Below are 57,671 nucleotides of genomic sequence, written 5' to 3'. Positions count from 1 at the left end.
GACTTTTTGGCAATTTGTCAAATATTTCATCAAAAGATATTATAAATTATATGTGATTTGTACCGGCATATTCATATTGATTTATACTGATATATTCGCTTTTGCTGATTTAGATAAATTCAATCTTACAACAGGATTTTGGGTGGCAGTGATTATTCTTATCATGTTTTTGTTTTTTGTGGCAATTGTTGCCATTGAAAACAATCTAAGATATTATCATGCTTATAAAATAAAAAACAGACCCCTAATAAAAGGCGTGGATAACTATGATGATGTCAAAAATGATTTTAACATCTCTGTTGCCCATGATAAACTAGCAACCTCTTTTGATACACATGCACCATATTGTCCACATTGCCAATCTCAAAGATTTCACAATACAGCAGATGATGATTATGTGTGTCAAAAATGCCATACAAAATCATCCCTAAGTTCAAAATTAAAAAACACGAATACCATACAATTTGCATCAATCTACACCATCTTATTTTTGATAATGAGATATGTCAGTTTTGATTTTTATTTGTTTATTTATATTTTGGCTGTCTTTGTGATATTTTTAATCAACTTATCCATTAACTATTATTGGTACAAAACCCCAAAATGGCTACCTTAAATATTCCTCTTGCTGAACGCCTTTATCACAGCGACCATCAAACCCATCATTTAGTATAAATAACGCCTTGCTTGATTTGATGTTATCATAGCAATCTTAACGCCTAAGATATTTTATCATATAAACAATATTTATTAATTTATAATAACTTAAAAATTAATTAAGAAAAATTATGAAGTTGATTTATCTACATGGATTAGATAGTGATAGCAATGCAATAAAAGCACAAATCACACAAAATTATTGCCAAGCTAACTATCCAAATATCGAAGTCATTCGACCTGATCTTAATCGTACACCTGATGAGGTGGTCAAGCTCTTAAAATCTCTGATCATTGATGATCGAAATACCGTCTTAATTGGTTCATCTCTTGGCGGGTATTTTGCGAATTTATTATCTGATTTGACGGGTGTGCCTGCGGTGCTGCTCAATCCTAGTATCTGGCCTGATATCAGTTTTCGCCGATTTTTGGATCAAAATTTTGATGAACGTGCTTTGTCTGATGAGACAGTGATTTATACAACAACGGGCGGTTGGCAGATTACTTATGGTGATTTGGCATGGTTTGAGCGGCATCGATTGGCTGTTAAAAATCCTGATTTAATCAAAGTATTACTTAAGATGGGTGATGAGCTTTTAGACGCACAGGTAACCCAAGCTTTTTATGATCAAAAAGGCGTGCAAGTATTGGCACAAGCAGGAGGCGATCATCGTATTAGTGATTATGAAGTGCAGGTGGCAACAGTGATTGACTGGGCTATCCGATTGCATCAAAGATAGCTGAATTCAAATGAATTTGTACAATCAGTATTTCAAAATTTATGTATTAAAATCCATCGCTTCAATATTAAGTATGGTATTTTTTCTAAAAATACAAAGCCTTCAAGATAAATCCATGACAGCGGACAAAATTTAACACCATTTCCCAAAATCTTAGCTTTGGTGTACAATGACCTATATTTTTATCCATAATATTTATGAGCACATATAATTCACAAAAATTAGAAGTTTTAGAAGGTTTAGAACCAGTTCGCCGCCGCCCAGGCATGTATACTGATACTATGCGTCCCAATCATCTTGCCCAAGAGGTCATTGATAACTCGGTCGATGAGGCATTGGCAGGATTTGCTCGTCATATCATCGTCATTTTGCATAAGGATGGTTCGCTGTCTGTTGAGGATGATGGGCGTGGGATGCCGACCGATATTCACCCTGAATTTAATCAATCAGGTGTTGAGCTGATTTTGACACGCCTGCACGCTGGCGGTAAATTTAGCACCGAAAACTATCAAGTCTCTGGTGGTCTGCATGGCGTGGGTATCAGTGTGGTAAATGCATTGTCCACACGCGTTGAGGTGACGGTGTGGCGTGATGGACTGATGCACACGATGGCATTTGAACACGGTGAGCCTGTTACCGCTTTGATTGCTGATAAATCAGCCAATAAAAAAAAGCGTGGTACCAAAGTACAATTTTGGGTGGATGGGCAGTATTTTGATACGCCAAAATTTTCAATTAAAACCCTTAAGCATAACCTAAAAGCCAAAGCAGTGCTTGCAGCAGGGTTACACATTGATTTTATCAGTGAGATTGAGCCAAATGACAGTGAAAGTTGGCAGTTCACCGATGGTGTGGTGCAATATCTGACCGAGCAGCTAGATGGGTCTGATACATTACCTAAAGAGCCATTTTATGTTAGCCAAGAGCCTACTTTGGGTGAGCGTGGCGGGGCGACTTTTGCGTTATCGTGGCTTGCTGAGGGCGGTACACCAATTACCGAAAGCTATGTCAATCTTATTCCAACTGCTCAAGGTGGCACGCATGTCAATGGTTTACGCACAGGTGTACTTGAGGCACTGCGTGAGTTTTGTGATATTCATAATTTATTGCCGCGTCAAATCAAGCTGTCTGGTGAGGATGTGTGGGATGGCGTCAACTACATTTTATCGCTGAAATTTGTTGAACCGCAGTTTAGTGGACAAACCAAAGAACGCTTATCAAGCCGAGAAGCTGCGCCATTGGTTCAAACCTTGGCTAAAGATGCTTTTAGTCTTTGGCTAAATCAGCATCCAGATCACGCCAAAGCCATTGCCGAACTTGCCATTTCAAAAGCCACCAAACGCCTAGCAACTGCACAAAAAGTGGCGCGTAAAAAAGTCACTCAAGGACCAGCACTACCAGGTAAGCTGTGGGATTGTCGTGGGGGATTAAAAGAAGGTTCAGAGCTGTTTTTGGTGGAAGGTCAGTCAGCGGGTGGATCAGCAAAGCAAGCGCGTGACAATGCATTTCAGGCAATTTTACCACTGCGAGGTAAAATTTTAAATGCTTGGGAGGTGTCATCAGATACTGTATTGTCCAGCCAAGAAATTCATGACATTGCCATTGCGATTGGTGTAGATCCTGCATCAGATGATTTATCTGAGCTTCGATATGATAAAATCTGCATCTTAGCAGATGCTGATTCAGATGGTCTGCATATTGCGACACTGATTTGTGCGTTATTTGTGAAGCATTTTCCTGCACTGATTGAAGCGGGTCATCTGTATGTGGCGGTACCGCCTTTGTATCGTATTGATGCAGGTAAGGATGTGTATTATGCACTGGATAATGAAGAGCTTGAACAAGTACTTGCAAGGCTTGGTAATAAAAAAACGCAAATCACTCGCTTTAAGGGGCTAGGTGAGATGAATCCAAGTCAGCTGAAAGAAACGACAATGAACCCTGATACGCGAAAGTTGATTCGTTTGGATTTGGATGATACCGCAAGCACAAACAGCATCATGGATATGCTGCTTGCCAAAAAACGCTCAGCAGACCGAAAACAGTGGCTAGAGACCAAAGGGGATTTGGCGGATATTTCTGTTTAAGGTGATTATGATAATGACCTATAAAACCATGATTAAGATGGCTTATAGGTCATGTTTAATCAGTTAAAATGGCTGGTAGTATTAAGGTTGCCAAGTAATGAAATTTGACAACAGTTTTAAGCCTGCATGATGGCTTTTTTCGGGATGAAATTGAGTGATAAAAAGATTATCCCAAATGATACTTGAACAAAACTTCTGACCATAAGTGGTATGCGCTAAAATCAGCTGATTATTTGGCGTGGGGTCACAATAATAGCTGTGCGTGAAATAAAAATACTCATGATTGCAGCCTTGCCATAGCATATGATCGGTATCTGTATCAACACGGTTCCAGCCAACATGCGGTATTTTGATTGGTTCATCATTTTGTATCCAAGCGTCATCAAATCTGCGTACCGTGCCAGAAATGATGCCCAAACAAGGGACATCGCCTTCTTCTGAGACATCAAACATCGCCTGCATACCGACACAAATTGCCATAACAGGCTTGGTATTCAAAGCTTCTTTAACGGCGATATCAATGCCATGTTTAGCCATATGTGCCATTGCATCACGCATAGCACCCACACCTGGCAGCAGAATTTTATCTGCTTTTTTAATATCATCGGCTCGATCGGTGGTGATGACATCAGCACCTGCCACTTTGAGTGCATTAGCGACCGAATACAGATTACCAACGCCATAATCAAGTAACGCAACTTTAGTCATAACAACCCCTTAGAGCATATTTTTGGTTGAAGGCAATTGATCCTTGGCACGCTCATCATACTCAACCGCCATTCGCAATGCACGGGCTAAGGCTTTAAATACGCTTTCAATTTGGTGATGGCTATTTTTACCTTTTAGAGTATCAATATGTAAGGTGATAAAGGCATGATTAACCAGCCCATAAAAAAACTCAGAAAATAAATCGACATCCATCGAGCCTATGTGTGAGCGTGTGAATGGTACATTCATGTGTAAACCAGGGCGACCAGAAATATCCACCACCACACGAGATAGGCTTTCGTCAAGCGGTGCATAAAAATGCCCATAACGGCGAATGCCTTTTTTGTCGCCCAAGGCTTGTTTGAGTGCTTGACCGATTGCAATACCAACATCTTCAACACTATGATGATCATCGATGTGGGTATCGCCCACACATTTGACATCCAAATCAATGAGTCCATGGCGCTTGATTTGATCAAGCATATGATCAAGAAACGGCACACCCGTATCAAGCACGCCTTGACCGCTACCATCTAAATTGATATTGACACTGATTTGGGTTTCGGCGGTATTTCTTGTAACACTAGAAAAGCGAGTCATGATAATCCTTGAAAAATAAGACGGATAATAATTCACCGCTATTCTTGCATAAAAGCCTAAAATTGCCAATAGTCGTGATTAAAAAAGCCATGTTTTACCAATTAAATCGTAAATTTTTGCAAAAACTTTGATGAATTGGCTGGTAGATTATCTTTTTGCCCCATTTTCCAGTATAATAGTTTGTTTAACATGATATCGTATTTACCACCGAGATAACAAAATTATGGCATTATTACCTATTTTAACATATCCTGACCCACGCTTACGCACTTTGGCAAAACCTGTCACTGTCTTTGATGATAGATTAAAGCAGTTGATTGAAGATATGTTTGAGACCATGTATGACGCACGAGGTATTGGTCTTGCAGCAACGCAAGTTGACCGCCACATACAACTGATTGTGATGGATTTGGCAAGAAAGGACGAACCGCCATCACCGCAGGTATTTATCAATCCTAAAGTGACACCGCTCGTAGATGAGCATTCGTCTTATCAAGAGGGCTGTTTGTCTGTACCAGAGGTTTTTGATACCATTGAGCGACCCAGCCGTGTACGCATTGAGGCACTTGATAAAGACGGTCAGCCGTTTGAGATAGAAGCTGAAGGCTTGTTGGCGGTATGCATTCAGCATGAGATGGATCACTTAAACGGTAAGTTATTTGTGGATTATTTATCGACACTCAAACAAAGCCGTGCAAGAGATAAAGTTAAAAAGGCACTCAAAGCACGAGAAAAAACAGTAAACAGTACAACTGATAACGCACTTAAAAATAGCTAAATTTAGCAAGGTTAAATGACGGATACTAATTTTTAGCACAAAAACCCTAACAATGACTTACTTATATTGCAATTTGGATGGTTTATGCTCATTTCTTTGACTTTTGAAAACTTAGCACTCATTGAGCAAAAACACATTGATTTTGATGATAGATTCAATGTCATTACAGGCGAAACAGGTGCAGGCAAGTCACTGATTTTAGATGCATTATCGCTGTGTGTCGGTGAACGTGCTGATAGTAGTATGGTGCGTCATGGCTGTGATGAGGCAAGTGTTTTTGGTGAATTTGATATCAGTGGCAATGCCCAAGTGATTGCTTGGTTTGAGCAACATGACAGAAAATTAGAAGATGAAACGCTGCTCATTCGCCGAAAAATTAGCAATCAGGGACGCTCAAAGTCTTGGATTAACGGCGTACCAGCCAGTATCAGTGAGCTAAAAAGCTTGGGATCTATGCTTGTGAATATCCACTCGCAGCATGCTGGGCTTGAACTGCTAAAGCCTCAATTTATCGTGGATTGGCTGGATCGCATTGGTGGGTTTGGTGATTTAAAGGCAGCGGCTAAGACCGCTTTTCATCACTATCAAACCCTAAAAAGGCAGGCTGATGACGCACGCAGCCAGTCAGCACAGCGAGCGGATCGGATGGCACTGTTGTCAGCCAAGCTTACCGATATTGAACCATTGCTTTTGGTGGATTTTCAGGAAATTGAGGCAGAATACGATGAGCTATCCAATCTTGAAAGTCTCATGCGTGAAGCCCTAGAAGCAGCGGTACAACTTGATAATGATGACGATGCCCCATCGGTGCTAAGCCTACTTGGGCGAGCGATGCGTATTTGTGATAACAACGCTCAATCCAGTAAAACATTTGGCGAATGTAGTCAACTGCTTGTACTTGCCCAAGAGCAAATCATAGATGCCGTTGCTAAGCTTACCGATTACGCAGAGCGGGAGCTGCCTGATGCGGCGCGCCTTGATGAGCTAAATGGCTTATTGAGCCTTGCACATCGCTTATCAAGCAAATACCACACGCCGATTACTGAGCTGATTGCTGATGCAGTGCATTGGCAAGATGAATTGGATATGCTAAGCAGTTTGCCTGATAACGATACGATGGATGCTAAGGTTTTAGAGGCTTATCAAGCCTATCTGGTGGCAGCAGACGCATTGGATCAGGCACGCATTCAAATCGCACCTGATGTCTGTGAGCGGCTTGAGGCACGGCTTGTGCCTTTGGCACTGCCAAATGCTCGCTGTCAGTTTTCTTTTAACGAAAAACCTGTTGAGCATTACACCGCCCAAGGCAAATACGATATTGCCTTACTATTTAGTGCCAATGTGGGCATGCCACTTCAGCCGTTGCACAAAGTTGCATCAGGCGGCGAGTTGTCGCGTATGGCACTGACCATGCAAGTGATGGCGGCGGATGACGGCATAGGTGCACATCCAACACTTGTATTTGATGAGGTGGATGTGGGCATTAGTGGCGGGACAGCCCAAGTGGTTGGCGAGCTTTTGCGTACGCTGGGTAAGCAGCAGCAACTGCTTGCCATCACGCATCAAGCTCAGGTCGCTGCTGCGGCACATCATCATATTTTGGTGTATAAAGAACACGGTGAACACACCAAAAGTCAGATACAAGTTATCACCGATGAAGCACAAATTGATGAATTGGCACGAATGTCAGGTGGCGTGAATATTACCGAAGCGACACGTGCTCATGTTAAAAGCCTGCTGGCAGACATTCGCCATGCTGATAAGATGGCTCAAAGAGGTATGGCTACATGACACAGACCCAAAAACTGATTCATCATTTTTTGATTCCAAGTCCACAGATGACTGATGAAAGATTTATGGATGCTGTCATTTATATCTGTCGCCATACCAAAGATGGTGCATGGGGTTTTATTATTAATCAGTCCCTGCCAAATAGCGTAGGCGGTCTTTTGACCGAGCTTGAGGTGCCAGTGACTGCAAGCACCATGCAAGTACCTGCTATGAATGGCGGACCTGTACGCCCTGAGGCTGGTTTTATTTTGCACACAGGGCAGCCCATTTATAAGTCATCTTTTGCCATTTCTGAAAATGTCTGCTTGACGACCAGTAAGGATATCTTGGAGCGGTTGTCTTATGATGGTTTGAGGCATTATTTATTGTGTATGGGCTATTGCAATTGGGGCAGAGGTCAGCTGGATGCTGAGATGGCGTTTGGTGATTGGTATGCTTGTCCAGCAGACTTGCCAACTTTATTTTCAACGCCATTTGAAGACAGGCTTAAGGCTTGTTATGATAAGATTGGGATTAATCTGAATAAGTTCATTACAACAACTGGATATGCCTAATGACAAGCGAAACCTTGACACTTGCTTTAGATTATGGAGTCAAAAAAATGGGCATGGCACTGGGCAATAGCATCACCCATAACGCACGCCCCTTTGATATTTTGGCGATGAATAATGGGCAACCTGATTGGGATAATCTGCTTGGTATCATTGAGCATTGGGGTATTGATAGGGTGCTGGTGGGACTGCCGCTGAATATGGATGGCACCGAGTCGATGCTCACCAAGCGTGCTCATAAATTTGCACGGCGATTGGCACATCGGCTGGGCGAGCGTCGTCAGGCGGTTTCGGTGTTTATTTATGATGAGCGGCTTAGCTCAAAAGAAGCCAAGATGATTGCACTTGATAACGGCTGGATTGCGTCATCATCTGAACCAATCGACGATATTGCCGCATGTCTTTTGCTTGATAGCTATTATCATGCGCCTAATCATGCCATCTATGTCAGTGAACGAAAAGACTCTCACAAAGACTGATTTTGTCAGGAAAAGCTATGCAGCACCATACTTTGATTGCTCATCAATTTGACCAAGCCATACGCCAAGCAACCTTAAGTGTCCGTTTTGGCTTTGGGGCGATTGTATGCTTTTGTATTTTTGGAACTTTGGCAAGCCTACCTGCATTCAAAGACAGCACATGGATTTATTATGCCTTTCATTATTTGCCGTACGCACTCATCGCCATGACGATGCCCATCAGCCTGTATCACGGCTTTTTATTGATGCGTTATCGGGTGATGGACGGCTCAATTTTGGTGGTCATTTTGGCAACTGGGATGGCACTGCTTGGATTTACGGTCGTGTGGGGCTTGAGCATTGGCATAGATACGGTGTTTTTTATGGCACTATTTTTGGCGATGATTGCTTGGTTTGGGATGCCGTTTTTATTTCGGGTCAATCTAAAAAAATTTGCCAGTTTTTTGGAAGAAAAATCTTCAAAATCACCCCAAGAGCCAATTTAAATCATCTTAATCTTATGATTGACTGTGCAGTTTGTGTTTTGACTAACAGTGATTTTAGGTCAATCAGTTAAATTTTATCCAAAAACCAGAGTAACAAAACAACCATGGCCATGATTAACCACACATTAGATACCAAAGGGCTGATTTGCCCCGAACCTGTCATGCTACTTCATAAGATCATTCGCCAAGCGCTTGGCGGTGAGCATATTGAGATTTTGGCAACCGATCCTGCCACGATGCGTGATATTCCCAATTTTTGCCGTTATTTGGGGCATACGCTGGTCAATCAAGAAACACTCGATGACGGCAGCTATCGCTACTTAGTTCAAAAAAAGCAAGCATAAAGACCGTAGGTTTTAAGCTATGGCAAAATCTACCATACCTCGAGCCGATAGTGCGGTGATCTATGACGACGACCCAGAGTATCTGAGTGAATTTCGTGCAGCAATGTTGGCGCGTGGGTTGTCGATAGCCACCAGAAATGCGTATAGCCAAGATGTACGCTTGTGCATTCGTTTATCAGATACGCCAGTGAATCTATGGCAGCCATCAGATGTGCGTAATCACTTGATGTGTCTAAAAGATGCCAAGAAATCCGAGCGGTCTATCGCACGCGCGTTGGCAAGTCTGTGCCAGTTTTTTTTGTGGCAAATTGAGTCAGGCTATCGAGAGGATAACCCTTGTGAATCCATCAAAACACCCAAGCTTGGCAAAACTTTGCCCAAAACGCTCTCTGAGCAAGAAGTTAGCTCACTGCTAGATGCACCAGACATCTCAAGCGTGCGAGGCCTTAGAGATAAAGCCATGCTTGAGGTTTTGTATGCGTGTGGCTTGCGTGTCAGTGAGCTGACAAGTTTATCACTTGAGCATCTAAACTTAACTGCTGGTTGGCTGTCGGTTACAGGTAAGGGTAATAAAATGCGTCTGATTCCTTTGGGAGAATATGCACTGTCTGCACTCAATGAGTATTTGGCTGTGCGGGGCAGTTTGCTGATTGGTAAAAAAGACTGTCAAGCGGTATTTTTGACCGAACAAGGTGGTTACATGACACGGCATAATTTTTGGCATTTGATTAAAAAATATGCCTTAATGGCTGGTATTAATACCGCCATTTCGCCCCATACATTGCGTCATGCCTTTGCAACGCATTTGGTTAATCATGGTGCTGATTTACGCAGTGTACAATTATTGCTTGGGCATAGTGATTTATCCACCACGCAGATTTATACACATGTGGCGACCACAAGGCTACAAAATCTCCATGCCAAGCATCATCCCAGAGGGTGATTTTTCATTTGAGCATTTTTTATATCAAATCATCATGTGATGTTCACTGTTTAAATTGAGATTGCTTGAGATATCTTAATCTTAATAAAAATACAACTGTAAACTGTAAATTCATGATAAATCATGTTAAGATAAAACTAAGCAAACTGAATTAAAATTTGGATACATCATGACACAGTCAGCAAAAAACAAGTCTGCCAAACCTGCTTATCATGAAAAAAGCGATGCAGCACGCATTGTCATTACAGGCATGGGAGCTTTAACGCCCATCGGAAATAGTTTAGATACAATTTGGCAAAATCTTACCCAAGGTGTAAGTGGTATCAGTCGCCTTGATGGATTTGAGGATAAATCGGTAGCGATTGATGGATTTCGTGCCCAGATCGCTGGATTGGTTAAGAATTTTGATGCCAAAGATTATTTAAATCCTAAAGAAGCCCGCCGTTTTGATACATTTGTACATTATGCCCAAGTTGCCGCTGCCATGGCTTTGTATCATGCAGGGCTGATTGATGATATCAAAGGTGATAGCTTGCCCATCAATGTCGATGGCGAGCGTTTTGGCGTGGTCATGGGTTCGGGCATTGGCGGTATTCAAACCATTGAAACAAGTCGTGATACCCTAAAGTCCTATGGTGCAAAAAAAGTATCGCCATTCATCATTCCAGGTGCCATCATCAATATGCCAGCTGGGCTGATTGCCATCCGTCATCATCTCAAAGGTGCAAATCTTGCAACGACAACCGCTTGCACCACCTCGACGCACGCCATTGGCTTGGGGGCAAGACTGATTGCTTATGGTGACTGTGATGCGGTATTGGTTGGTGGCAGCGAAAAAGCCTCAACGCCACTTGGGCTATCAGGCTTTGGGGCGATGCATGCACTCTCAACACGAAATGATGAGCCAACACGTGCCAGCCGACCTTTTGACAAAGACCGTGATGGTTTTGTTTTGGGTGATGGTGCAGGTGCATTAGTGCTTGAAAGCTTAGCACATGCCAAAGCTCGTGGTGCGACCATTTTGGCAGAATTGGTCGGATTTGGGATGAGTGATGATGCCAATCATATCACCAGCCCATCGGTCGGTGGAGAAGGTGCGGCTCGTGCCATGGCAGCGGCCTTGGCAGATGCAGGCATTGATGCTTGTGAAGTGGGTTATATCAACGCTCATGGTACCAGCACACCCCAAGGTGATGTCGCTGAAAGTCAAGCCATTGAGCGATTGTTTGGTCAAGATATTTTGGTCAGCTCAACCAAATCTATGACAGGACATCTGCTTGGAGCGGCAGGTGCGATTGAAGCAATTTTTACCATACTTGCACTCCAAAATCAGCTTCTACCACCCACCATCAATTTAGACAATCAAGACGAAGCATGTCGGCTAGATTATATTGCTCATACCGCTCGCCGTGTTGATGGGGTAGAATTTGCCTTGTCAAACAGCTTTGGATTTGGTGGCACGAATGGTTCATTACTATTTCGCCGATGGCAGGCGTGATTGATTTGTCTGTGTTGTCGCCCCAAGCAAATACGCTTGGGGTTCTTATATTTTAGATAAAATCATAGATACAATGGTAAATGTGTGTTAAGTTCACTATAATGACACAATTAATCATTGACCATCGTCAATTCATCTGGATAACCCATGCCAAATCATACCACAACACAGATGCCTAAAAGCAGCCCATCTGCCAAAACCTCGTTATTGCTACTGATTATCGGGCTGATTTTTGCGGCGGCAAATATGCGTTCGCCTTTGGTAATGATGGGTTCAATCGTGCCTATGCTGTCCGATGATTTTGGCCTATCATCAGTACAGATTGGCTATCTTGGTGCGATGCCGATGCCGTTATTTGCATTTGGCTCATTAATGGCAGCGGTACTGGCAAAAAAATTTGGACTTGAGAGGATGATGATTGGCATGACGCTTTTATTGGCGTTGGGGGTGGCAATACGAAACTGGTTTGGGGTGATAGAATTGTATGTTGGCACGCTGATTTTATCGTTTGCCATTGGGATGCTAAATGCCCTAACTGCACCTTTTATTAAGCAATACGCCCCTAATAACATTGCACTTGCTACAGGTGTGTTTAGTCTAAGTATGTCCACTTTGGCGGGCTTTGGTGCTTGGATGGTGGTGCCATTTGCCAAAACATTTGGCTGGCAATTTGCGATGAGCAGTTGGGCAATCTTTGGTGTGATTGCCGCATGGATTTGGTGGTTGATTTATCGGCATAATCGTATGGATAATCTTAAACTTATGCCAGCCTTACCCACGATCAAGCCAACCGCTCATCTAAAAAAACCCATCAATCTTTGGCGTCAAAAAGCCGCTTGGCAAATGGCAGTTTTACTTGGGCTTCAGTCGTTTTTATTTTATAGTTTGGCAAGTTTTTTACCATCCATTGGTATGGCATTTGGGGTAACACTAGATGAGGCGATACGATTACCCTTCGTGTTTCAGGTTATGGCACCACTTGCCATTTTATGGCTCACTTGGCTTTCACGGTGTGGCACATCGTTTCAGATTATTTCTGTGGCAGGTTGTTTGATGAATGCTTTGGGCATATCTGGGCTGTTAATGATGCCATCTTTGATGCTGTTTTGGTCAGCTTTGATGGGCTTTGGGTGTGCTTTGGTGTTTACCTTAAGCTTGATGATGTTCTCGCTTCGTACGACCAGTACCGAAACCGCGCGTGATTTATCCAGTATGGTGCAAGCGGTGGGCTATAGCATTGCGATGTTTGGTCCGTTGATGATTGGTAAGCTGTATCAATGGCAGGGTGATTGGCAATTGCCGTTGATGGTATTGGTGGTTTTGATGATAATTAATATCCCATTTGGGCTATGGGCAGCCAATGAGACCAAAATTGGCTGATGTAGGCAAGACTGATTGTCAAACGAATAGACACGATTTGGTAGAGGTAGAATATGGGATTACAACCTTGGCATTGGGCGGTGATTGGCATGCTATTGATGACAGGTGAGTTATTTATACCCAGCTTTGCGATGCTTTGGTTTGGGGTGGCGGCTTTGGTGACTGCGTTGCTGCTTTGGGTAGTGCCGATGGATTTGTTGAGCCAAGTGGTAATTTGGCTGGGTTTATCGATTGTGGCGTGTATTTTGTGGTTTAGGCTGATTCAGCCACGCATCAAAACACGCACCAAGGCAGGGCTTGGCGGCTCGGTGATTATTGGTGAGATTGGTATGATTGTCTCACCTGTGGTGGCAAATGGCTTAGGCGTAGTCAGATTTTCTGTACCCAAAGTAGGTGCTGCTGAATGGGCATGTCGTACGCTTGATGGTCGCCCTATCGAGGTGGGTACACGAGTGATTGTCACGGCGGTAATGGGTAATGAGCTGATTGTTATGCCAAAATAACGCCAAATTTATTTTTTATACATAATAACTTTTATACATAATAACAAGGAAAGCTATGGAATTTACCGTCATTATTTTGGTACTCATTGCTTTGGTGGTATTCACCATTTATAAAGGCGTAAAAATGGTGTCGCAAGGCGAAAAATGGATCATTCAGCGTTTGGGTAAATATCACCAAACGCTTGAGCCGGGTCTGAATTTTATTATTCCTTATGTGGATACTGTGGCTTATAAAGTAACCACCAAAGACATCGTGCTTGATATTCCAAGCCAAGAGGTCATCACACGCGATAATGTGGTCATCATCGCCAATGCAGTGGCATACATCAATATTGTGCAGCCTGAGCAGGCAGTCTATGGCATCGAAAATTATGAACATGGCATTCGTAATTTGGTACAAACATCCTTACGCTCCATCATCGGTGAGATGGATTTGGATGCTGCCTTATCCAGTCGTGACCAAATTAAAGCACAGCTAAAACATGCCATCAGTGATGATATTTCTGACTGGGGAATCACCCTAAAAACTGTGGAAATCCAAGACATCAAGCCATCAGCGACCATGCAGTTGGCGATGGAGGAGCAAGCGGCGGCTGAGCGTCAACGCCGTGCCACCGTCACCCGTGCCGATGGGCAAAAACAGGCCGCCATCTTGGAGGCAGATGGTCGCCTAGAAGCCTCTCGCCGTGATGCTGAGGCTCAAGTCGTCTTGGCGCGTGGTTCTGAAGAATCGATTCGTCTGATTTCTCAGGCAATGGATGGTAAAGATATGCCTGTGGTGTATCTTTTGGGCGAGCAATACATCAAAGCGATGAACGAGATGGCAAAGTCAAATAATGCCAAAATGGTGGTACTGCCTGCCGATATTTTAAATACGGTCAAGGGTTTGGTGGGTGATAAATTTAAAGTCTAAGGCAAGCTAAATCCAATCATAACAATAGCCACCAAAATATCAGTGGTTATTGTTATGGATAAGATAAATCAATGGTCGGTGGCGATTGCCCCTTGTTTTTGGAGATAGTCGATGATTTCTTTGGTTTTTTGAGTTAACAGTGTGGCATCACCGCATGCCTCGACATTTAGGCGAATGAGCGGTTCGGTATTGCTTGAACGCAAATTAAACCGCCAATTACCAAAATCCAAGCTCAGTCCATCTAAGGTATTTTTTTGGGGATTAAGGTGGGCGTATTTTTGTTCCAGACCTTGGCTGATGGTGGCAGCATTAGTTTTATCCAGCCTAAAATTACGCTCACCTGAACTTGGGAAATCTTGAATGTAATCATCAACAAGCTCTGCCAAGGACTTGCCTGTGACTGACAACAGCTCAATTAATAGCAGCCAAGGAATCATGCCACTATCACAATAAAAAAAGTCTTTAAAATAATGGTGTGCCGACATTTCACCGCCATAGATGGCTTTTGTTTCACGCATGACTTGCTTGATGAATGAATGCCCAGATTTACTAAGAGCGGGCGTACCTTGCATCTTTTTGATGACATTTTGAGTGTTATAAATGACGCGTGGATCATAAACGATGGTCTGCTTGGGATATTTTTGTAAAAATGCCGCTGCCAGCATACCAACCACATAACTGCCATCAATAAATCGTCCGTTTTCATCAAACAAAAAACAACGGTCAAAATCCCCATCAAATGCCACACCAAAGTCCGCTTTGTGTGCGATGACGGCATCACGGGTAGCGGCTTGATTGGCGATGATCATGGGGTTTGGGATACCGTTGGGAAAGTTACCATCAGGCTGATGATGTATTTTAAGCAGCTCAATCGGTGAACCTGCTAAGCGTACTTCAAGGGTATCAATGACAGGACCTGCCGAGCCATTGCCACTGTTGATGACGATTTTTTTGGGGAGAAATTTGCTCGTGTCAATAAAGCTCATCAGTTTATCAATATAAGCGGTTTTGTCGGTGTTTTGGGTGATGCTGCCTTTTTTACTTTGAATAAAATTACCACTTTCAGCCAATGCACGCACCTCGGCCAATCCAGTATCGGCACTGATGGGGCGTGAGTTTTCACGTACCATTTTTAAGCCATTATAATTGATGGGATTGTGGCTTGCAGTTACCTCAATCCCACCGATGGTGTTATAGTGACTGGTCGCAAAATACACCTCTTCGGTGCCTGTCATACCAAGGTCAATCACATCCACGCCAGCGTCTGTTATGCCTTGGATGGCGGCAAGTTTCAGGCTATGGCTTGATGGTCTAATATCTGAGCCGATGACGATGGTAGGATGCTCGGCGGTGTTTTGAGATTTTAGGATTTGGGCAAAGGCACGAGCAATGCGATAGCTGATATGCTCATCAAGCGTCACACCCAGCTCACCTCGGACATCATACGCCTTAAAGCAAGAAATGGTTATTGCAGAAAAATTTGTCATTGTCATGGCTTGATATCAAATAAAAATGATGAAATAAAAATATCTAGAGCGTGCCTGCCTTTGATATTTACGATAAAAAATGAGAGACATGGCTCATTTTCAAGGAAAAATGCAGTCTGTGAGTGTCATCAGACAGGTTTTTGACTTTTAAGCCGCTCAATTTTACCATTTTTATACAAACATCGACTAAAATTGTAAGTTTCGTCAATTGGCGATCAGTGATTGGTAAATGCGGCCGTGTTTCAAAAACTGATTTGATTGTACCATGATTTTTGATAATGTGCTAAATGCCAAACAAGGATTCACGGTCAAATTAAAACATGGCATAAGTATAACAATGAATGGCATAGAATTTATGAGCATACTGGTACTAAAATCTTGAAAAATTTGTTATAGTAAGCTTGTTATTGTGATGATGTAAATTCAAGCATGGTCATGATATCGATACCAATTTAATAAAATACCAAGAAAACCCCAACAAACATGAACTGAATTCATTTGGAGTATGATGATGAATATTGCAAAAAGTGTGACTGACCTTATCGGTAAAACCCCGCTTGTCGAACTCAATCGCCTCACCGAAGGCTTATCTGCTCGTGTGGTGGTCAAGCTTGAGTATGCCAATCCAGCAAGTTCGGTCAAGGATCGCATTGCCCTTTCTATGATTGACGATGCCGAAAAATCAGGGCTTTTGACCAAAGACACCACCATCGTTGAGGCGACCAGTGGCAATACAGGCATTGGGCTTGCCATGGTGGCAGCGGCACGAGGTTACCGCTTGGTGATTACCATGCCTGAGAGCATGAGCCTTGAGCGTCGTGCGTTGCTTCGTGCGTATGGGGCCAAGCTTGTGTTGACGCCAGCGGCTGAGGGCATGGGTGGGGCGATTGCCAAAGCCAATGAGCTTGCTGCCCAAGACGGCTATTTTATGCCACGCCAATTTGATAATTTAGCCAATCCACAAATCCACCGTACAACAACAGCCGAAGAGATTTGGGCGGATACAGATGGTCAGGTGGATATTTTTGTCTCAGGTGTGGGTACAGGTGGTACAGTGACAGGTGTCGGTGAGACACTCAAAGCCAAAAAAGAAGCCATTCAAATTGTTGCAGTTGAGCCATTGGCTTCACCTGTTTTATCAGGCGGCGAAAAAGGCCCGCACCCAATTCAAGGCATTGGTGCAGGGTTTATCCCATCAGTACTCAATACGGATATCTATGATGAGGTCATCAAAGTCGCTAATGAAGATGCCTTTAGTGTGGCACGAGATATGGCAGCCAAAGAAGGCTTGCTTGTTGGTATCTCATCAGGTGCGGCAGTTTCGGCGGCACTTGAATTGGCGGCACGAGAAGAAAACGCAGGTAAGCTTATCGTCGTTATCATACCATCATCAGGTGAGCGTTATTTGTCAACAGCATTATTTGCTGATTTGGCACAATGAGTATCTTTTAAATTGACCAAACTCTCCTTGTTGTTATTATAACAATAAGGAGATTTTTATTGGAGGGTGTATGACGCCAACCGACAATTTTGATGATTTGCTTGCATTGATGGCACGCCTTCGCACCGATTGCCCTTGGGATGCCAAGCAAACCAACGCCAGTTTACAAAAATATGCCATCGAAGAGGTTTATGAGCTGATTGAAGCCATTCAGACCGATGATGGCTCAGCATTTGCCACCGAGCAGCTCAAAAGTGAGTTGGGCGATGTGCTATTGCAGGTAGTTTTTCATACGCATTTATATCAAGAGGCAGGGCGTTTTGATATGTCGGCGGTGATTTTGGCATTACAAGATAAGCTGATCCGTCGCCATCCGCATGTTTTTGAGCAAGAAAATTTACAAACCGATGCTGATGTCAAACGCCGATGGGATGAGATTAAAGCCCAAGAAAAAGCACATTTGGCGGCTTTGGGTCAGCCCATACGCCTGTTGTCTGATGTCAAGGCAGGTAGTGCACTCATGCAATCTCAGCATTTACAAGGCAAAGCAGCAAGCGTTGGCTTTGATTGGTCAAATCTGCAAGGTGTACTTGATAAACTCAATGAAGAATTGGGCGAGCTTTATGAGTTATTGCCTTTGGGTGATTTTAATTATAAAACAGATACGCTAAGCGATAATCAAAAGCAAAAATTATCTGATGAGCTGGGCGATGTGCTGTTTGTGTTGACCAATTTGGCACGCCATTTGGGTATTGATAGCGAGATGGCACTTCAGGGCACTGTCGGTAAATTTCGTCGCCGTTTTGCATTTGTTGAGCAGTCGCTGACGGAACGGGGTAAATCGTTTGAGAATAGTGATTTGGCAGAAATAGATCGTTATTGGGAGCTGGCAAAGGCAAATGAAACTTAATACTTTATCACCCATCGCCTTATTATTTGTCGGTCTTTTGTGTGCAGGCTTTGGATATGCCAATCCGCCCAAACAGTGCTATGCTGATACAAAAAGTGCCTATCAAGCACTGATAAGTACCCAAAAATCCAAACGCCTAAATATCAATACCGCAAGCCAAGCCGACTTTATAAGCTTGGTGGGCGTGGGGCATAAGACCGCCCAAGCCATCGTGGATTATCGGCACGAGCATGGCAAATTTGACTCAGTTCAATCACTGATGAATGTCAAAGGTATTGGACCTGCCATTTTAAATAAGAACCGTCACCGCTTAAGCGTGGCAAATTAATCTTGAGCAATCATAAATTTTTTAGCCCAACTGAAAAAATACCCAAAATCAAACTGGTATCACCCCAATTTTGGTGAAAATATTGGTTTTTTATTCGCTTTTTTGATGGATAAGCGGTAAAATAAAGGATTTACTTCAGTCAGTTTTTGGGCAATGCCCCAGTAATCAAGGAGTAGGCATGGGCAAAGTGCCTAAAAAGCCAAAACAAACCAAAAAGAGTATTTGTACCACACATTCAGCCAAATCGCTGCGACTACAAAAAGGCAGTTTGCCGCACAGTATTGTCGAGGTCATCGGCACACTACAAAAAGCAGGATTTGATGCTTATATTGTTGGCGGTGGCGTTAGAGACAGCTTACTTGGTTTGGCACCTAAAGATTTTGATGCGGTGACCGATGCAAGACCGCATGAGATTAAGGCAATTTTTGGGGGTCGTTGTCGTATCATTGGGCGGCGTTTTCAGTTGGCACATGTGTATTCAGGTCGTGAGATGATTGAGGTGGCGACTTTTCGTGCTCCACCCAAAGACGATACACACACCACCGATGACGGTATGATTATCCGTGATAATGTTTGGGGCGATATTGAGCAAGATTTTGCTCGTCGTGATTTTTCTATCAATGCGTTGTATTATCAGCCAATTAAGGGTGAAGTGCTGGATTTTTGTGGTGCATTAAAAGACATCGACAGTCATACGCTTCGCTTACTTGGTGATGCCAAGGTGCGTATTGAAGAAGACCCTGTTCGTCTGCTGCGTGCGTTGCGATTTAAGGCGAAACTGGGTTTTGAATTTGATCAAGATTTGGCAAATCAATTTCATCAAGACAATTGGACGCTTTTGGAGCAAGTCTCTGCCCATCGTCTTTATGATGAAACTCAAAAAATGTTCGGTGGTGGCTATTTGACGCCGCTGTTGCCACTGTTGTTTGAACATGGGGCGATGTCAAGTTTGATGAGCTTTGCACCCAATGAGCCGACGCCTTTGATGATGGTGGTCGCCCGAAATACCGATCGGCGTATCGCAGCAGACAAAAGTGTCAATCCAGCATTTTTTTATGCAGCGATGCTGTGGGAAAATTATCTGTATCAATTGGCGAAATATAAAAAGCGTGGCTTACCGTTTCATGAAGCACAGATTAAGGCTGCCGAAAAAACCATTGACGCCCAGCGTATCAAAACTGCCATACCTAAGTTTGCCGAACAATTCATTACAGATATTTGGTTGCTTCAGCCTAAGCTTGTCAATCCAAGGGTGCGTGATATCGCTAATTTGGAGCGTCTGCCAAAATTTCGTGCCGCATTTGATTTTTTGGTACTCAGAGAAGGTTATGATACCCATCCATTATCTGAGCCGACCCAAAATATGGGTGCTTGGTGGCAGGCGTATCAGGACGCCAGTGCTGTTGATAAAGCGATCATGATTGAGGCGTTTGGTACGCAAGCAGGCACGCCAAAGCGTCGCCGTGATCGTAATGCCAAAAAAGATACCAAGACTCGTGAGCTTGAGCAGCTTAAAGAGTTGTCTTTGCGTAGTGACGATGAGCTAATCAAAACACGCCCTGAACCATTATTTGTGGTGGCGGGTGCAGAAGATTTGGTCAAAAAAACTAAAGCACGAACCAAATTGCCAACGCCTGCCGTGCCTACGCCTGTCTTTGAGCCAGTGAATTTTACACAAGCTGATTTTGAAAAATTGCTTGCCAATGATGAGCCGTATATTCCAGCATCTCGCCATCGTAAGCGTAAACCATCATCCACTTTATCCATCAAAGAGCGTGAACAAGGGTTGATCAAGCAGTCAGACGAGCATTGGTCTGGCTCTAAACAATCGGCTCAAACAAAAAAACCATCACGCCATCAATCTAAACAAGTTGATGGTGTCACTGATATTGAGCCTAAGCTTGTAGAAAATCAAGCCAAGCCAAAAAGAACACGCCGCCGTAAATCTAATGCCAAACCAAAGGCAGACAGCATATGACCACTTGTTTTATTGGACTTGGTGGCAACATTACCAATGAACTTGGCACTCCCACCGAGCATATCATCAACGCCGTACAAGCCTTCAAACAGTCGCCACATTTTACCGATGTGAAAATGTCATCACTGTATCAATCCAAAGCCTTTGGCATCACCGACCAACCCGATTTTATCAATGCGGTATTAAGTGCCAATACCAGCTTACCACCGCTTGAGTTGCTTGATTTTTGTCAAGGTCTTGAACAGACCGCCAAAAGAGTGCGATTGCGTCATTGGGGTGAGCGGTCTTTGGATGTGGATATTTTGTTATATGGTGATAAACGCATTCATCATGAACGGCTGACCGTGCCACATCAAGGCTTATTTGAACGAAATTTTGTGTTAATTCCAATGCTTGAAATTGATGAGTGTTTGCTGGTTAATGGGCAAAAATTGGCGGATTTAAATGAAAGTAACAGCTGGCAAGGTTTGAATAAACTGACATAAGTTTGGATAAACTACCATCAAAGGAGCAACACATGACCCCCATTGAAACGATTATCCAAGCCACCATGCTAAGTGCCGAAGAAATTAAACAGCTATGACTGAAACGGTCATCACTTAAACAGCCATTACCCTAAAAAGGCAATCCTATGAGCGACCAAGCCCCATCATCAATCACCCCCAAACCCAAAGCACCCATCACCCTATCTACTTTAAACAAACTAAAAGCAGAGGGTAAAACATTTTCTTGCCTAACTTGTTACGAGGCAAGTTTTGCTCACGCCATGCAGTTGGCAGACATTGACACCATTTTAATCGGTGATAGTCTGGGCATGGTTGTCCAAGGACAAAGCTCAACCTTGCCAGTGGGCGTTCAAGACATGGTTTATCACACTCAAAATGTGGTGCGTGGTAATTCTCATGCCTTAATCTTATGCGATTTGCCATTCATGAGTTATGCCACCTTATCTGATGCCATCACCAGTGCCAAGGCGGTCATGCAAGCAGGGGCGAATGTGGTCAAAATTGAAGGGGGCAGCGAGCTTAGCGACACTGTTAAGGTCTTGACCAATAACGGCGTGCCTGTGTGCGTGCATTTGGGATTAACGCCGCAGTCGGTCAATGTCTTTGGTGGCTATAAAGTACAAGGTAAAACAGACGCCCAAGCGGATAAATTGATGAGAGACTGTACGGCGGTGGTGAATGCTGGGGCGAGTCTTTTGTTGCTTGAATGCGTGCCAGCACCGCTTGCCAAAGCCGTTACCGAGCGGTTTGATGTGCCTGTCATTGGTATTGGGGCGGGTGTGGATACAGATGGGCAAGTGTTGGTCATGCACGACATGCTTGGCATTTATACCCGAAAACCTGCCAAATTTGTCAAGAATTTTTTGACCGATGACAGCAACCAAACCAAAGACATTGTTGGGGCGTTTAAGGCCTATCATCATGCAGTCAAGCAGCGTGCCTTTCCAACAAAACAGCACAGTTTTTAGGATAAAAACATGAACATCTGTCACACCATCAAAGACTTAAAAAACAAATTAAACCCCTTACGCAACCAAAAAATAGCCTTAGTCCCAACCATGGGCAATTTACATGATGGACATTTATCCCTTGTGAATCTTGCCAAGCAACATGCCGATGTTGTGGTGGTGAGTATCTTTGTCAATCCCACTCAGTTTGGGGCGGGTGAAGACTTTGCCAGTTACCCACGCACGCTTGATGACGATTGCCAAAAACTTACCAAAGCTGGCGTGGCGTTGGTTTTTGCCCCAAGTGTGGACGAGATGTACCCTGTCTATCCGCCCAATGTTCAAATCCTATCAGGCAGCATCAGCAAGATATTATGTGGTCAGACACGCCCCACGCATTTTGACGGTGTGGGCTTGGTGGTGAGTAAGCTGTTTAATATCGTTCGTCCTGATGTGGCGGTATTTGGCAAAAAAGACTACCAGCAACTTGCCATCATTTACCAATTGGTGCAAGAATTAAATTTTGAGATTGACATTATTGGCGGTGAGATTGTCAGAGCCGATGACGGTTTGGCGTTATCGTCTCGCAACCAGTATTTGACCGAGCAAGAGCGTGCCATCGCCCCACGGCTGGCACAGGCCTTACAACAGCTTGCAGGTGGGTTAAAGTCTGCAAATTTTGCTGATTTTGATATGATGATACAAAAAACTAAAGATGAATTAACTCATGATGGTTTTACGGTGGATTATTTGCAAGTACTCAATCAGCAACTGCAACCTGCTAGCCGCCATGATAAAAACTTGGTGATTTTGACCGCTTGTTATTTGGGTGGGGCAAGACTTTTGGATAATTTGGAAGTTGCCTTAAATTAATGTTAATAATCCATGTTCATCTAAACCCATGTTCATCTAAACCCATGTAACTGGTTTTGCTCATTTTGTTAAGGAAATATGATGCCCAAACTCATTGCCCCAAACTCAATCATTGTGGTGTCAGGGCGTTCAGGTTCAGGAAAAACCTCCGTACTCAACACCTTAGAAGATTTTGGCTATTATCCGCTTGATAATTTGCCTTTATCCATCGTGCCACTTGCCATAGAAAAATTGGTCAATGACAGCCAGATTCATCGCATTGCTGTGGGGATAGATGTCCGCACCCCCAAAGCGGATTTATCCAACTTTGGTCAAGTGTATGACAGCTTGATACAAACCTATGGCAAGACCGCTTTGAGTGTGTTATATACCACCGCCCAAGATGATGTACTGGTCGCGCGCTATGATGCCACTCGCCGAGTACATCCATTGATGGCGATGGCTGGCAATCTGCCCAATGCCATTCAAAAGGAAACTGCGCTGCTTGAACCGATTGCCTGCCATGCCGATATCAAAATTGACACCAGTTTGTTAAACATTCATGAGCTAAAAAACAGCCTAAGACAACATTTGGGCGTGGATAATCATATCATCGTTAATGTGCTGTCGTTTGGGTTTAGGCATGGCACGCCAAAAGATGCTGATTTTGTCTTTGATGTGCGTACCTTGCCAAACCCACATTGGCAGATGGATTTGCGTCCTTTGACAGGGCTTGATGCACCTGTGCAGGAATTTTTTGCTCAATTTTCTGCCGTGCATGAGATGACGCATGACATCAGCACATTTTTATTAAAGTGGCTGCCTGATTTTATTGAGAACAATCGCCATTTTGTGACCATTGCCATTGGTTGTACAGGGGGTAAGCACCGCTCGGTATTTGTCAGCCAAGCGGTGGGGGAGATATTAACTGGTCATTTGCCTGATAAAATGCAGGTGAATGTTAAGCACCGTGAAAAATCTTTTTGGTGAGTTTATGAATGCGATGATAAAAAAATTATTACAAGGGCAAGCGGTAGAGTGGCGAGCGTTGGGGGAGGTTGCCAAAAAAATTTCATCAGGTGGTACGCCTAAAACAGGCATTCCTGAATACTATAATAATGGCGAAATCCCTTGGCTTCGTACCCAAGAAGTTAATTTTAATGATATTTATGACACAGGCGTAAAAATTATAGAACCAGGTGTTAAAAATTCAAGTGCAAAATGGATACCTGCAAATTGCGTTATTATAGCAATGTATGGGGCAACTGTTGGGCGTGTTGGTATCAATAAAATTCCAATGACAACCAATCAGGCATGTGCAAATATTGAAGTAAATGAAGAAATTGCTGAATATCGCTACGTATATTACTGTTTAGCCAATCAATATGAATATATTAAATCACTGGGAACGGGTTCTCAAACCAATATTAACGCTCAGATTGTCAAAAAACTTAAAATCCCAATCCCACCCCTATCTGTTCAAAGTCGAATCGTTGCCATTTTGGACACATTTGACACGCTGACCCAATCCATCAGCGAAGGTCTGCCCAAAGAAATAAAGCTGCGTCAAAAGCAATATGAGTATTACCGTGAGCAGTTATTAAATTTTAAAGCGACGATTTAACAATTTAACGATTTAAACAATCATGATTAAAAGGTTATTATTCATGAATGTCGAAACACCCAACCCAAAAACCGCCAAACATATGGCGACAAGCGTGATTTTATGCTGTCTGTGATGGCAGGTACGCCCAGCTGGGCAACCGATGGCGATGCTGTTCAAACCAGTAAAGACAGCACCATCGCACAACAAGCCGATGAGTTTTTTGAATTGGCGGTTCGCTATGATCAGGCATCAGATTACCCCATGGCGGTGCGTGAATATCAAAAAGCGGCCGAACTTGGGCATTACGAGCGATGTATAATTTGGCGGTTGCCTATTTTCAAGGTGATGGCGTTAAGCAAAATTATCAAAAGGCAGCAGTAGCAAAACAGTGGTTTTTGGTCTCGTGTCAGTTGGGCTTATCTGATGGGTGCATCAAGCATGATAATTTTGATAAATTAACCACAAATTAATGATAAATTAACGACAAATATAAGGTATCTTATGATTGATTGGTCAAAAATGGACATGCGTGTTTCACGCACTGAGATTAAAAAATCCCATGAGCGTTTGCAAGCATTATCCGAACCACTTGCCAAATTGTCCAAAAAACAGCTTGCCAATTTGCCAGTAAGTGAATATTTTTTGGATGAATTAAAGCATTTAACCAATATAGACAGCCACGCCGCCAAAAACCGCCAAATCAAACGAGTGGGTAAACTCATCATTGAAGAAAACCGCCACGCGCTAACGCAGGCGTTATTTGAATGTCAATTTACCCCCGAGCAAATTGCCAAGATTGAAACATGGTATGATCGCCTAAAACTGTCTGATGAAAGCACCATTAAGCAGTTTGTTAAGCAATTTAAAAAGGCGGAATATAACAGTATTTATCAACTGCTTTTGTGGATAGAATACGCCAAACATTTGGGCGATGATGAGCTATTGGCTGAAAGCGTGGCAGATTTTGAAAGTTATGTTAAAGAGGTGGTGATATTGTCTAAATGATGATTTGATGGCTGGGTTTTGTCTTGGCATGAGTACAATATCAGCCAATCACCAAAATACCGATAGATCATCGGTATTTTGGGCAGACGAAATAAACGCACAGATTGGCTGATTTTAACATTTGTGGGTTATTGTTTTTCTTCACGCACTTTATTAATCAAAAAATCCACGACTTGAGGCACTTTGGCATCTTCACCGGAAACCACATACTTACCATGAACAACCACAGCAGGCACGCCAGATAGACCATAGCGTGTCGCAGCTGCTTTGGCGCGCTCGATTTTGGTGGTTACGGCAAAAGAATTATACAGGCTGTCAAATTTTGCCTTATCGATGCCTTTAGAGGCGTACCAGTTACCAAGCTCTTGTTGTGAACTGATAATGTTGCGATTGCCATCTTTGTGGACGGCATCAAATAATGCTTGATGGGTTTTTTCTTGGGCGTCTAGTTGCTGGGCAGCATAAAAGCCACGAGCACCCACTTCCCACACTGGATTCATCGCCGCAGGTGTCTGAAAAAATGCCACATCAGCAGGGCGTGTTTTTGCCCATTTTTGCATATGTGGCTCAAGATGATAGCAATGTGGGCAACCGTACCAAAAAAATTCACGCACCACAATGACGTCACCTGCGATAGTTTCAGGATTGGGTAATACTTTATAGTCCTGATCTTCGACAAAGTTTGCTTGTGCCAAAGTTGCAACACTTAGCATGGTTGTGAGTAATGCTGTTTTTAATGCAAATTTCATAAAATTTCCTTGTTGTAAGATAAAGCCTAAAATCTGATGATGATATCAATGTTAAAGACAAAAATCTGATGAGCTATAGTTTATCGTATTTTTTGTCAAATGTGGCAACAGTTTTCTTAAGGTTTCGTTGCAGATTGTGTAAATTTTTTGCCATCAGTGTGCGGCCTACGCTGGTTTATTTTGGTATGATCCTGATGGTTTCATCATGGATTGTATTTGATTTTTAAGAGTTTTGGGTGCTTAAGATGAGTAATGATGACCTTAAATTGTAAAAGTAGTCAAATACCGTTAAAAATGATAAAATAAAAAAATTTAGCCAAATAAAACAAAACCAAAGGATGATGCCATGCAAAGTCATGATACTGCCACCATCAACAGCATAAACTCTGCCAGCGATACCAACCAAGCGATCAATAATGCTGATTTTGACGAAATTAGTAAATTCACCAAATTGGCGGATGAGTGGTGGGATCGCATGGGTGCGTTTAAATCATTGCATGATATCAACCCACTGCGTCTAAACTGGATTGAAGATCGTGTGAATGACTGTTATGGTTCATCGTTGGTTGCCAAATCGGTGGTAGATATCGGCTGCGGTGGGGGGATTTTGGCACATTCGATGGCGGTGCGTGGTGCGAGCGTTTTAGGGATTGACTTGGGTGATGAAAACCTAAAAGCGGCCGGTATCCACGCCGCCAAAACAGGCATAGATGGGCTTGATTTTCGCTGCGTTGCTGCAGAGGAGTTGGCGGCAGAACACGCTTCTGGTTTTGATGTCGTGACTTGTATGGAGATGCTTGAGCATGTGCCTGATCCTAGTGCGATTGTGCAGGCGTGTTATGATTTATTAAAGCCAGGTGGCGTGTGTGTGATGAGTACCATTAATCGCAACCCAAAATCTTATCTGTTTGCGATCATTGGTGCTGAATATGTCTTAAATTTGGTGGATAAAGGGACGCACGATTGGCATAAGTTCATCACGCCAGCGGAGTTAGACCAAATGGCGATGAGCGTTGGTTTTCAAAGATGTGATTTGACGGGTCTGCATTATAATCCTATTACCCAGCATTATTGGCTGTCTAATAAAAATGTTGATGTCAATTATATGATGGCATTTACCAAACCAAACACACAAACAGATACCCCAAAACACACCTAAGGAAGCTTTATGACACAGCCCATTCAAGCCGTGTTCTTTGATTTGGACGGTACATTGATTGATACCGCACCTGATTTTGTTCGTATCATTCAGCAGATGTGTGCCGATGAGGGACTATCTGCCCCCAGTGAAGCAGCGATACGAGAGCAGGTGTCAGCAGGCGCGCGTGCTATAGTTCAGCTGATGTTTGCCGAGCAACTTGGGCAAATCTGTGATGACGATCCACGACTATTAAGCCGCCGCCAAGCTTTTTTGGATCGTTATGAAATCGATGTTTGTGTAGATAGCCGAGTATTTGAGGGGCTTGAGGTCTTACTTGAAAAACTCGAGGGGTATCGTATCCCTTGGGGCATTGTTACCAATAAGCCACGCTATTTGACAGAAAACTTATTGGACAAGCTAAATTTATCATCACGATGTGGTGTTTTGGTCTGTCCTGATGATGTCAAAAATCCCAAACCTGACCCTGAGCCTTTATATTTGGCGTGCCAAAAAATTGGCGTTGAACCGTTGGCATGTATTTATATTGGTGATCATCGCCGAGACATTGAGGCAGGGCGGGCTGCTGGTATGCAGACAGCCATCGCAGGGTTTGGTTATTTATCGGCAGCGGATTTGGCAAGTATCGATACTTGGGGTGCTGATGTTATCATGCAGACACCCAAAGCGTTGACGGATTGGGTTTTGCAACAAGTTTTATAAGGTGACTTTCTTTGTCGCTTAAGTGGATTACCGTTAGACCCAAAAGGTATCATATTGCCTTATTTTCTTCTCATAAATTTCATATCAATTTAACATAGAGCTAACAAAAAGCTCAATTAGCCACTGGATAAAACATGACAACCATGCGTTCACATGATGCAATTCGTGATTTTCAATTCACCAAAGACAGTCTAAAAGATAAAATTATTTTGGTGACAGGTGCAGGCGATGGGATAGGCAAAGTTGCTGCTTTGACTTATGCCAAATGCGGTGCAACGGTTCTTTTGCTGGGTAAAACTCAATCAAAACTTGAAGTGGTTTATGATGAAATTGAGGCACTTGGGTTGGCGTTGCCTGCCATTTTGCCCATGGATCTTGAGCGGGCAGATTTTGCACAGATGCAAAAGCTGGCAGGCTTAATTGAAAAAGAATTTGGGCATCTTGATGGCGTGCTACATAATGCAGCCATTTTGGGGGCATTGACGCCACTTGAGATGTACGATCCGATCACCTTTGAGCAGGTCATGCGGGTGAATATGACGGCCGTATTCATGCTGACCCAAAGCCTAATTCCGCTACTGCGTGCAGCCCGAAGCGGCTCGGTGGTATTTACAAGCAGCAGCGTGGGTGCAAGACCAAGAGCGTTTTGGGGTGCTTATGCACTCTCAAAACAAGCGGTTGAGGGTATGGCAACCATTTTCACCCAAGAAACCCAAAACATGACAGCACTTCGGTTTAATTGTATCAATCCTGGTGCAACTCGTACCAATATGCGTGCACATGCTTTTCCAGGTGAGGACCCTTATACACTTAAGACGCCTGAGGATATCATGCCAGTTTATGTGTATTTGATGACAGATGAGGCAAGCGGTATTAAAGGTCAAGTGATTGATTGCCAACCAAAAAATACTTAGCTAATCAAGCCAACACAAATAGCATCATGACTATCATCAAATCAGCCTTAACCTACGCTTTTTAAACCAGTCGTGGCAAATTTTTCAATCAAAACTTCACCAAATGGGTGTTACTGTGAGTTTGTTTCAAAACTTTATGATTATTCTTGTACTGATTTTGACATCGAGTTTTTTCTCGATTTCAGAAATTGCTTTGGCAGGTTCAAGAAAAATCAAACTTAAATTACTGGCAGAATCAGGCGATGACCGTGCCGAGAAAGTCTTGAAATTGCAAGAAAATTCAGCTGATTTTTTTGCCACTTCACAAATTGGCCTAAATGCTGTCGCCATTTTGGGCGGTTCGGTTGGTGAAAGTGCCTTGCGTCCTTATTTTTCCGAATGGATTGGCTTGGTATATCAAGGGATTTGGCTTGACAGCATCGCTTTTTTTTCGTCGTTTGTTTTGGTAACACTGCTATTTATTTTATATGCTGACCTGATTCCCAAACGCATTGCAATGATTAATCCTGAGCGAGTGGCTTTGGTGGTCATCAATCCGATTTTGTGGACAATTCGTGTGGTCAAGCCCTTGGCATGGATTATCAATACCATCGCAGATGTGACTTTTCGGCTTTTTAAATTTGATACGGCTCGTGATGACAGTATCACCTTTGATGATATTTCTGCCATTGTTGATGCTGGGGCAGAGGCTGGCGTTCTGATGGAACAAGAACAACATTTTATCGAAAATGTTTTTGAACTTGAAGAACGCACCGTGCCATCATCGATGACGGCTCGTGAGGATGTGGTATATTTTGCACTCAGTGAAAGCGAGGAGAGTATTCGTCAAAAGATTGCCGATTATCCTTATTCTAAATTTTTGGTCTGTAATGAGCATATCGACCAAGTCATCGGTTATGTCGATACCAAGGATATTTTGGTACGAATTTTAAGCGAACAGCCAATTTTTCAGCTGAATGAATCTACCATTCGTAATGTACTGATTATTCCAGATACACTCACTTTATCCGAGCTTTTGGATAAATTTCGTGCCAGTAATGAAAAAATGGCGGTAGTCATTAATGAATATGCATTGGTTGTTGGGCTAATTACACTATCAGATATTATGATGACTGTCATGGGCGATTGGGCAGCCGCTGAGCCTGAAGATTTACAAATCATTCGCCGTGATGAAAATTCATGGCTGATTGATGGGATTACGCCGATTGATGATGTTAAACATGCCCTTGATATTAATGAGTTTCCTGATTGGGATCACTATGAGACGCTGGCGGGCTTTATTATGTATCGCCTGCGTAAGATTCCACGCCCTGCAGACTGGGTAGAGCATGAGGGCTTTAAATTTGAGGTGGTAGATATCGACCATTATAAGATTGACCAACTTTTGGTAACTCGCCTAGAGCAACTGCCCAAGCACGAAGACTAAGATTCATCTTCTGCCTTTATGCACACAAAGTTCAGTGGTTCATTGTCTGATTTGATAAGCGATTGGCTTCATCGACAAGTATCATTATCATAAGGAGCCTGTATGGCATCAAATACACGATTTGGTTTACCCATTTGGTCAATGCTCTTGCCATTGGTGGCTTGGGGGTTATTTTTTGTGGGCATAAAAACCCATCTGCTGTTACAAATTTTGGGGGGCGTGTTTTTAATTGGTAGTGTGTTATCGGCAGTTTATCACACAGAGGTGGTCGCGCATAAGGTCGGAGAGCCTTTTGGTACCATTATTTTAGCGTTAGCCATTACCATCATTGAGGTCGCACTCATCATCTCGCTGATGGTCACAGGCGGGGATAATGCAGCGTATTTACCTCGTGATACGGTTTTTGCAGCAATTATGTTGATTTTAAATGGGATTCTTGGGATGTCGCTGATGATTGGCGGTCTAAAACATCGAGAACAATTTTTTGGGCAAAAATCTGCCAGCACCGCATTAATTACACTGGTCTCAATTTTGGTGATGACCTTAATTTTACCAAATTTTACCACTTCCACCACGCAAGGCACTTATTCATCAGCACAGCTTATGTTTGTGGCGGTGGCCTCTTTGGTATTGTATGGTTCATTCATCATGGTTCAGACAGTGCGTCATCGTGATTATTTTTTGGCAGCTGATGATGATTTGGATCACCATGCCCAACCACCAAGCACAAAGATTACAACCATCAGCTTTATATTTTTGTTAATCTGTTTGGGCATTGTGGTCATGCTTGCCAAGAGCCTAAGCCCTAGCATTGAGGCGGCAGTTGCTTATATGGGTGCACCTGTCGCGTTGGTTGGGGTGATCATTGCAGCGGTGGTGTTACTGCCCGAGGGATTGGCGGCATTAAATGCGGCACGCCACAATCGTTTTCAGACCAGCTTAAACTTAGCATTAGGTTCAGCATTGGCAAGTATTGGCTTAACCATTCCTGCTGTCACCATTGTTTGCTTAATTTATGATATTCCATTGGTGCTAGGTTTAGATGGTAAATCTATGGTATTGCTTGGTTTATCAACTTTTATTGTCATGCTGTCACTTAATCAAGGACGCACGAACATTTTATACGGCATTGTATTGTTGGTGAATTTATCGGCGTATGTTTTCACCATCATTGCACCATAAATGACTGCGATTGTCGTCCCTTGAATTCTAGTCAAATGATGGGCAATATTTTGGGTTGTCTCATGAAAATATCGCCACTCATCTTAATGTTAAATCGTTTATCATTAAGATGAGTTGTTTTTTATCTTGCATTTTAAAAATTATTATTTATAATAACTACTAATATGTTTATTACTATTTATAATTAAAAGGAATTGCGGTGAGTGTAACTCTAAGACAGCTCAAAGCCTTTTTGTTGGTAGCTGAACAAAATAGTTTTACCAAAGCAGCCGAGACATTGTGTCTCACACAATCAGCATTGTCTGGATTAATCAAAGAGCTTGAACAGAATTTGGGTGTCAAATTATTTGACCGCACAACTCGCAAACTGCATTTATCTGATGCTGGTATGCGACTTTTGCCACAAGCTCGGCGTGTGCTTAATGAGATGTCAGTTTTAAATGAAAAGGTGAATAACCTAAAATCACTGCATCAAGGGCATGTGCGTTTGGCAGTTTCGCAACAATTATCAGCAAGCACGATGCCAAAATTTGTGGCAAAGTTTTGTGATATTCACCCAAATATTCAAGTGACACTCACCGATTGCTCGGTTGATGATGTGGTGGAGCATATTGAAAATCTAGAAGCAGATTTGGGCGTTGCCCCAGAGCGGGTGCATTCTGATGATTTGCAGGCGGTGGTGTTATTTTCTTCGCCATTTTATTTGGTGTTGCCTGCCACTCACCCATTTGCCAAAAAAGATGTTTTGCGTTGGACGGATTTATTGAATGAACGGCTGATTACGCTTAATGGCCCGTTTATTAAAAGTCTACAAAATGAACTGCCTGCTCAAATTTCAAGCCGTATTTTTAACTCTGAGTTTGAGGTAAATTTTTTATCAACTGCACTTGGAATGACCCGAATGGGACTTGGCGTAACCTTATGCCTATTATACGCTGCTGAATGGGTGGAGCAAAATGGCTTGGTGATGCGTCCTATTGCCGACCCTGTGGTAGAGCGTAAATTTTTATTATATACGCACAAAAATCGCTCATTATCACCTGCAGCGTTGGCATTTAAGGAGTTTTTAGAACAAAATGCCCATGAATTTTTAGTCAGTCATTCAAAAGTATCAGGTATCTAAGCTGCCATTGTGATGATACATTGTGTGACAAATTTTATGCCAAACTTTTGCCCAAAAGGGTTGAAATTTGCATTATACTAAATAAGTTTTAATCAACTTAACAATTAAAAGGATGCATCAATGTTTGAACATGTAACCACTTATGCAGGCGACCCAATTTTAGGCTTGATGGATAAATATGCCCAAGACCCACGCACTGACATTAAAGTCAATCTTGGTGTGGGCGTGTACTATACCGAAGATGGTCAATTGCCTGTACTTGAATGCGTCAAAACCGCCGAATCCAAAATCACCAATCCACCTCGTCCACGAGGATATTTGCCAATGGATGGTTTGCCAGGTTATCGTAAGGCATGCCAAGATTTGTTATTTGGTAAAAATCATCCTGCAGTTTTAGAGGGGCGTGTTGCCACTATTGCAACTTTGGGCGGTTCTGGTGCGTTAAAGGTTGGTGCTGATTTTATCCATGAGTGGTTTCCTAATGCCAAATGCTATGTGTCAGACCCAACTTGGGCAAATCATGTGGGTATTTTTGAGGGTGCAGGTTTTGAGGTGGCAAAGTATCCTTATTATGATCCAAAAACTATTGGCGTAAAATTTGATGAGCTGTGCGAATTTTTCAAGACTTTAAATGAAAATGATGTAGTGCTACTACACCCATGTTGCCATAACCCAACTGGTGTGGATTTGACCCGTGAACAGTGGAATGTGCTATTACAAATCGTCAAAGATAAAAAACTTATTCCATTTATGGATATTGCCTATCAAGGTTTTGGCGATGATATGGATGGTGATGCGTATGCCATTCGTCGTGCGGTGGGGCTGGGATTGACGGTATTTGTCTCTAATTCATTTTCAAAAAACTTGTCACTTTATGGTGAGCGTGTGGGCGGTTTATCTGTCGTTGCACCAACCAAAGAAGAAGCAGATGTGGTACTTGGTCAATTAAAATTTACCGTCCGTCGCATTTATTCAAGTCCAGCTGCACACGGCAACTATGTTGTTGATGCGGTCATGAATGATGAAGCATTATTTGCGTTATGGATTGGTGAGGCATATGAAATGCGTGACCGCATTCGTGATATGCGTCAAAAACTCCAAGAAGCATTAAGCACTAAACTGCCTGAGCGTGATTTTAGCTATTTTACCAAACAGCGTGGTATGTTTAGCTTTACAGGACTAACCAAAGAGCAAGTGATTCGTTTGCGTGAAGAATTTGCGGTATATATGGTTGAAAATGGGCGTATGTGTGTGGCAGGTCTGAATAATTCTAATGTAGAATATGTTGCCAGTGCTATGGCTGAAGTGCTTAAGTAAGCTAAGTCACCTGTCATAAAACCAAGCACCAAATTTTTAAAAATTTGGTGCTTTTTGACAGTTAAATGATAGTCAAGATGGGCTAGTCTTAGGCTAAAAAATCACACAATATCAGAGCAATCCCCAATTTAGCACAACAGGTTTTAATGATTGCGACAAATTTCGTGATGTTTCATGTGAAACCTAAAACCTAAAAGGTCATTTAAATTACCCCATAAAAATAACCATAAATATCACAACACGCCCAAATCTTCGACGATTTGGGCGTGTTGTTTGGCTTAAGCTTACCTGATTAATAGTTAGGCTTGGCTGCGTAGATACTGGGTTAGCAACGCCACAGGACGACCTGAGGCGGTATTGGTGCTACCACTCTTCCAAGCAGGACCTGCGATATCAAGATGTACCCAAGCTTGACCTTCTTTGATGAACCTTTGCAAGAAACATGCTGCGGTAACTGAACCTGCTTCACGCCCACCAATATTTTGGACATCAGCAATTTTTGAATTAATCTGCTCATCATAGGCATCATCTAAAGGCATATGCCAAACCAAATCACCCGTATACTCACTGGCTGCTTGCAGGGCAAAGAGTGCATCTTCATCATTACTGTACATGCCTGAACGAACGCTGCCCAGTGCAATCACGCAAGCACCAGTTAAGGTAGCTGTATCGATGATAATGCGTGCATCGTAATGCTCTTGGACATAGCAAAGTGCATCACACAGCACCAAGCGACCTTCGGCATCGGTGTTTAAAATTTCAACAGTAGTACCATTCATAGCGGTAACAACATCACCTGGGCGAGCTGAACGAGATGAAGGCATATTTTCAGCACAAGCAAGTACAGCGACCAAATCAATTTCAAGTCCAGCTTCGGCGACTGCTCGCACAGTACCCAAGATAGAGGCAGCACCACCCATATCAAATTTCATCTCTTCCATGCCAGCGGCAGGTTTTAGTGAGATGCCACCTGAATCAAAGGTTAGACCTTTACCAACCAAAGCAAATGGCTTATCTAGCTTAGCTTTTTTATCGGATTTTTTGGATTTGCCATAATACTCGATAACGGCAAGTTTGCCTTCTGCATCTGAGCCTTGTGAGACAGCAAGAAAGCACCCCATGCCAAGTTTTTTCATGTCTTTTTCATTCAGCACGGTAACCGAAACGGTATCGGCATAATCCTTGGCAAGTTGTTTGGCTTTTTTTGCAAGCTCGCTGGGGTTAAGCACATTGGGAGCTTCATTGGCGACATCTCGTGCGGTGGTAATACCAGCAGCAGTTGCTTGAGCAAATACAAGTGCTTTATCATAGTCGGTTTGAGTGTCTTTATTACTGATGATAACAATTTCACGCAAAGTATCGGCATCTTTTGGTTTGGTTTTGTGATGCTCAAAACGATAGCTTGCACCAATTAAGGCGGTGACAAATTGTGTAAAGTGAATTTGGCAAATGGTATCACCCCACAAAATTGCCGCACTTTGAGAATTTTTAATCACATCATAAGTTGCCACGGCAACTTTAGCGATATTATCAGCAAGCTTATCAAGTTTACCCACGCCAACAATACTGATGGCTGGAGATGCTTGGTCATCTAAAGCATAGTCGGTAACGCTTTTACCAAGCGTGCCTTTAAAGTGGCTTTGCTGGATAAGTGCTGTGGCGCGTGATATATATTGGGCATCACCCAAATTACCCAAAATTTGACCTTCATCGTTAACAAAGACCACAACAATGGGTAAGGGTTTGTTTTTGGTGGCTTTTTTTAAGGTCAGCGTATTTTTGACGCTGATTTGAAATGTATGTGCTGGCATATCTTTTCCTTATTATATGTGAATGACCGAAGCTGGTGTTTTGGGGTGATGATGCACCAACGCCAGTTTCCAAGCTTAGTGTAGCATAAATGGCGTCATGACAAAATCAAATTTCATCCAAGATGCAAAATTTATGGGCTTAAATTTATAGGTTGATACGGGGTGTTTTGATCCATGTTTCTTGGTTGGTATCAATGATAAGACCAAGTGATTTTAAGCGTTTATCAATGGCACATGATAGGGCGTATTTGGGCTGAAAACATTGGCAACAAAATAAACTTAGCAAATCACTTAAAACCGTTGTGGTTTTTTGTTATCATAAGAAATTTGTTGGCCACTTTTTGGAGCTTGTGCTTTTTGATTTTACGCTGCCATATTTTACGCCGTTATATGACCACACAAGTCGCTTCAACCACTGCCTTAGTTTTGGGATTTTTGGTAGTGATATTGCTGGGCGGTCGTCTGATTCGCTATTTTGGGATGGCGGCAGAAGGTGGGCTTAATGTTGGCGTTTTGTTTCGTCTGATTGGTTATAATTTTCCCTATTTTCTTGAGCTGATTTTACCGTTGTCTTTTTTTATTGGTTTAATGTTGGTATTTGGGCGGTTGTATACAGATCATGAGATGACGGTAATGAATGCCAGTGGTATCAGCCGAGGGCGTGTGGCACGACTGCTTATGCCGTTGGTGGTTGTGCTGATGTGTATTGAAGGTTGGGTGTCTATGGTGGCTAAGCCTTGGGGTATGGAGCGTGCTACCAATATTTGGCAAGAGCAGTCAGTGGCTCAGGTTTTTGATTTGATTCGCCCCCAAGAATTCATCAGCAGCGGCGATTATCACCTGTATGTGGGTGAGATGGGTGCCAATCGTGAGTTCTTAAAAGATGTCATCATCATTCAGATGCATACTGCCGAACCAAGTGATATCCAATCAAGACAATCCCATCAAAGAGATTCTATCATTTTTGCCAAATCTGCCACACATGTTGAAACTGGCAATGGGCAAATTCAGCTAGACTTGCAACAAGGTCGACGCTATGAAGTAGATCCAACAAGTCGCCAATACAGTCAAATTGGCTTTGAACGCTATCGCATGACTTTATCTGTCAAGCCTCCTGAAGGCACCAGCCACATACGCATTGAAGGCGTGAGTACCACTGAACTTTTGTCAATCATTCAAGGTCACTCCAAGCGTGATAATCCTCAAGAAGCATACGCCGAGCTTGGCTATCGTCTGAGCATGCCTTGGCTGATTTTATTGGCAATCTTATTGGCGACACCTTTGTCTTATGTGCGACCACGCCAAGGCAGATGGTATAAACTGGTGCCAGCGATTTTGATTTATGTTGCGGGCGTGCTTGTGGTAATTTCTTTAAAAGATACCATCGCCAAAGGCAAGCTTTCACCCGTGATTTATCTGGCTGCTTTATTGATGATGATGGTCGTGGCGATGTATCTGAATTACCATCAGCAAGTGATGATGCGGCTTCGTCTTAGGCGTCAAGGTGGAGATGTGGCATGAAATCATGGATTTTACCAAAATATGTCATCCGCTCAGCACTGCTTGCCATGGCAGGTGCTGTGGTGGGTTTATGGCTTGTACAGATGGTATTTGCTTATTTGGCCGAGCTTGATAATATCAGTGAAACATATACGCTGACCGATGCACTGCTATTTATTTTGTATCGCTCGCCTTATTTTTTGGTGCAATTTATCCCAACTGGCACACTTTTGGGGGCAGTCATTGGTTTGGGCTTGCTTGCCAATCACAGTGAGCTTATCGTGATGCGAGCTGCTGGCATGAGCATATATCGTATCGTCAGCTGGGCGATGTTGCCTGCGGTCATTTTTGTTGCCATATCGCTGGGTGTCAATCAATTTGTCCTGCCTACCGCCAATCAGCATGCCGCTGCCATCAGAGCAGATACCATTTATGATAAGCTTATCACGATTGATGGCTATTGGTCAGTCAATCATGATGGCGATAATCAAGATGTGGTTTATATCAGCTATGCCGACAACGAAGGTGGGCTTGGAGAGGTCAAACGATATCAGCTCAAAGATGGTCAGCTAATCGCTGCACTCAAAGCAAAATCAGGCGTATATTTGCCACAGTCTGATGATGTGATGAATGCACAAAAAGCCCGCTATACTTGGCAGTTATCAGGCATTGATGAGATTGGCATCGGTACATCACAAGTGCAACAAGCACACAGCGAAGGCAAAATACTGACCTTACCGATTGCACCGACCGATGTGTATTTATTGACCAAAGAGCCTGAAGATTTATCACTTAGCAGTTTGTACGCCCACAGGCAGCTCATGGCACATCAAGGCACACGCTCACTGCGTCATGAATTGGCATTTTGGCAAAAGCTACTTTCGCCCTTTGCGGTGCTTTCGTTAGTATTGGTGGCATCATCATTTGTCTTTGGTTCACTGCGTTCCCAAGGCTTGGGACTGCGAGTGGTCTTGGCACTTTTAACGGGTCTTTTATTTAGTTATTTGACTGATTTGACGGGCTTTGTGGCTTTGGCAACGGGTCTTTCGCCACTGTTAATGGCACTGGTGCCGATCGTGCTATCAGCGATGGCGGGTATGTATTTACTAAATCGCAAATCAAGCTAAACTGGGTGTAACCTAAGTTTAGCTTAATCGGTGACGCTTGGCGGTAGTGATGCAGGTTTGATAGCGTTCATTGACACGGGTGGCAAACCAATTGGTATCAAAGTCTCGGCTAAGCTTGGGCCCTGAAATGACAACTTTTGGCATAATGGCATAAGTAGGCTCTCGCCCAAATTTACTGGCAAACATATCATTCACCGCACGATAAGTGATGGTTTTTTCAAAATCACGAGTTTTTTCTTTTTTAAAATCAGATCGGATTTGTTGTGCGTTGATGGGTTTTGATGCGGTAGCAAGTAAAGCGATGGCGGCAGTTTCGGTAGAGGATATTTTGCTTATGGGGCTGTCATCTTTATAAAGCAATAAATCTCCATCAATGGCTAAGCTTTCACCACTTAAAGTAGCGATCCGCTGCTGAAAGGCAGCATTTCGGCTTGAATACATACCCGAATTATAATCAGCAAAACGGTATAAAGGCTTGTCATAGTTTGCCTGATATACCATTAATCGATGTATGCCATAATAAAGCCCGCCATAGCGTGTGTATAAATCGGCACGCAAATCCCGATCGCTCATGCTGGCACGGCGATGTGCTCGTGCGTAGTCGATATGTACCTGCATAGAACCAAGTGTTGTGACAGGGTTGATGCGTTCATCAATGCCTTGTCCTGAGAGTTTTGTGATGTTGGTTAAAGGGGCTATTTTATAGGTTCTGGTAAAATAATCAAAAATCTCTCGGTATAGCTCATCAAGCTGTTTTTCGGTTTTTACAGCTTTGATTTGTTTGATGAAGTTGTTTTTTGGCGTTGGGCGTGTCTCAAGCATGTTGCGAAATACGCCTGCCATATTTTTACCAAGTTTATCTTCTAGCTTGTCATCAATGGCTTTTAGGGCAGCATTGCCTAAGTTTGGGACGCTGGGATCGGCATGAAAATTTGATTCTTGGTCAATGACAGCGATAGCGGTACAGATATTTTGTGCGGTTTTCGGTAGTGATAATTCATCAAAAATATCGCCAATATCAGTTGCCCATAGCTTGGCGTTATTGACACGCTTGGGGATTAATTTGGTGATTTGGGCATCGCTGAGCGTAGGTTTGTCTGTGATGGTCTGCTTGACTGCATCACAGCCTGACAAAACCACGGCACACAATAAAATACTAGTAGGATACATTTTATGCATCTGGTCTACATCCCAAACTATTTACACAAGAAACACTAAAGACAGTGGAGCAGATGACGCTCAAAAAGCATCTTATAGTAATTTGACAGTTAATTTTCGTCAAGTGCTTGTACAAAAATACACCATTGTGCAAGAAGTTTGTACCAATTTAAGCACAATCATTTTGGCACACACTGTCAAGCAATGCTTCAGGCAAATTAGCTGCTGGTAAAGATACTTGGGTCATCATGCAATCGCATCAACCCTTCTTGCTGCGTTGAAGCGATAAGTTTGCCATCTTGCCAAAATTGACCATGGTTTAGACCCTTGGCGTGGCTTGTGGTATCGCTCCACATGTCGTAGAGTAGATATTCGGTCATATCAAAAGGGCGATGGAAATGTATGGAATGGTCAATACTAGCCATTTGTAGACCTTGTGTCATCAGGCTTAGCCCATGACTCATTAAACCTGTGCTGACCAAATAATAATCAGACACAAACGCAAGTAGTGCTTGATGAATGGCAACTGGCTGCTCCCCAATATCAGCGATACGCACCCAATTGGCTTGGTGTGGACGCTCAGGCTTGGGTGTCACAGGGTCTCGTGGTGTGACGGGGCGGATTTCGACATGACGCTGACGCATAAATCTTGCTTTGAGTGGTTCGGGAATTTTATGTAAATAATCCGCTTTGAGTTCTTGCTCGGTTTTTAGGCTTTCAGGGGGTGGATAATCAGGCATGGTTTCTTGGTAATCAAGCCCGCCTTCCATGGGTGAAAATGAGGCAATCATCGAAAAAATGACCTGTTCATTGGTCGTATGATTACCGTTTTTGTCGGTGGTTGGCACATATTGCACCGCAATGACTTCTCGAGCTGATAAACTGCGTCCATCACGCAAGCGGCGTACTTGATAGATGACTGGTAGACGAATATCGCCACCTCGTAAAAAATAACCATGTAGGCTATGACAAGGTTTATCAATCGTTAATGTGTTAGCACCAGCAAGCAGCGCTTGGGCAAGTACTTGCCCACCAAACACTCTAGGCCCAACATAGTCAAAACTTGGACCTTCAAAAACATCATCACCAATGCGTTTTAGATGTAGAGTATTTAATAGATCTGTGATTTGTGTCTTGACAGCTTCAGGTGCTAGAGCATAGCGTTCAAAAGAAAATTTCATATGACTCATTAAGTGTTGCGTGTTGGTTGACTGATATTATCATCAATTTGGTTGGGTGATGACCTTAAAATATCTTTGGCATAAATTAAAAACTGTCAAAATTATACCACTTTTTTATCAATTTTTTAGGTAAAAAATCCAAACAATGATAGAATAAAAATTCACTTCTTTGTATTGATTAATTTATGCAAAAACTTGTAAATTTGTTCAAAAAATCTGGCAGCCAACCAAGTGCGTTACCCAAACCGCCCCAAAATAGCCAAGATCATGGCAATGAACGCACACCAAGCCCTTATCGCCGTGCTTCAACCAAAGGATTATCGCTTGTGGTTAAGCCAGCTTTATTAGGTGAGATACCAAAGATTGATGATAAAGTACCGACTTTTTATGTGATTCGGTCGTATTCACGCTCAAACAGTCTGCTTGTTGGTATGCAAACCGAGGCACTGGGTTTACCTGCAGCATTAGCAGAGGTGCATGCTGAACAGATTCATGAAACTTCTGCCATGATTTTTTTAAAAGACCGTCGTACAAAAAGCACAAATAGGCATGTACCTCGTCTTAAACGACTGATACAAGCTTGCCTTGATAATCCTGAGCTAAAAATTAATCTGGTGCCTGTGACCATTCTGTGGGGGCGAGCACCAGATAAAGAGGAATCTTTATTTCGCTTACTGATGGCAGATGAGTGGGAGTCGCCTTCAAAAGCCAAACAGTTGTTTAATATTGGTGTGATGGGTCGTGATACTTTTATCCATTTTTCCCAAGCAAAAGATTTACAAACCCTAATTGCCCAAACTCAAGCATCTGGCGAAGATGGCATGACGATCGCCATTGCACAGCGTCTTCAAGGTTATTTGGACAAACAACGCACCAGCATCGTCGGCCCTGATTTATCTGATAAAAGAAATGTGGCAGGTGAAATTTTATCCTCACCTAAAGTGGTAAAAGCCATTGAAGAGCAAGCAGCGACATCTGGTAAATCCATCGCCGCCGTTAAAGCAGAAGCTCAGGGCTATTTGGGCGAGATTACCAGCAATTATTCACATTCAGTGGTGCGTTTTTTTGACCATTTTTTAACTTGGCTTTGGACACGGCTGTATGATGGCGTTCAAGTGCGTCATTTTGAGCGTGTGCGTACACTTGCACCAGATTATCAGGTTGTTTATGTTCCATGTCATAGAAGCCATGTTGATTATCTTTTGTTATCGTACGTGATTTATAAGCGGGGTTTGCGTATTCCGCATGTGGCAGCGGGTGAGAATCTCAATATTCCTATACTCGGAGAATTGTTAAGAAGCGGGGGTGCATTTTTTATGCGTCGCAGCTTTAAAGGCAATACACTGTATAGCACTGTTTTTAAAGAGTATGTACATAGTTTGATGCAGCGTCAAGCACCGATAGAGTATTTCATTGAAGGAGGGCGTTCACGCACAGGTCGTCTGTTGCCACCTAAGCTTGGTATGCTTGCGATGACAGTCAACAGCCATTTGCGTAAACCTGCCAAACCTGTTGTATTTATCCCAGCTTATATCAGCTATGAACGCATCATGGAGGGAGCAACTTATGTGGGAGAACTCAAAGGTAAACCCAAAGAAAGCGAAAATTTACTTGGCTTATTAAAAACGGCACGCAAAATTGAGCGTATCTTTGGGACGGTGCATTTGTCATTTGGCAGCCCTTTATATTTGACAGACTTTATGGAAAAATTTCAGGTCAACGCATGCGATGATAGTGATGAAAACACCAAAAAAGTCCACGCCATGGTTCAAAACTTGGGCGTCAAGGTCATGCAAAATATCAATAAAGCCGCTGTGGTGAATCCTGTTTCGCTATTGGCATTGGCCCTGCTGTCAACACCAAATGCTGCACTTGATGAAGCCCAATGCCTTGAACAAATCCGTCTGTATCAGCACATTGCCCAAGCCTTGCCTTATGATGATGACACCCATGTCACCGATATGACACCAAGGCAGATTTTAAATTATGGGGTGAAGCTTAAGCTCATTGAACGCACCCCACATATTTTGGGTGATATGATTCGTGTGGCAGATAAGCAAGTGCCACTTTTATCTTATTTTAAGAATAATATTTTGCATGTATTTATCATCGCAAGTTTACTGGCAGCATTGGTACAAAGAAATGGTCGTATCAGTCATCAAAAGTTAGATGGTATTACTGAGCTTTTATATCCATTTTTGCAAAGTGAGTTATTTTTAAAAATATCACTTAAAAATATCATTGAAAAAGTTCATCAAGTGCTAAAATTACTGATTGAACAAGAGGTAATTGTTGAGCTAGGTCAGGGCATTGTGGGCAGTCCTGAGGGCAATTCACAGGCTTATCAAAAACTGATCGTACTGGCAAGTCCAGCCCAGCAAAGTCTTGAGCGTTACTTTATGGCATTAACCTTGCTTTCCAAACAAGGTTCAGACCGTCTGACGACCGAACAGGTGGTGACTTTATGCCATGTTGTCGGTCAGCGTGTATCGGTGCTGCATGCCGATGATTTACCAGATATGTTTGATAAAGCATTGTTTACAAGCTTTATTGATACTTTGGTTCGCATGGGTTATATCAGTATCAATACAGAGACCAATTTATTATCCTTTGATGAGCGTATTGACCGCATTGCTGAATTTGCAAAGTTTGTACTACAGCCAGATATGATGCAAGTGCTAACCCATACCGCAAGCCTTTCTTCTGATGAGCTAGGTTTAGCGATGGCAAGCATGGAGAAAAAACGCAAGTTTGGGATAAGATAGCAGGCGGTTTTTTTGCTAAGTTTGAATAAAAAAGTTTACACACCAACCAATTGTCATTAGAGTGAAAATGATTATGAACACCATTACCCATGCCATCATTCCCACCGCAGGCTTTGGTACTCGTATGCTGCCTTTATCAAAAGCTGTACCCAAAGAGCTGTTGCCACTGGGTGATAAACCTGCTATTCATTATGTGGTTATGGAGGCGGTGCGTGCGGGCATTAAAACCATTGTGTTGGTCAATCATGCTCAAAAGCAGGCGATTGAAAACTATTTTGATATCAATACCGAACTTGATAGCCAGTTACGCCAAAAAGGCAAAGATGGCTTGGCAGATGGCCTAAACTTTTTACCCAAAGATGTACGCATTGTCAGTGTGCGTCAAGGTTATCCGTTGGGGCTTGGTCATGCAGTGCTACAAGGGCGTGCTGTGGTGGGCGATAATCCATTTGTTGTGCTGTTGCCTGATGTCGTGCTAGATCCATTTACGACCGATTTTAGGGCAGATAACTTGGCATATATGATGACAAGATTTGCCCAAACTGGCCGCAGTCAAATTTTGGTTGAACCTGTGGCAGATAGTCAGGTGCATAAATATGGCATTGCTCGGCTAAAGGATCGGCAAAGTGTACAAAAATCGGATGCTAATCACCCATTTGATGTACTGGGTTTTGTCGAAAAACCAAGTTTGGATCTTGCACCGTCCAATCTTGCTGTAGTGGGGCGATATGTATTTAGCCCTGAAATTTTTGAGTATTTGGCAAAAACCAAGCCAAGCGTAGGCGGTGAGATTCAGCTCACCGATGCCATCGATGCACTCATCAGCCAGCAGGGTATGGATGTGGTAACAATAAAAGGGGCAAGCTTTGACGCTGGTGATATGACAAGCTATATTCAGGCATTTGCTTATTTTGCCAGTCAAGTCGATCAGTCGTTTTAATTTTTAGCAAAACCAAAAAACAAGGACGATTGATGAATACTTGGCATGACTTAAAAAGACTTGCTCACTCACCCATTAATCTGCAGCATTATTTTACCACTGATAGCAACCGTGGCCAAAAATTTTCAGCGACAGCGTGTGATATTTATATGGATTTTAGTAAGCAGGCCATTGATGATGAAAGTTTGCTTAAGCTGATACAGCTTGCTGATGCATGTGAATTATCACAAAAAATTAAGGCATTATTGGCAGGTGAAAAGGTCAATGATACCGAGCAAAGGGCGGCACTGCATACCGCATTGCGTTTACCAAAAGGTGAGCCGCTTATCGTTGATGGCGTGGATGTTGGGCAGCAGGTACATGATAGTTTAGATAAATGTGAAGCCTTGGTTCATCGTATCCGTAGCGGTATTTGGCGTGGCTATTCAGGCAAGGCGATCCGTGATGTGGTGAATATTGGCGTCGGAGGGTCGGACTTAGGTCCGTTGATGGCAACAACAGCACTGTCTGAGTGGGCAGATACTGATATCCATGTTCACTTTGTTTCTAATATGGATGGCACACAATTAGAAAGTTTATTAAAAAAACTCAATCCGCAGACAACTTTATTTATCATATCATCAAAATCCTTTGGTACGGTAGATACTTTATCCAATGCCAAAACAGCATTAAGCTGGTTGCTGGCCGCTTATGCACATAAGCCAACAATTTTACGCCGTCATTTTATCGGTATCTCCACACGACCTGACAAGATGAGCGATTGGGGCATTCATCCAGACAATCAGCTTTTATTATGGGATTGGGTTGGTGGCAGGTTTAGTATGTGGTCAGCGATTGGACTTGCGATTGCGGTGCGTATTGGCATGGCTAATTTTCGTGCATTATTGGCAGGTGCACATGAGATGGATAAGCACTTTGCACAGGCAGATTTTTATAAAAATTTGCCTGTATTGCTAGGACTTATTGGTGTTTGGAATGCAACTTTTTTGGGTATTAATGCACATACTGTCTTGCCTTATGATGGTCGATTGAGCCATTTTCCTAACTATTTAACCCAGCTTGAAATGGAATCTAACGGTAAATCGGTCAAACGCACAGGAGAATCGGTCAATTATAGGACTTGCCCAATTTTATGGGGAGACATTGGCTCAAATGCACAACATGCGTTTTATCAATTACTCCATCAAGGAACACAGCGGGTGTCTTGTGATTTTATTACCCCAATTCATCGCTATAATGATACTCAAATCGTGAATAACTCTTTAGTTTACCAGCACAAACTGTCATTGGCCAATTGTTTGGCACAGTCTCAAGTCCTCGCCTTTGGCAACGCTGCACTACCGCATGGCGTGGCAAATGCGGCAGATGATTTGGCAAAATTTAAAAAATATCGGGGCAATCAGCCTTCCACAACACTGTTATTGGGTGATTTAAACCCCAAAACTTTAGGGGCATTAATTGCTTTGTATGAGCATAAAGTGTATGTCATGAGCGTACTTTGGCAAATTAATCCTTTTGATCAATGGGGCGTGGAAGTTGGTAAAGTGATGGCAAATCGTGTCTATGACGAGCTGATCAGTAAGACAAATACAGACTGCTTCGATCATTCGACCAATACACTTTTGTCTGTCATCAAGCAGTCAAGGATAATCAATGAATAATAATGCCTATGTGATTGGTCATCAACATGAAGCGATTAATACTTGTCTTTGGCTGGCAAGCATGAACCAAACGGTTTATTTGCTGGCTGATGAACTGTCAGTTTTACAAACGCTTGAATATTATCAATGCGACCATCAGATGAATACATTATGGCAGCTGTATTGTGTTCAACAAAAAATTATCATCACAGACAGTCAAAGACAGACATTTTTATCATCAGCTCAAGCTGGGGTTTTGTGGTTATTTTTAGATGATGTGGATGATATCACGCTTAGCCATATCATACATGTGCTAGACAGTCCGCACAGTCGGATTATTTTAAGCGGTGTGCAAAAGCTTGGTAAGATTGATAAGATTGCCAAACAATTTAAATCATCTTGGGTGTATTATTTGCCCATCAGCTTTATGAAAGATGGTGCTAATTATAATGCGTTTTATCATTCGGATTTGGTGATGATTGGTGAAAAAACCGCAGGCAGTGTTGCTTATTGCCAGATATTATTAAGCTTAAAAACCTATGCCAAGCATTGCCAAGTTGCTGATATTTTAACGGTGGAATTTGCCCGAAGTACTTTGATGGCGATGTTGGCAACTCGGCTGTCTTTTATGAATGAGATGGCAAGACTTGCTGATAATCAAGGGGTAAATATCAAATCAGTTGAACGCATCATTGCCCAAGATGGTCGTATCGGTTCGGCTTATCTGTCGGCAGGATGGGGCTTTGGTGGCAAGACATTGCCACGAGAGCTTGAGCTTTTAATGGATAAGTTTAAACAAAACCGTGTCGACACTTCGCTTATCAGTGCTGTCAGTCACATCAATGACGACCAAAAAGAGCTGATTTTTCGTAAGTTTTGGCAATATTTTAATGGTTTTATTGAGCATAAAACGGTCATGATTTGGGGAGCAGGTTATCGAAATGGTGCATCACGCATGATTAATTCTGCCATTCATCCATTGATTGAGCTGCTTTGGTCGTATGGCATTTGTACGCTCGTTTTTGCACATAATACCGCCTTTGAAATGCAATCAACTTATGGCGATCATCCATTGTTAAGATTGACTGATGATCCTTATCAGGATTTGGTACAAGCTGATGCACTGTTCATCATCAATTGGTCTTTATTAACCAAGCCTGATATTCATGTGCTCAATCAAATTAACATTGCAATTTTTGATGCCAAAAATGTTTTAGATGATGAACAAATCGCCATGCTGACAGCACCTTATTATGGTATTGGGCGAGAAAAGTATTCATAGCAGATGCCATTGATTTTAATTTGCCTGATGGTTAAATCTAATCATGGAATTAACAACCTTTCCAACCTTTCCAATCTCTCCACTCTCTGCATTCTTTTTAAGTTGGGCATACTTTTGCCATGCTTTATTTTGGCATAACTGCTGTAAGCCCATTGCTACTTTTTATCATTTATCCATATGTCCAATAATGTGCTTTATGTAATTTAGGCACACTATTAACTCGTGCCACTGTTAACATTCAGCATAAAAATCTTAACAATGAATCAAAGCATCGTATTGGCTGTTAAATGATAAGCTTATATTTATTTAAATTCAGACTAAATGATTGTAATATGGACATATCAAGGTTGAAATCAAAAATTTTGGAGAGTTATGTACGATAATGATAAAAAATTGACCACCATCGTAGGGGTGTTGTATACGGTGTCTTATATTGCCATATGGTTGGTCAGTGGCTATATTTTATGGGGCTGGATTGGTGTGACAGGATTTACTCGTGCGATACTTTGGCTGATCGCTTGGATGATTGTGGGTACGATTGCTGATAGAATTCTGATACCGATTATTTTGACCGTCGTGGTTGGGTTATTTTCTATCTTTTTTGAAAAAAGGCGATAATTTGGTTATTTTTTCACAAAAAATCATGATTTTTTTTTGTAAACTATCTAAAATATCAATTATGTTATATTATGTGATAAAAGATGGGCATGCTTAAGTTTTGGATTGCAAAAATCCTAATATCATCACTGACCAAAGCTGTGATGATATCAAAACTTTATCAAAGTTCTTAGGGTATTATCAAGATATCATACCAAATGAATACTTACCCAACTTACTATAAAAATCAAATGATATGACTGTGATTTTATTATCATAGATACAAAAATCAAAACGCATGAGCCAAAGGTATGATGAATGAATACAAAATTTCGCACACATTATGACAATCTAAATGTCGCCAGAAACGCTGACATTGCGGTGATTTGGTGGGATAGGGGTCAAGCCAGTGCGATTAAGCTAAATTTTTATGTGGGCAATCGCTGACTTTATTTTATTTGTGCCAGTTGGAACAATTCGTGGTCTAATGTATTTATTTTAAGGAGATAATGATGAGATTTTTATTGGTTGGATGCTTGGCAACCTTATTTTTACTTGGGTGTGGTAATAATTCTAGTCAAGAATTAGAGACGAATACCATTGAACAATCAAGCCCAAGAATTACAATAAAAAATGAAATGATCGAAGCTCAACCGTTGCCAGAGACAGGGGCAACCAACAAACCTAATTTGTATGGCGATTCACCTTTACAAATAAAAACCAACTCAGGAAGTCATTATTGGGTAAAAATTGTCAATGCTTATGACGAGCGAGAAGAGCTGGTGAGTTATTTTATCCGTGGTGGAGAAACATTAGATGTTACTCTGCCCGCGGGAAGTTATGTCGTGAAATATGCTTATGGAGATACTTAGTATGGCGAAGAGTATTTATTTGGCGAAAATACAGGTTATTCCAAGGCGGATGAAGTGTTTGAATTTTATCACAATCAAGGCTATGTCATTGAGCTTATTCAACAATTAAATGGCAATTTACACACAACCATAATTGACGAAAGTCAGTTTTAGGAGCTTTTATGAAAAAATTTATTTTAGCAAGTTTATTATTGGCAAGTGGTCAAATGGCACTGGCGGCGAATTGGATGTCCACTGGTGTTAGTAGTAATGGCAAAGAGACCCATGAAGTGGACTATGACAGTATCTCGGCTTATCGTTTTGATAGTTATGATAAAAACAGCTATTATGTCACCGCTTGGGTAAAAACAGATTATCCCACTGCCCAAAAATTAAATGATGGCAAACTATATCGTCAAGCAAAATATCTTTTGTATGTTGATTGCTTGGGTAAAAAAACAACTTGGGGCGATGGGGTATTTTATGACAGTAACGGCAAAGTGGTTGATAGCGGGCGGAATTATGTCAATACTCATTCATCCAGCAATTGGGATAGGGTTGTTCCAGATACGATTGGAGAGGATGTGTCAAAATTCATCTGTGGCGTGTATGATGCCAAATCCAAATCCCAAACCAAATAAGGATAATTTATAAAAACTTGATCCAAACTCACTTTATCCACCTTATTATTATCCGCCCTCACCGCCCATGCCATATGTCCCTGACCTGTTTGGGGCATATGGCAAAGGTGCGGTTTATGGGTGATTGACAAGGCTGGTATATCATAGTATTTTTGATTGCTTTTATGACAAACACAGGGACAACGGACATGAAAAATATTGATACAAGCCCAAGCAATAGCGAGCATTATTTACCCAAAAAAATCTTGGTAACAGGCGGAGCGGGTTATATCGGCTCACATACTTTGATTGAGCTGATACAGGCGGGATTTGTGCCAGTGGTGTATGATAATTTATCCAATTCAAGTTTTGTTGCAGTGCAGCGAGTTGAACAAATTGTTGGTAAACATATTGAATTTATTCAAGGCGATGTTTTGGATAAAACGCATCTTGATGCTGTTTTTAAGGCACATCAGTTTTTTGCTGTAGTTCATTTTGCAGGGCTAAAAGCTGTGGGAGAAAGCACCAAAAATCCCTTAAAATATTATCAAAATAATGTTGTCGGTACGCTCAATCTGTTAGAGCTGATGGCAAAATATGGGGTTAAAAATTGCGTTTTTTCATCATCGGCAACCGTCTATGGCAGCTCAAATCGCCTACCAATCACCGAGGATATGCCTCGTTTTTGTACCAGTCCTTATGGTCAAAGTAAATTGATGGTAGAGCATATATTGGAGGATTTGGTGAATGCTGATGATACATGGAATGTTGTCTGTTTGAGGTATTTTAATCCAATTGGTGCACATGAGAGTGGGCGAATTGGCGAGGATCCAACCGATATTCCAAATAACCTGATGCCATACATCAGTCAAGTGGCGGTAGGTAATCTTAAACAGCTGTCTGTATTTGGCAATGATTATGAGACACCTGACGGTACGGGGGTGCGAGATTATATTCATGTGGTGGATTTGGCAAAAGGCCATGTAGCAGCACTGCATTATTTGGTTGGGCAATCTGTGGGCATTGGATTTTGTCCCATTAATCTTGGCACAGGTCAAGGAACTTCGGTTTTACAGCTTATTAAGGCGTTTGAGTCAAATACTGGTCAAAGCGTACCGTATGTTATTACCAGCAGACGCACAGGTGACATTGCAGCCTATTATGCCAGTGCTGATAAAGCCAAAGCTATACTTAACTGGACAGCAGAGCTTGATATTGAGCGTATGTGCGTAGATACATGGCGGTGGCAGTCAAATAATCCACACGGCTATTTATCCTAACAAATCCTGTCAAAAGTTTTGTTAATGCTGGTTGTGGGCATTGATAGGTGCACTATCTACGCACAATATTTTATCTTGTTCTACTCAACTGTGACTGACTTGGCAAGATTTCTGGGCTTATCCACATCCGTGCCTTTGACCAGTGCCACATGATATGCCAATAATTGCACAGGGATGGTATGCACAATCGGCGATAGTGTACCGATATGGCGTGGTGTGCGAATGATATGAATGCCTTCGCTGGCAGTATAATCACTATCCAAATCAGATAATACAAATAACTCACCACCACGAGCAGAGACCTCTTGCATATTGGCTTTGACTTTATCAAGTAGTCCATCATTGGGCGATATGACGACGACGGGCATGTTTTCATCAACCAGTGCCAAAGGACCGTGCTTAAGCTCTCCAGCAGGATAAGCCTCAGCATGAATGTAGGTGAGTTCTTTTAATTTTAAAGCACCTTCAAGGGCAATCGGATAATGAATACCACGACCTAAAAATAAAGCACTTGGCTTGTTGGCAAAACTTTGCGCCCATGATGCAAGTTGTGGTTCTAAGTTTAGGGCATGTTGGATACTGCCTGGTAATAACCGCAAATCCTCGGCGTAGTCTTGTGCCTGTGATTCATCCACATGACCACGCAAGATACCTAAAGTGACCGCAAGACCAAATAACACCACCAGCTGTGTGGTGAATGCCTTGGTGGATGCCACGCCAATCTCAGCACCAGCACGCGTGAAGATGGCAAGTGTACTGGTGCGTGGCAAGGCCGATTCCATGACATTGCAAATGGACAAGCTGTAGCGATGACCTTGTGCCATGGCATATTTAAGTGCTTCCATGGTATCTAAAGTTTCACCTGATTGGCTGATGGTAATGACCAGCTCGTCGGGGTCTGAGATGACATCACGGTAACGGTATTCACTGGCAATTTCAACATCGCAACGGATTTTGGCAATACTTTCAAGATAATGTTTGCCAGTGAGTGCTGCATAATATGAAGTACCGCACGCCAAAATTTTAATACTTTGAATTTTGGCAAAGATTTCAGGCGCCTCTTCACCGAAGTTATCAGCAACAAATCCACCTTCTAAAAAAATTTCGGCAGTGTCAGAAACTGCTCGTGGCTGTTCATTGATTTCTTTTTGCATAAAGTGGCTATAAGGACCAAGCTCCAAGGATGCTAAAGACATCTCAGAGGTTTTAATGCTGCGATTGACCTGATTGCCGTCTTTATCAAGCAGTTTTTGGATACCATCAGCTTGAAGTAGGGCAATATCGCCATCTTCTAGATAAGTGACACGGCGAGTAAAGGCAATGACTGCTGAGACATCAGACGCAACAAAAACCTCATTATCGCCAAATGCAACTAACAGCGGGCACCCCATGCGTGCGATGACCATTTGATTTGGTGCATCATTAGCGATAACTGCGATGGCATAAGCACCATGAAATCTTGAGCAAGCTGTTTGGACGGCATGGTATAAATCACCGCCATTGGTGGTATATTCTTGATGTACACTGTGAGCGATGACTTCGGTATCAGTTTGTGATTCAAATTCATAATCCAAGTGCTGAAGGCGTGTGCGTTCGGTCTCAAAATTTTCAATAATCCCATTATGTACAACCGAGATAAGCCCTGCTGAAATGTGTGGGTGGGCGTTGGGTTTGGTAACACCGCCATGGGTTGCCCAGCGGGTATGACCGATACCTGTCAGACCATGAATTTGTTTTTGTTTGGCAGCTTCTTCCATCAGTGCAACCCGCCCCACACGGCGTACACGGCGGATGCCTGATTCGGTTTGCACAGCGATGCCTGATGAGTCATAGCCACGATATTCTAAGCGTTTTAGCCCATCTGTTAAAAAATCTACCACATTATGATGTGTCCGAATGGCACCAACGATACCGCACATAAGCCGTTCCTTAGTCTCTGATTAAATTAGGTAAATTATAGCATACCAAATGGTAGATGTCGCTTTTTGTCGGTAAGAATCAATCAGTTAAACCCAATCGTTGGGCATTTGTAAATTTAAAGTTCATCCCCATATTTCTTTGCATATCGTTCATTAACTATTCAATCAGATAAATTTTGGTAGGCAAATTATGACAACTCAAACTCAACACACGCCTAAGCGTGATTATCGTCAGCGTTTTTTTATTGATGGCTCGGTGGTGCGTGGCGATGTGGTCAAGCTAACCGATGCTTATCAAACCGTCATCACCCAAAAAGACTATCCCGTTGCCCTTAAAGCATTGCTCGGCGAGATGCTTGTTTCGGCAAGTTTGTTGATTAGCACACTAAAAATAGACGGCAAATTATCCATTCAGCTACAAAGCTCTGATTCTGATGCTCGCCTAAATTGGGCAATGGCAGAGTGTGATCACACAGGTTCGGTGCGTGCTTTGGCAGGGTTTGATGATACCAATCAGAATCAAACAGTATGGCAACACCTAAAATCTGCCGATGAAGCCTTTGGTGAGCTTGGCAAAGGGGTTTTGTTCATCAGTATCCACCCTGATAATGGCGAGGCTTACCAAGGGATTGTTGAGCGTGTCAGCGACAGCTTGGGTGAGTGTTTGGCACATTATCAAAGACAATCTGCCCAGATTCCAACCATCATTAAGCTTGCCACCAATGAGACGACAGCAGGCGGCATATTGGTGCAACTATTGCCCCAAAGTGATGCTGATAAAGAGGCTGACCCTGATTTATGGGACCGCTTGACAGCACTCACCGATACACTAAAGACAGACGAACTCACCGATTTGGACGCCAATGAGATTTTGTATCGGCTATATCATGAAGAAGATGTGGTTTTGCCAAGTTTGACACCGCTACAATTTGCCTGTACTTGCTCAAGCCAAAAAAGTGAAGGTGCTATCTTACAGCTTGGCTATGACGAAGCCAAACAAGCTGCAGCGGCACAAGGCGGTGTATTGACGCTTGATTGTGGTTTTTGTGGCAGAGAATATCGGTTTGATGATCAAGCGTTAGCCCAGCTGTTTGCTGATGGCTTATCAAATCATCATAAGTAAGCATTTTCATCCATTTTTTAGATGCTTAAGCCGTTTTATTCCAAGCATTGATTAAAGCAAGTTAATTCAATCGTATTTTTGATAAAACGGTTTATCATCTTAACCAAATGGCACATGGCTTTTATTTATCATGTGTCATTTGCCATTTTTGCCTTACCATTGTCGTTTGATTTGGGTATTATACAACCCAATATAACCCTCTTTTTTATCAATCCCTGCATATTCAAGACTGGCATCTTCATAACGCTTAAATTTATACACCGCATCATTCATCACTGCTTCGTCAAACACATTTAATGACACAAGCAAAGAAAAATCCGCCTGCGTAAGCCCCGTTACTCGGGTAAACAGCTCAGGTTCAAGCACCGTAATCACATCTTTTAAACTGTGTTCTCGATAATCTGATAAATACATAAAAATTGGAATGCGTGTGGCAAATTTAATCAGTTTATCTTGAATTTGTTTACGCAAAGATTTTTGCTGTTTTTCTTCATCGCTTAATGTTTTTTTATCCTCTTTTGATAGTTCGCCGTCATTGTCTTTGGCTTTTTCTTTTAAGCCTTTAATTTTTTCCGAGCGATTAATGACCACTTCAATATCATCATTTAGGCTTCTAAACTCTTCAATTTTCATCAAAGCATCCATGGCTTCTTGATCTACTGACTTATATTACTTATGAATTAAAATTTGATATTGCCAAAATATCATGATATAATGATTTATTTTTAATATAAAATTATATTATGTCATTAAATTACAATAATCTTTGGAAACTACTGATTGACAAAGACCTAAAACGCACTGACCTCATCAATCTTGCAGATATCAGCAGTAATGTTTTGGCTCGTATGGGTAAAAATGAACCTGTGTCCTTAGAAAGTTTAGAAAAGATTTGTATTGCCCTTGATTGTTCAATACAAGATGTTTTGACTATTGAGAAAGGAGAGTAGAATGTCTTTGTTTATTGATACTAAAAATATCCCAAACCAAATCACAATAACTAATAAAAACTCTTTAAAAGTCATTTCCTTATTTTCAGGTTGTGGCGGTATGGATTTGGGTTTTATTGGTAATTTTAATAGTCTTGGTAATTTTTATCCAAAACAACCATTTGAGATTATTTTTGCCAATGATATTTTTGAGAAAGCTTGCCAAACTTATCAGCATAATTTTAATCATAATATTATTTGCCAAGATATATCCACAATTGATGATGGTGATATACCAAAAGCAGATATTGTTATTGGTGGATTTCCCTGTCAAGATTTTAGCTTAGCAGGTAAAAGAAAAGGTCTGGACAGTGAGCGTGGCAAATTATATTTACAAATGAAACGAGTAATAAAGATAGCCAATCCAAAAGCCTTTGTTGCTGAAAATGTTGATGGTATCCGAAAAGCAAAAGGTTTAAGTAAAAATGATGCTTCTGCATTGGATGTCATTATCAAAGATTTTTCCCAAATTGGTTATAATGTGGTTTACCAAGTATTAAATGCCAGTCATTATGGTGTTGCTCAAAATAGAGTTAGGGTAATTATTGTTGGTATTCGTAAAGATATTGATAAAAAAATGAAATACCCAAAACCACTATTTGGTGAATTATCCGATAGTCAAAAACCTGTTATTACTTCAAAACAAGCAATAGATGATTTATGGGAATTATTAGATGATAATATCAACAGCCATTCAAAAAATCATTATTCCAAAGCAAAATTTTATCCCAATAAAAAACTGCAAGGGAATTGTCAAATAAACGCAGACAAGCCAGCCCCAACCATTCGGGCAGAACATCACGGAAATATTGAAGCCCACTACCGTTCAACCAACAAAAAATCACCATATGATATGCAGTATTGGCGTAGATTAACTGTTAGAGAATGTGCAAGATTACAATCTTTTCCTGATGATTTTATTTTTCCAACATCAGCATCATCAAGTTATGTACAAGTGGGTAATGCGGTTCCACCAATTATGGCGTGGCATATTGCAAATGCCCTATATCAATCAGTCTTTGAGTAAAGATTTGAGTTTATCTCTTAACTTTTCTTTATCAATTTTTGATAATTGTTCATAGTGGGCTAATAATTTATCAGTATACATGATTAATGTTTCATTAAACCAAGGTGAGCGACTGGTTAAAGTTAAATTTTTATCCAACACCACCTTTAACCATTGTTCAACGAGTGTTATTTTCCAGTTTCTAATCAGTTGATTTTTATTATCCCATTCAGATTGAGTTATTTTAAAAATAAGTGAGTTGTTTTCAGAAATAAAATTCTTCTTATTCCAATTTTTTAATGTATTAAAAGAAACTTGTGGTCTTGGGCTTCTATCTGGGAATTGTACTTTTTCGGTAATGCTATTCAAGTAAAATCCTGTGGTAATTTCAATTGGTTTTCCTTGTTTGATAAAAATAACCCATTCATAAGGGTTGATTTGTTGCACACTTGATCCCGGTATTTCATTTTTCTTAGTAGATTTTAATTCTACACTAAAAAACTCTGTTTCTTTCCCATTGGATAATTCTATAAAAATATCTGGATTGGTATAAACCGAATTTGATTTTTTAGATTTTATCAATTTTTTAAGTGGTTCGGTCAATTCATCTTGTAAATAAACCTGTCTTATGTGAATAAACTTCATTGATGGGTATTTAAAAATCTGAGTTTCTTGATGAATTTCTAAATTACAATCTGTTGATACAATTGGGTTGCGTAACATAAAATCTTTGATGATAGACTTGGCTTGTTTATCTGAATTGGCTTCATCAAGATGAAAAACCACTTTACCTAAATTTTCTAAAAGGTCAGTGTTATTTTCCAATTCTTTTAGATAAACCAACATAAATACATCAAAAATAGAGAAATTCATCTTTTATCTCAACTCTAAGGGGATTGTGATCTATCATAATTACTATAGTTGACTCAAAATAACTAAAATATTAGCTAATAAGGTATGGATGCTTCATTAGAGTATTTTAGCATGAAAGGATTTTTTCAGGAAGTCTATTAAGAGATATATACCAACCATTTTACATTGTGGCAATAATTTTACTGATGTATTGGTATCCTACTTTATTTTAGATGACCATATAATCACGCCTTTGGATAAGCGTTTCGCTGATAAACTTCCATTCGCTAAATACAATGGGATTTCCATTTAAATCTTTTAGCGTTAAAGCATTGCCACCCACGATATTTTTTGATAATAAAAACTTTGCCGTGTCAATAACAGCAGGGTCTGTTTGTTTAAAATGGCTTTGGTAATGGTCTAGGAATAAATCCAGCAATCGGCGACGGCACTCATCACAATTATCCGCCAAAAGCTCAATGCCATAAATTGATGATATGGCACAAATGGCGTGTTTTTCATAATGAAATTGGGCATATTTGGGGGATTTTTTGCTTTTGTTGATTTGGGAAAGTCTTAGGGCGGTCGCAAGTTTTCGCCTTAAAATTTCTGCCAAAAAATTACCTGTGCCACAGGCAGGCTCTAAAAAAGTGCTGGTGATTTGCTCGGTTTGGATTTTGACCAAATCAAGCATGGCATAAACCTCACGCTCGGCGGTAAACACTTCGCCAAAATCGGCAACTCGTTTTTTGGATTTAATTTGTTGCTTGTCATCTTGTGCTTTGGCGGCATCAGTCATTTTGCACCGCCTTTTGGACACAGTTTAGAGACGAAAAAAGCCCACATAAAAGCAGGCTTTGGTAGAAAAAGAAAAATTAGAGCGTTAAGGGGTTGACAGGTTGTGTCATGTACAGATAATCGTTGACGCTTGACGCTTGACG

Annotated in this window: 57 protein-coding genes; 46 read left to right on the top strand and 11 right to left on the bottom strand. The window is 41.9% G+C overall.

What is annotated here, in order from left to right; genetic code table 11:
- Positions 1-788 precede the first annotated feature (788 nt).
- Together A4U55_RS02070 and parE are read left to right on the top strand one after the other, a co-directional pair.
- Complete coding sequence (locus A4U55_RS02070; RefSeq protein ID WP_003660398.1) at positions 789-1,397, top strand: YqiA/YcfP family alpha/beta fold hydrolase; 609 nt, start codon at positions 789-791, stop codon at positions 1,395-1,397.
- A gap of 197 nt (positions 1,398-1,594) precedes the next feature.
- Positions 1,595-3,484: a DNA topoisomerase IV subunit B gene (gene parE, locus A4U55_RS02065; RefSeq protein ID WP_003664013.1), complete on the top strand. Its 1,890-nt coding sequence runs from the start codon at positions 1,595-1,597 to the stop codon at positions 3,482-3,484.
- Positions 3,485-3,565: 81 nt separating this feature from the next.
- Here the strand turns inward: parE and hisH are convergent, their stop codons facing one another.
- Positions 3,566-4,192 (bottom strand): imidazole glycerol phosphate synthase subunit HisH, encoded by a 627-nt coding sequence (gene hisH, locus A4U55_RS02060; protein WP_003660400.1) that lies wholly within the window; start codon positions 4,190-4,192, stop codon positions 3,566-3,568.
- Between the two features lie 9 nt (positions 4,193-4,201).
- Positions 4,202-4,792: an imidazoleglycerol-phosphate dehydratase HisB gene (gene hisB, locus A4U55_RS02055; protein ID WP_003657184.1), complete on the bottom strand. Its 591-nt coding sequence runs from the start codon at positions 4,790-4,792 to the stop codon at positions 4,202-4,204.
- Positions 4,793-5,015: 223 nt separating this feature from the next.
- Between hisB and def the strand changes: the two genes are divergently transcribed.
- The 11 genes from def to A4U55_RS02000 all read left to right on the top strand — a co-directional run bounded on the left by def (position 5,016) and on the right by A4U55_RS02000 (position 14,457).
- A complete protein-coding gene (gene def / locus A4U55_RS02050; protein WP_003664801.1) occupies positions 5,016-5,570 on the top strand; it encodes a peptide deformylase in 555 nt (184 codons plus the stop codon).
- Between the two features lie 84 nt (positions 5,571-5,654).
- On the top strand, positions 5,655-7,361 hold the full coding sequence (recN, locus tag A4U55_RS02045; RefSeq protein ID WP_003660401.1) for a DNA repair protein RecN: 1,707 nt from the start codon (positions 5,655-5,657) through the stop codon (positions 7,359-7,361).
- The gene (locus tag A4U55_RS02040; RefSeq protein WP_003657190.1) at positions 7,358-7,915 is read left to right on the top strand and encodes a YqgE/AlgH family protein; all 558 of its coding nucleotides are present in this window, start codon (positions 7,358-7,360) and stop codon (positions 7,913-7,915) included. The genes recN and A4U55_RS02040 overlap by 4 nt, the downstream gene beginning before the upstream one ends.
- A complete protein-coding gene (gene ruvX, locus A4U55_RS02035; protein ID WP_003657191.1) occupies positions 7,915-8,391 on the top strand; it encodes a Holliday junction resolvase RuvX in 477 nt (158 codons plus the stop codon). The genes A4U55_RS02040 and ruvX overlap by 1 nt, the downstream gene beginning before the upstream one ends.
- A gap of 17 nt (positions 8,392-8,408) precedes the next feature.
- The gene (locus tag A4U55_RS02030) at positions 8,409-8,876 is read left to right on the top strand and encodes a hypothetical protein (protein WP_003660403.1); all 468 of its coding nucleotides are present in this window, start codon (positions 8,409-8,411) and stop codon (positions 8,874-8,876) included.
- A gap of 104 nt (positions 8,877-8,980) precedes the next feature.
- A complete protein-coding gene (gene tusA / locus A4U55_RS02025) occupies positions 8,981-9,220 on the top strand; it encodes a sulfurtransferase TusA (protein ID WP_003657195.1) in 240 nt (79 codons plus the stop codon).
- Positions 9,221-9,239: 19 nt separating this feature from the next.
- A complete protein-coding gene (xerD, locus tag A4U55_RS02020; RefSeq protein WP_003657196.1) occupies positions 9,240-10,163 on the top strand; it encodes a site-specific tyrosine recombinase XerD in 924 nt (307 codons plus the stop codon).
- A gap of 169 nt (positions 10,164-10,332) precedes the next feature.
- Positions 10,333-11,661 carry a beta-ketoacyl-ACP synthase II gene (gene fabF / locus A4U55_RS02015; RefSeq protein ID WP_003657198.1) on the top strand — a complete coding sequence of 443 codons (1,329 nt, stop codon included), beginning with the start codon at positions 10,333-10,335 and terminating at the stop codon, positions 11,659-11,661.
- A gap of 147 nt (positions 11,662-11,808) precedes the next feature.
- The gene (locus tag A4U55_RS02010; RefSeq protein ID WP_003664007.1) at positions 11,809-13,041 is read left to right on the top strand and encodes an MFS transporter; all 1,233 of its coding nucleotides are present in this window, start codon (positions 11,809-11,811) and stop codon (positions 13,039-13,041) included.
- Between the two features lie 53 nt (positions 13,042-13,094).
- Positions 13,095-13,544, top strand: coding sequence for an NfeD family protein (locus A4U55_RS02005; RefSeq protein WP_003657201.1), 450 nt, complete (start codon positions 13,095-13,097; stop codon positions 13,542-13,544).
- Between the two features lie 55 nt (positions 13,545-13,599).
- A complete protein-coding gene (locus tag A4U55_RS02000; RefSeq protein ID WP_063453955.1) occupies positions 13,600-14,457 on the top strand; it encodes an SPFH domain-containing protein in 858 nt (285 codons plus the stop codon).
- A 68-nt stretch (positions 14,458-14,525) separates the two neighbouring features.
- On the opposite strand, the gene A4U55_RS01995 is transcribed toward A4U55_RS02000, so the two are convergent.
- Positions 14,526-15,950, bottom strand: coding sequence for a phosphohexomutase domain-containing protein (locus A4U55_RS01995; RefSeq protein ID WP_003660407.1), 1,425 nt, complete (start codon positions 15,948-15,950; stop codon positions 14,526-14,528).
- 505 nt (positions 15,951-16,455) lie between these two features.
- On the opposite strand from A4U55_RS01995, the gene cysK reads away from it, so the two are divergent.
- The 12 genes from cysK to yjgA all read left to right on the top strand — a co-directional run bounded on the left by cysK (position 16,456) and on the right by yjgA (position 25,517).
- A complete protein-coding gene (gene cysK, locus A4U55_RS01990) occupies positions 16,456-17,385 on the top strand; it encodes a cysteine synthase A (RefSeq protein ID WP_003657210.1) in 930 nt (309 codons plus the stop codon).
- 70 nt (positions 17,386-17,455) lie between these two features.
- Positions 17,456-18,295 (top strand): nucleoside triphosphate pyrophosphohydrolase, encoded by an 840-nt coding sequence (gene mazG, locus A4U55_RS01985; protein WP_003671881.1) that lies wholly within the window; start codon positions 17,456-17,458, stop codon positions 18,293-18,295.
- Positions 18,285-18,623, top strand: a complete 339-nt coding sequence (locus A4U55_RS01980) for a ComEA family DNA-binding protein (protein WP_003660410.1) — start codon at positions 18,285-18,287, stop codon at positions 18,621-18,623. The genes mazG and A4U55_RS01980 overlap by 11 nt, the downstream gene beginning before the upstream one ends.
- A gap of 178 nt (positions 18,624-18,801) precedes the next feature.
- A complete protein-coding gene (pcnB, locus tag A4U55_RS01975) occupies positions 18,802-20,601 on the top strand; it encodes a polynucleotide adenylyltransferase PcnB (protein ID WP_003673421.1) in 1,800 nt (599 codons plus the stop codon).
- Positions 20,598-21,086: a 2-amino-4-hydroxy-6-hydroxymethyldihydropteridine diphosphokinase gene (gene folK, locus A4U55_RS01970; RefSeq protein ID WP_003657217.1), complete on the top strand. Its 489-nt coding sequence runs from the start codon at positions 20,598-20,600 to the stop codon at positions 21,084-21,086. The genes pcnB and folK overlap by 4 nt, the downstream gene beginning before the upstream one ends.
- Before the next feature lie 146 nt (positions 21,087-21,232).
- Positions 21,233-22,075 (top strand): 3-methyl-2-oxobutanoate hydroxymethyltransferase, encoded by an 843-nt coding sequence (panB, locus tag A4U55_RS01965; RefSeq protein WP_003657219.1) that lies wholly within the window; start codon positions 21,233-21,235, stop codon positions 22,073-22,075.
- A 9-nt stretch (positions 22,076-22,084) separates the two neighbouring features.
- Positions 22,085-22,927: a pantoate--beta-alanine ligase gene (panC, locus tag A4U55_RS01960; protein WP_003663994.1), complete on the top strand. Its 843-nt coding sequence runs from the start codon at positions 22,085-22,087 to the stop codon at positions 22,925-22,927.
- An 81-nt stretch (positions 22,928-23,008) separates the two neighbouring features.
- On the top strand, positions 23,009-23,896 hold the full coding sequence (gene rapZ / locus A4U55_RS01955; protein ID WP_003657222.1) for an RNase adapter RapZ: 888 nt from the start codon (positions 23,009-23,011) through the stop codon (positions 23,894-23,896).
- Positions 23,865-24,530 (top strand): restriction endonuclease subunit S, encoded by a 666-nt coding sequence (locus A4U55_RS01950; protein WP_063453954.1) that lies wholly within the window; start codon positions 23,865-23,867, stop codon positions 24,528-24,530. The genes rapZ and A4U55_RS01950 overlap by 32 nt, the downstream gene beginning before the upstream one ends.
- A 114-nt stretch (positions 24,531-24,644) precedes the next feature.
- Entirely contained in the window at positions 24,645-24,893 is a 249-nt protein-coding gene (locus A4U55_RS01945) for a hypothetical protein (RefSeq protein WP_227506464.1), read from the top strand.
- The gene (locus A4U55_RS09390; RefSeq protein ID WP_003657228.1) at positions 24,824-24,982 is read left to right on the top strand and encodes an SEL1-like repeat protein; all 159 of its coding nucleotides are present in this window, start codon (positions 24,824-24,826) and stop codon (positions 24,980-24,982) included. Before A4U55_RS01945 ends, A4U55_RS09390 begins: the two co-directional genes overlap by 70 nt.
- Before the next feature lie 31 nt (positions 24,983-25,013).
- Positions 25,014-25,517 (top strand): ribosome biogenesis factor YjgA, encoded by a 504-nt coding sequence (gene yjgA, locus A4U55_RS01940; RefSeq protein ID WP_063453953.1) that lies wholly within the window; start codon positions 25,014-25,016, stop codon positions 25,515-25,517.
- Positions 25,518-25,645: 128 nt separating this feature from the next.
- Here yjgA and A4U55_RS01935 read toward each other — a convergent pair whose 3' ends face one another.
- Positions 25,646-26,266 carry a thiol:disulfide interchange protein DsbA/DsbL gene (locus A4U55_RS01935; RefSeq protein WP_063453952.1) on the bottom strand — a complete coding sequence of 207 codons (621 nt, stop codon included), beginning with the start codon at positions 26,264-26,266 and terminating at the stop codon, positions 25,646-25,648.
- Between the two features lie 346 nt (positions 26,267-26,612).
- On the opposite strand from A4U55_RS01935, the gene ubiG reads away from it, so the two are divergent.
- From ubiG to A4U55_RS01900, 7 genes are all read left to right on the top strand, one after another.
- Positions 26,613-27,425: a bifunctional 2-polyprenyl-6-hydroxyphenol methylase/3-demethylubiquinol 3-O-methyltransferase UbiG gene (ubiG, locus tag A4U55_RS01930; protein ID WP_003657235.1), complete on the top strand. Its 813-nt coding sequence runs from the start codon at positions 26,613-26,615 to the stop codon at positions 27,423-27,425.
- Between the two features lie 9 nt (positions 27,426-27,434).
- Positions 27,435-28,127, top strand: coding sequence for an HAD-IA family hydrolase (locus tag A4U55_RS01925; protein WP_003673418.1), 693 nt, complete (start codon positions 27,435-27,437; stop codon positions 28,125-28,127).
- A 134-nt stretch (positions 28,128-28,261) separates the two neighbouring features.
- Entirely contained in the window at positions 28,262-29,041 is a 780-nt protein-coding gene (locus A4U55_RS01920; protein WP_003668777.1) for a YciK family oxidoreductase, read from the top strand.
- Positions 29,042-29,144: 103 nt separating this feature from the next.
- Complete coding sequence (locus A4U55_RS01915; protein WP_003661356.1) at positions 29,145-30,467, top strand: hemolysin family protein; 1,323 nt, start codon at positions 29,145-29,147, stop codon at positions 30,465-30,467.
- Between the two features lie 102 nt (positions 30,468-30,569).
- The gene (locus A4U55_RS01910; RefSeq protein WP_003660422.1) at positions 30,570-31,649 is read left to right on the top strand and encodes a calcium:proton antiporter; all 1,080 of its coding nucleotides are present in this window, start codon (positions 30,570-30,572) and stop codon (positions 31,647-31,649) included.
- A gap of 199 nt (positions 31,650-31,848) precedes the next feature.
- Positions 31,849-32,772, top strand: a complete 924-nt coding sequence (locus tag A4U55_RS01905; protein ID WP_003657246.1) for a LysR family transcriptional regulator — start codon at positions 31,849-31,851, stop codon at positions 32,770-32,772.
- 120 nt (positions 32,773-32,892) lie between these two features.
- The gene (locus A4U55_RS01900; protein ID WP_003660423.1) at positions 32,893-34,089 is read left to right on the top strand and encodes an amino acid aminotransferase; all 1,197 of its coding nucleotides are present in this window, start codon (positions 32,893-32,895) and stop codon (positions 34,087-34,089) included.
- Between the two features lie 299 nt (positions 34,090-34,388).
- On the opposite strand, the gene A4U55_RS01895 is transcribed toward A4U55_RS01900, so the two are convergent.
- Positions 34,389-35,900: a leucyl aminopeptidase gene (locus A4U55_RS01895; RefSeq protein WP_003657249.1), complete on the bottom strand. Its 1,512-nt coding sequence runs from the start codon at positions 35,898-35,900 to the stop codon at positions 34,389-34,391.
- A 207-nt stretch (positions 35,901-36,107) separates the two neighbouring features.
- On the opposite strand from A4U55_RS01895, the gene lptF reads away from it, so the two are divergent.
- Entirely contained in the window at positions 36,108-37,421 is a 1,314-nt protein-coding gene (gene lptF / locus A4U55_RS01890; protein ID WP_003657251.1) for an LPS export ABC transporter permease LptF, read from the top strand.
- The gene (lptG, locus tag A4U55_RS01885) at positions 37,418-38,527 is read left to right on the top strand and encodes an LPS export ABC transporter permease LptG (RefSeq protein WP_063453951.1); all 1,110 of its coding nucleotides are present in this window, start codon (positions 37,418-37,420) and stop codon (positions 38,525-38,527) included. The genes lptF and lptG overlap by 4 nt, the downstream gene beginning before the upstream one ends.
- An 18-nt stretch (positions 38,528-38,545) precedes the next feature.
- On the opposite strand, the gene A4U55_RS01880 is transcribed toward lptG, so the two are convergent.
- Entirely contained in the window at positions 38,546-39,706 is a 1,161-nt protein-coding gene (locus A4U55_RS01880) for a DUF1615 domain-containing protein (RefSeq protein ID WP_063453950.1), read from the bottom strand.
- 197 nt (positions 39,707-39,903) lie between these two features.
- Positions 39,904-40,866: an acyl-CoA thioesterase gene (locus A4U55_RS01875; RefSeq protein WP_003668772.1), complete on the bottom strand. Its 963-nt coding sequence runs from the start codon at positions 40,864-40,866 to the stop codon at positions 39,904-39,906.
- A gap of 185 nt (positions 40,867-41,051) precedes the next feature.
- On the opposite strand from A4U55_RS01875, the gene plsB reads away from it, so the two are divergent.
- The 9 genes from plsB (at position 41,052) to galE (ending at position 50,841) form a co-directional block, all read left to right on the top strand.
- A complete protein-coding gene (plsB, locus tag A4U55_RS01870; protein WP_003663459.1) occupies positions 41,052-43,631 on the top strand; it encodes a glycerol-3-phosphate 1-O-acyltransferase PlsB in 2,580 nt (859 codons plus the stop codon).
- 73 nt (positions 43,632-43,704) lie between these two features.
- Positions 43,705-44,571, top strand: a complete 867-nt coding sequence (locus A4U55_RS01865; RefSeq protein ID WP_003663458.1) for a UTP--glucose-1-phosphate uridylyltransferase — start codon at positions 43,705-43,707, stop codon at positions 44,569-44,571.
- 32 nt (positions 44,572-44,603) lie between these two features.
- The gene (gene pgi / locus A4U55_RS01860; protein ID WP_063453949.1) at positions 44,604-46,232 is read left to right on the top strand and encodes a glucose-6-phosphate isomerase; all 1,629 of its coding nucleotides are present in this window, start codon (positions 44,604-44,606) and stop codon (positions 46,230-46,232) included.
- Positions 46,225-47,493: a UDP-glucose 6-dehydrogenase gene (locus A4U55_RS01855; RefSeq protein WP_003657260.1), complete on the top strand. Its 1,269-nt coding sequence runs from the start codon at positions 46,225-46,227 to the stop codon at positions 47,491-47,493. The genes pgi and A4U55_RS01855 overlap by 8 nt, the downstream gene beginning before the upstream one ends.
- A 372-nt stretch (positions 47,494-47,865) precedes the next feature.
- Positions 47,866-48,111 carry a hypothetical protein gene (locus A4U55_RS01850; RefSeq protein ID WP_003660430.1) on the top strand — a complete coding sequence of 82 codons (246 nt, stop codon included), beginning with the start codon at positions 47,866-47,868 and terminating at the stop codon, positions 48,109-48,111.
- A gap of 297 nt (positions 48,112-48,408) precedes the next feature.
- Positions 48,409-48,537 (top strand): hypothetical protein, encoded by a 129-nt coding sequence (locus A4U55_RS09280; RefSeq protein ID WP_003657264.1) that lies wholly within the window; start codon positions 48,409-48,411, stop codon positions 48,535-48,537.
- Between the two features lie 65 nt (positions 48,538-48,602).
- Positions 48,603-48,962, top strand: a complete 360-nt coding sequence (locus tag A4U55_RS01845) for a hypothetical protein (RefSeq protein WP_227506538.1) — start codon at positions 48,603-48,605, stop codon at positions 48,960-48,962.
- A gap of 161 nt (positions 48,963-49,123) precedes the next feature.
- Positions 49,124-49,582 carry a surface-adhesin E family protein gene (locus A4U55_RS01840; protein WP_049148484.1) on the top strand — a complete coding sequence of 153 codons (459 nt, stop codon included), beginning with the start codon at positions 49,124-49,126 and terminating at the stop codon, positions 49,580-49,582.
- Positions 49,583-49,770: 188 nt separating this feature from the next.
- Entirely contained in the window at positions 49,771-50,841 is a 1,071-nt protein-coding gene (gene galE / locus A4U55_RS01835) for a UDP-glucose 4-epimerase GalE (RefSeq protein ID WP_003664995.1), read from the top strand.
- A gap of 80 nt (positions 50,842-50,921) precedes the next feature.
- Here galE and glmS read toward each other — a convergent pair whose 3' ends face one another.
- Positions 50,922-52,760, bottom strand: a complete 1,839-nt coding sequence (glmS, locus tag A4U55_RS01830) for a glutamine--fructose-6-phosphate transaminase (isomerizing) (RefSeq protein WP_003657268.1) — start codon at positions 52,758-52,760, stop codon at positions 50,922-50,924.
- 190 nt (positions 52,761-52,950) lie between these two features.
- On the opposite strand from glmS, the gene hslO reads away from it, so the two are divergent.
- Positions 52,951-53,883 carry an Hsp33 family molecular chaperone HslO gene (gene hslO / locus A4U55_RS01825; protein WP_003657270.1) on the top strand — a complete coding sequence of 311 codons (933 nt, stop codon included), beginning with the start codon at positions 52,951-52,953 and terminating at the stop codon, positions 53,881-53,883.
- A gap of 153 nt (positions 53,884-54,036) precedes the next feature.
- Here the strand turns inward: hslO and A4U55_RS01820 are convergent, their stop codons facing one another.
- Positions 54,037-54,516, bottom strand: coding sequence for a hypothetical protein (locus A4U55_RS01820; protein WP_063453948.1), 480 nt, complete (start codon positions 54,514-54,516; stop codon positions 54,037-54,039).
- A gap of 110 nt (positions 54,517-54,626) precedes the next feature.
- On the opposite strand from A4U55_RS01820, the gene A4U55_RS01815 reads away from it, so the two are divergent.
- Together A4U55_RS01815 and A4U55_RS01810 are read left to right on the top strand one after the other, a co-directional pair.
- Positions 54,627-54,833, top strand: a complete 207-nt coding sequence (locus tag A4U55_RS01815; protein ID WP_003664990.1) for a helix-turn-helix domain-containing protein — start codon at positions 54,627-54,629, stop codon at positions 54,831-54,833.
- A gap of 1 nt (position 54,834) precedes the next feature.
- The gene (locus A4U55_RS01810; RefSeq protein WP_003664988.1) at positions 54,835-55,899 is read left to right on the top strand and encodes a DNA cytosine methyltransferase; all 1,065 of its coding nucleotides are present in this window, start codon (positions 54,835-54,837) and stop codon (positions 55,897-55,899) included.
- Here A4U55_RS01810 and A4U55_RS01805 read toward each other — a convergent pair.
- Entirely contained in the window at positions 55,885-56,751 is an 867-nt protein-coding gene (locus A4U55_RS01805; RefSeq protein ID WP_003664986.1) for a hypothetical protein, read from the bottom strand. The genes A4U55_RS01810 and A4U55_RS01805 overlap by 15 nt on opposite strands.
- A 208-nt stretch (positions 56,752-56,959) precedes the next feature.
- A complete protein-coding gene (locus A4U55_RS01800) occupies positions 56,960-57,529 on the bottom strand; it encodes a hypothetical protein (protein ID WP_063453947.1) in 570 nt (189 codons plus the stop codon).
- Positions 57,530-57,671 lie beyond the last annotated feature (142 nt).

It is taken from the genome of Moraxella catarrhalis, assembly GCF_001632285.1.
Lineage (GTDB): Bacteria > Pseudomonadota > Gammaproteobacteria > Pseudomonadales > Moraxellaceae > Moraxella > Moraxella catarrhalis.
The sequence above is the reverse complement of the archived record's forward strand: the minus strand, read 5'-3'. Positions and strand labels throughout refer to the sequence as shown.

Excerpts from the sequence above, each read along its gene's own strand:
- lptG (WP_063453951.1), top strand. The coding sequence starts at position 37,418 with ATGAAATCATGGATTTTACCAAAATATGTCATCCGCTCAGCACTGCTT.
- recN (WP_003660401.1), top strand. The coding sequence starts at position 5,655 with ATGCTCATTTCTTTGACTTTTGAAAACTTAGCACTCATTGAGCAAAAA.
- ubiG (WP_003657235.1), top strand. The coding sequence starts at position 26,613 with ATGCAAAGTCATGATACTGCCACCATCAACAGCATAAACTCTGCCAGC.
- hisH (WP_003660400.1), bottom strand. The coding sequence starts at position 4,192 with ATGACTAAAGTTGCGTTACTTGATTATGGCGTTGGTAATCTGTATTCG.
- yjgA (WP_063453953.1), top strand. The coding sequence starts at position 25,014 with ATGATTGATTGGTCAAAAATGGACATGCGTGTTTCACGCACTGAGATT.
- A4U55_RS01820 (WP_063453948.1), bottom strand. The coding sequence starts at position 54,516 with ATGAAAATTGAAGAGTTTAGAAGCCTAAATGATGATATTGAAGTGGTC.
- pgi (WP_063453949.1), top strand. The coding sequence starts at position 44,604 with ATGAATACTTGGCATGACTTAAAAAGACTTGCTCACTCACCCATTAAT.
- mazG (WP_003671881.1), top strand. The coding sequence starts at position 17,456 with ATGACGCCAACCGACAATTTTGATGATTTGCTTGCATTGATGGCACGC.
- A4U55_RS02000 (WP_063453955.1), top strand. The coding sequence starts at position 13,600 with ATGGAATTTACCGTCATTATTTTGGTACTCATTGCTTTGGTGGTATTC.
- A4U55_RS01880 (WP_063453950.1), bottom strand. The coding sequence starts at position 39,706 with ATGCATAAAATGTATCCTACTAGTATTTTATTGTGTGCCGTGGTTTTG.
- A4U55_RS02040 (WP_003657190.1), top strand. The coding sequence starts at position 7,358 with ATGACACAGACCCAAAAACTGATTCATCATTTTTTGATTCCAAGTCCA.
- hisB (WP_003657184.1), bottom strand. The coding sequence starts at position 4,792 with ATGACTCGCTTTTCTAGTGTTACAAGAAATACCGCCGAAACCCAAATC.
- A4U55_RS01805 (WP_003664986.1), bottom strand. The coding sequence starts at position 56,751 with ATGAATTTCTCTATTTTTGATGTATTTATGTTGGTTTATCTAAAAGAA.
- folK (WP_003657217.1), top strand. The coding sequence starts at position 20,598 with ATGACCACTTGTTTTATTGGACTTGGTGGCAACATTACCAATGAACTT.
- cysK (WP_003657210.1), top strand. The coding sequence starts at position 16,456 with ATGAATATTGCAAAAAGTGTGACTGACCTTATCGGTAAAACCCCGCTT.
- A4U55_RS01980 (WP_003660410.1), top strand. The coding sequence starts at position 18,285 with ATGAAACTTAATACTTTATCACCCATCGCCTTATTATTTGTCGGTCTT.
- galE (WP_003664995.1), top strand. The coding sequence starts at position 49,771 with ATGAAAAATATTGATACAAGCCCAAGCAATAGCGAGCATTATTTACCC.
- A4U55_RS02030 (WP_003660403.1), top strand. The coding sequence starts at position 8,409 with ATGCAGCACCATACTTTGATTGCTCATCAATTTGACCAAGCCATACGC.
- hslO (WP_003657270.1), top strand. The coding sequence starts at position 52,951 with ATGACAACTCAAACTCAACACACGCCTAAGCGTGATTATCGTCAGCGT.
- A4U55_RS02070 (WP_003660398.1), top strand. The coding sequence starts at position 789 with ATGAAGTTGATTTATCTACATGGATTAGATAGTGATAGCAATGCAATA.
- tusA (WP_003657195.1), top strand. The coding sequence starts at position 8,981 with ATGGCCATGATTAACCACACATTAGATACCAAAGGGCTGATTTGCCCC.
- A4U55_RS01925 (WP_003673418.1), top strand. The coding sequence starts at position 27,435 with ATGACACAGCCCATTCAAGCCGTGTTCTTTGATTTGGACGGTACATTG.
- A4U55_RS01895 (WP_003657249.1), bottom strand. The coding sequence starts at position 35,900 with ATGCCAGCACATACATTTCAAATCAGCGTCAAAAATACGCTGACCTTA.
- plsB (WP_003663459.1), top strand. The coding sequence starts at position 41,052 with ATGCAAAAACTTGTAAATTTGTTCAAAAAATCTGGCAGCCAACCAAGT.
- panB (WP_003657219.1), top strand. The coding sequence starts at position 21,233 with ATGAGCGACCAAGCCCCATCATCAATCACCCCCAAACCCAAAGCACCC.
- panC (WP_003663994.1), top strand. The coding sequence starts at position 22,085 with ATGAACATCTGTCACACCATCAAAGACTTAAAAAACAAATTAAACCCC.
- A4U55_RS01850 (WP_003660430.1), top strand. The coding sequence starts at position 47,866 with ATGTACGATAATGATAAAAAATTGACCACCATCGTAGGGGTGTTGTAT.
- fabF (WP_003657198.1), top strand. The coding sequence starts at position 10,333 with ATGACACAGTCAGCAAAAAACAAGTCTGCCAAACCTGCTTATCATGAA.
- A4U55_RS01915 (WP_003661356.1), top strand. The coding sequence starts at position 29,145 with ATGGGTGTTACTGTGAGTTTGTTTCAAAACTTTATGATTATTCTTGTA.
- rapZ (WP_003657222.1), top strand. The coding sequence starts at position 23,009 with ATGCCCAAACTCATTGCCCCAAACTCAATCATTGTGGTGTCAGGGCGT.
- A4U55_RS09390 (WP_003657228.1), top strand. The coding sequence starts at position 24,824 with ATGTATAATTTGGCGGTTGCCTATTTTCAAGGTGATGGCGTTAAGCAA.
- A4U55_RS01950 (WP_063453954.1), top strand. The coding sequence starts at position 23,865 with ATGTTAAGCACCGTGAAAAATCTTTTTGGTGAGTTTATGAATGCGATG.
- A4U55_RS01815 (WP_003664990.1), top strand. The coding sequence starts at position 54,627 with ATGTCATTAAATTACAATAATCTTTGGAAACTACTGATTGACAAAGAC.
- A4U55_RS01845 (WP_227506538.1), top strand. The coding sequence starts at position 48,603 with ATGAGATTTTTATTGGTTGGATGCTTGGCAACCTTATTTTTACTTGGG.
- A4U55_RS01855 (WP_003657260.1), top strand. The coding sequence starts at position 46,225 with ATGAATAATAATGCCTATGTGATTGGTCATCAACATGAAGCGATTAAT.
- xerD (WP_003657196.1), top strand. The coding sequence starts at position 9,240 with ATGGCAAAATCTACCATACCTCGAGCCGATAGTGCGGTGATCTATGAC.
- parE (WP_003664013.1), top strand. The coding sequence starts at position 1,595 with ATGAGCACATATAATTCACAAAAATTAGAAGTTTTAGAAGGTTTAGAA.
- A4U55_RS01995 (WP_003660407.1), bottom strand. The coding sequence starts at position 15,950 with ATGACAATGACAAATTTTTCTGCAATAACCATTTCTTGCTTTAAGGCG.
- A4U55_RS02010 (WP_003664007.1), top strand. The coding sequence starts at position 11,809 with ATGCCAAATCATACCACAACACAGATGCCTAAAAGCAGCCCATCTGCC.
- A4U55_RS01935 (WP_063453952.1), bottom strand. The coding sequence starts at position 26,266 with ATGAAATTTGCATTAAAAACAGCATTACTCACAACCATGCTAAGTGTT.
- def (WP_003664801.1), top strand. The coding sequence starts at position 5,016 with ATGGCATTATTACCTATTTTAACATATCCTGACCCACGCTTACGCACT.
- A4U55_RS02005 (WP_003657201.1), top strand. The coding sequence starts at position 13,095 with ATGGGATTACAACCTTGGCATTGGGCGGTGATTGGCATGCTATTGATG.
- A4U55_RS01945 (WP_227506464.1), top strand. The coding sequence starts at position 24,645 with ATGGCAGGTACGCCCAGCTGGGCAACCGATGGCGATGCTGTTCAAACC.
- A4U55_RS01800 (WP_063453947.1), bottom strand. The coding sequence starts at position 57,529 with ATGACTGATGCCGCCAAAGCACAAGATGACAAGCAACAAATTAAATCC.
- A4U55_RS09280 (WP_003657264.1), top strand. The coding sequence starts at position 48,409 with ATGAATACAAAATTTCGCACACATTATGACAATCTAAATGTCGCCAGA.
- A4U55_RS01900 (WP_003660423.1), top strand. The coding sequence starts at position 32,893 with ATGTTTGAACATGTAACCACTTATGCAGGCGACCCAATTTTAGGCTTG.
- glmS (WP_003657268.1), bottom strand. The coding sequence starts at position 52,760 with ATGTGCGGTATCGTTGGTGCCATTCGGACACATCATAATGTGGTAGAT.
- A4U55_RS01810 (WP_003664988.1), top strand. The coding sequence starts at position 54,835 with ATGTCTTTGTTTATTGATACTAAAAATATCCCAAACCAAATCACAATA.
- A4U55_RS01840 (WP_049148484.1), top strand. The coding sequence starts at position 49,124 with ATGAAAAAATTTATTTTAGCAAGTTTATTATTGGCAAGTGGTCAAATG.
- pcnB (WP_003673421.1), top strand. The coding sequence starts at position 18,802 with ATGGGCAAAGTGCCTAAAAAGCCAAAACAAACCAAAAAGAGTATTTGT.
- A4U55_RS01920 (WP_003668777.1), top strand. The coding sequence starts at position 28,262 with ATGACAACCATGCGTTCACATGATGCAATTCGTGATTTTCAATTCACC.
- A4U55_RS01865 (WP_003663458.1), top strand. The coding sequence starts at position 43,705 with ATGAACACCATTACCCATGCCATCATTCCCACCGCAGGCTTTGGTACT.
- A4U55_RS01875 (WP_003668772.1), bottom strand. The coding sequence starts at position 40,866 with ATGAAATTTTCTTTTGAACGCTATGCTCTAGCACCTGAAGCTGTCAAG.
- A4U55_RS01910 (WP_003660422.1), top strand. The coding sequence starts at position 30,570 with ATGGCATCAAATACACGATTTGGTTTACCCATTTGGTCAATGCTCTTG.
- ruvX (WP_003657191.1), top strand. The coding sequence starts at position 7,915 with ATGACAAGCGAAACCTTGACACTTGCTTTAGATTATGGAGTCAAAAAA.